Source organism: Pseudodesulfovibrio aespoeensis Aspo-2, assembly GCF_000176915.2.
GTDB lineage: Bacteria > Desulfobacterota > Desulfovibrionia > Desulfovibrionales > Desulfovibrionaceae > Pseudodesulfovibrio > Pseudodesulfovibrio aespoeensis.
Window position 1 is genome coordinate 3,482,766 of sequence record NC_014844.1, and the last position, 57,671, is coordinate 3,540,436.

The following is a 57,671-nucleotide window of genomic DNA, read 5'->3' on the forward strand; positions in this document are numbered from 1 at the left end:
CTCTACTTGGCAATGGACCTAGTTTACGGGGACTTTACACAGGACCACGTGCTTGTAGTCCGAGGGTTCCATGTTGCCCCGGAGCTTGTCTGCCGTCTTGAACAACTCAGCCTCGATGCCCAAGGCCGCCTCGTCGTTCTTTTTGACTGCGTTGGCCCCGTTTTTCTTCGGGGCGGTGCCCTTGGGAGCCTCCTTGGCTTTGGCCTCTTGTTCCCGCCCGGTCATGAACACGGAGCCGCCCCGTCCACGGCCTTTCTGGATGGCCCCTTCCTCCAACAGCGCATCGCGCACAACGTCGTATTCATCCGCCGACCAGTCCAGAGCTTCCCGCAGCGTGATATTCCCGGCCTTGCCGCCGAGGCCGCTCAAGGCCGTCAGAAACTGGTTGCGTTGTTCGTCCTTCGTCACTGTCACTTCCCGTGAAATGGGTTTGGAAACAAAAGCATGGCATCGCCTGCCAACAAACCAGTTAGTAACGCATGGTCGATGCAAAATCTAGAAGAAGAGCAGGCAATGGGAGATTGCCATTACACCTCTACGACACCGCAAGCGGCAAATGGCGGCTCTCCCCCTTACGACATCGTGCCCCAACCCCGGCGCGACGGCGACGACGCCAGCCGCCTGACTCTGGGCATCGGCAAACAGGGCCGGGTCGCCACGCTCGACAACGCGTTGTCACGATGGGCTGATTTCGATCTCGATTTGCCCAAGGCCCGGGAAAGCGCCCAGAGCATGACCGCATTGGTTCGCGAGAACTGGCGGGAGCAGAACGAGCGGGCGGGTGTGCCAGAGGTGAAAAATCGGTTGATTGAGGAAGCGTATCGGGGTGCTGTTTCGGCGGAGAAATAGACCCATCCCTCGTGGTTTGACCAGAATGTTAGCAGCTTTGTGAAACACCCTTTGCCCAACCGCAATAGAGTCTCACGCTGGGGCCTTCCAACAATTCATGAAGGCGCCCAATTTGGGCTTTTTGCCCATACAAACTCAAGAAATTTGAATAGTCATCAAACCAGTCATCATTTTCTGAGAAGGAATGAACAAGCATAATGGCACTCGTCGCATGGAATTGCTCAGCCACGATCAGCGAAGAGGCTGTCCGATGGAAAAGTTGGTATCGAAGGTCTGGAAAAAGCTCACCTTCCAGCTGTAACTTCTTCTGCAAGTAAGCTAAACGCTTCTTCTTACCTTCAGAATCATTGTTTCTCCAATCTCCGAGAGTAGGACCGAATGACTCTGAAGCCTTCCCTTCCACCATAATAACGACAAGCTCTTCATCATTCCCTGCTAGAACGAAAAGATCATTCTGAGAGGGTCTGCTCCCACCAGGCAAAGGAACTTGGTATTCAGGAACTGCGAAAAGAATTTTGAGGCTGTCAAAGGCAGGCTTAGTGTTAAGGAGTGCTTGTACTTCTTCGGGAAAACCTTCAGCAGTTTCCCAGCTATACGCAAGTTCCTTGGCAGAGTACCCCGCCTTCCATTGTTTGATTGGATCGGCAAGGAACCGCCTCCAATCCTCTGGGCCTGTCGTGGGGGTGCATATTCTTTTTGGGGCTGTCCTAGCTAACTAGGATTTTCCCCGCTGATTAATCCACTTTTTCAGTTGCTTGAGTAACATTTTATGGTCACCACAATTGAACCGCCACTCACACTCTTTAAGGAACAGGAAAAAACTGTCCCTGGGGATGCCGTTGAACCGGCGGAGGTGGCGCTTGGCTTGGTTCCAAAAGTTCTCAATCCCATTGATGTGGTTTTGCCTGTCCACGAACCTTTCAGAGTGATTGATCCGCACATGGTGGAAGTCCGAGACATCCAGCGCATCATAGCTTCTGAAAGCGTCAGTGTACACGATACTGTCCGGCAAGATCATGCGCTCCATGATGGGGAGAAGTGTCGTGCTCCGGGCGTTTGGGATCATGACCGTATAAACCCGCCCTCCACGCTTCAACAAGCCGAAAACAGGGACTTTCCCTGCAGCACCTCGACCGCGCTTGCCTTTCCTGACTCCTCCGAAATAGCTCTCATCAACTTCAATCTCACCGTCGAATGGCGATGCCTTTTCCATCTCATCGGCAATGATTTTCCTCAGCCGAGTGAAAAACGTGGCCGCCGTGTTCTTGTTGACGTCCACCAGTTGAGCGGCAGCACGTGCCGTTGTGCCGGCAATGAAGTGCTCAATGAGCCTGGCCCGCTTCTGTGGGCTGAGCCTGCTTTTCCTTTCGTACATGATGCCATCCTAAGCCTAAGCGGAGTGCTTAGCTAGGACAGCCCCGAAAAGAAACACCATCGAGTTGCTCCGGCTTCTTTGAGAAAAAACTCCGCATTACGTCGTCCTTGTTGCCTTTGTTCGTTACACGTCAACGTTGTTTTCCGTTTTTTAGACTCTTCTTGTTGAAAAGGTCTAGGGATTCGTGCAAAAATTTGGCAAGGCTCACCCATCATCGCTCAATGTGTCAATCGCTGAAAAACTTCTGGCAAATACGTCACCAACAACCAAAATCCTCCGTGGCTCGTCCGTGGCTCCATGCGTATCAAACGTGCTTTTCGTGGCGTTGGTGGCGTTTGCAAACGGCTGAAATCACGTAGGTAAGCGGCCTTCCGTGGTTTTCAGTATACCCTCTCACGCCGGCAACAGGGGTTCAAACCCCCTTGGGGACGCCAAGTAAATACAACGGGTTACAGCGAAAGCTGTAACCCGTTTTTCGTTTGCATGCCGATTTACGCTTCGTGAGGCGTGAAAAGTGAAGTGCTTCACCCCGGCCTTTTCGCACAGAATCTTCATGAGGTGCTGCCGCCACTTGTAGGGCGACCAGATATCGCGACAGAACACCAACTTGGGAATCCGCTTCCTGGAGCGTTCCCCAAGCTCACGCCGGAGGCGCTTGGTCAGGTTGTTGGCCTTCCTTTTTGGCTGGTTGGGGGAATGACATGCAGCCACGCGCAACAAGTCCAGCAAGGGGGCGTTGCAGTTCGGTCATTTTCGACTTGCACAACTCAAAAAAACTTACATATAGAATAGTAAAGTGGTATCTCTGTCGACTGAGGAGTTTGAACAACTTTGATGAAAATGACGGTTCTCTCCTGCGCCCGAAAAACACTGACACTGGCTTTGCCGGTGGTGGTTGTCTTTGCGCTGGTGCTTGGGATAACCGGACGCGCTCTTTACGACTATGGAGAGCGGCTTCTGGGGGAACCTCAAGCGAGGCAGATCGAGGTGGAGGCGGCGCTCATGGCCTCCCGCCTGGAAGAGGCCGCCTCGGACATGCGTTTCCTGGCGCACAGCCATGCCATGGCTGCCTGGCTGAACAATCCGACTCCAGCGCAATTGGAATTGCTCGGAAACGACTTTCTTCACATGGTCCGGGACAAGGAGCTGCTGCTTCAGGTCCGGCTTCTCGGGATCAACGGCGATGAGTTGATCCGGGCAGAGGTGGACCCTGCAGAGCGTGCTTTTTTGCGGCCTGTCCAGGGCCTGCAGAACAAGGCCGGACGACCTTACTTTGGTTTGGCTTTGGAGTTGCCCCGTGGCGCGCTCCTTGTGTCCCGGTTCGACCTGAATGTGGAAAACGGTCTCGTTGAGCGACCTTTGCGCCCCACGGTGCGTCTGTCCATGCCTCTTTTTAATGACGAGAGCACCCGTCGTGGTGTGCTGGTATTCAATCTGCGCGGGGCAACCATCCTTGACTGGCTGAATGAATTGCCCAACCAGGAAGGCTGGCAATTCTGGGTGACCAATGGTCAGGGATATTGGCTTAAAGGACCTTCTCCTGATCAGGAATGGGGATTCATGCTGCCCGAAAGAGCCTCGGCAAACATGGGCAACGCCTACCCGGATGCCTGGGAATCTATCGGCGGGAACGAATCGGGACGCATAGCCACCAAGGATGGACTCTTTCTTTTCACCAGCATCGCTCCCTCGCGGGCAATCCTTGCGACGCGTTCTCTGCGCCGGGATTCCGCCGTATTGACTGGTATGGAATCCGGGGACACCCGATGGGTTCTCGTTGCACACCTGCCGCCAGGCGAACTGGCGAGACACTCCGCTTCGCTGGGGAGTCCCCTTTTCGTCTCCTTCGGCATCGGAAGCATCATCATCGTCCTGTTTTCGCTGCTCCTGGTCCGGGTCCATGAGCGCTTGGTAAGCGCCAGAAACCACGAAGAAAGCCAGTCCAGGGAGCTTTTGGAAAGCGTCATGAAAATGGGGGAGTTGGTCAAGGCCAACAGGCGCGTCATCTCCCAGCTTCACGAGGCCAATGCAAAACTCGAAAGTGTGTTGAACGCCGCGACCCAGGTGGCGATCATTGCAACCGATCCCCACGGGACCATAACCATGTTCAACCCCGGGGCGGAGAATCTGCTGGGCTATGCGGCCAAGGATTTGATCGGGCTGCATACGCCAGAGGCCTTTCATCTGCCCGAGGAAGTGAAGGAGCGTGGCCGAGAGTTGACCGAGGCGCTAGGCCGTGGGGTGGCAGGGTTTGAGGTGTTCGTGGAATCAGCCCGGCAGGGCGGGTTTGAAAGCCGTGAGTGGACCTTTGTGCGCAAAGACGGCTCAACGCTCGACATGGAGCTGGCGGTGACCCCGATCCGCAACGGATTGACCACGACCGGGTATCTCGGCATCGCGGTGGATGTGACCCAACGCAACAGGGCGCTGAGGGAACTCGAATACAATCGGGCAAGACTTGACGGCATCGTGAACGCTGCCGTGGACGGCATCTTCACCATGGACATCAGGGGGGTCATCACCACGGTCAACAAGGCCGGGGCCGCGCTTTTCGGCTATGCGCCGGAAGAGCTCGTGGGCAGCAAGGTGAATGTGCTCATGGACGAGCCGCATCGAACGGAACACGACAGATATCTCGAAAAATATCTGGCAACCGGCGAGTCAAGGATCATCAACATGAGCGGGCGCGAGGTTCCGGGCCGCCGCCGCAACAACAGCGTCTTTCCGCTGGAACTCGCTGTCAGCGAGGTGCAGACCGAGTCGCAGCATTTCTTCACCGGCATCATGCGCGACGTCACCGAACGCAAGAAGGCCGAGCAGGCCTTGATACAGGCCAACAAGGCTCTGACGGAGAAGCAGCGCGCACTGGACGAGGACATGGCCGCCGCAGCCCAGATACAACTCAGCCTGCTCCCGCAGAAAGCCCCTACCGCGCGCGGGTTCGCCATGGACTGGCTCTTTCTGCCCAGCGATCATGTGGGCGGGGATGTTTTCAACATCCTGCCCCTGCCCGGCGGGCGGATCGGACTCTATCTCATCGATGTGAGCGGACATGGCCCGGCAGCGGCCATGGTCACGGTTTCCGTTTCCCAGATCATGCAGCCGGGGTCCGAGTTTGTGCAGGACGAACACGGCCCTCTTGAGCCGGACGAGGTCTTGCGCAGGGTGGACCGCGCCATTCCATTGGACCGCTTCGACCACTTCTGCACCATGTTCTACATGATTTTCGACCCTGCGGCGCGCACCATTGTCTCCTCTGGCGCAGGTCATCCTCCGCCAATCCTGGCCCGGCACGGACATCCGGCTGTTCAACTGTCGGCGGGCGGAACGGTTATTGGCCTGGGCGAGCCGGTCCCCTTTGTCTCGCAACGCATCGAGGTCAGAAAGGATGACGTGCTCCTGCTGTATACCGATGGATGCACCGAGCACGCCAACTCCACCGGACAACACTTCGGCGAAACCCGACTGGAAAACGTGCTGATGGCCTCCATCCATCTGGAACCGGACGCCATTCTGGAAGAACTGCGGCGGGAGTTAAACCGTTTCGGCGAAGGAACACATCCTGAAGACGACATCTCCCTGATTTGCATCAAGTTCAACGACGACTGAACAAGGAGAGACGCATGGAAGAACGCATGGTGGGGAAGACGATGATTCTGCGGCCCGTGGAAGAGAGACTGGACGCCGCCAATTCGGGCCTGCTCAAGAGCCGCTTTGTGGACCTTGTCAACGACGGCCACCGCTCCTTTGTCATTGATCTTTCGGCTGTGGATTTCATGGATTCAACGGGCCTGGCCGCACTCATGAGCGGCCTCAAGACACTGGGCGGCGATGGAGAGATCCTTTTGGCGTCCCTTTCCGTCAAGGTGCGCAAACTCTTTGCATTGACCCGGCTCGATCAGGGAGTGTTCCGCATCTTCGCGTCCACGGAAGAAGCGCTGGCCGCTCTCGGTGGAAAAGGGAGCTGACATGCACTCGATTTCTCTCTCTATTCCGAGCCGGGCCGAGGCGGTGCGCTGGGCGTGTCTGGCCATACGCGGTCTTTTGCAGGGGGTGCAGTTGAATGACGATGAAAAGTATCATGTGGAGCTGGCCGTGAGCGAGGCGGCCACCAACTCCATGCGTCACGCCTATGACGGGGATCCGGATCAAGAAATCGGGCTTCAAGTCAGCATTGATCCAGAAAGGTTGATTGTGGAGGTGTCCGACACTGGGCGGTCTCTTGATCCTTGCCTGCTTAAGTGCGCCTGCCTGCCGCCCGAGGCGGGCGTTCGGGAGGACACCGGGGGGCGGGGCCTGTATCTCATCCGCGAGGTCATGGACGATGTCCGGGCCGAGCGTGTCGACGGGCGCAACGTGCTGCGCATGACAAAAAATCACAAGGGGCTGAAATAAGCCCTACAGCGTGCCTATGTAGAGCATGACCATGGTGTTGTAGTTGGAGAAGAGCCTGCCTTCCAAATCCTTTATGGCGCGCAGATACAAAGCGGCAGTATCGTCGCCCAGCGCCGTGCGGAACAGGTCCAGGTACAACTCCGGCTCCATGGCCCGGCGGAGTTCCTCAAGATCAAGGGTTTCGAATCCGGCCTTGGGCCGATCAAGGCATGCCTGCTGGAGCGATTCGAGATAACGCATGTTTTCCCGCACACGCTGGTCGATGTCGCCGAGGACTGTCTCTCGAAAGGCATGGTATTCTTCTGGCGTGTACTCGCCCAGACGCGAGAAGTACGCCGAGAGGTGACGCAGGTAGATGAGGACGCCGCGCTTGAGCAGCACGGAGTCCTTGACCACGCGCAGCAGGATGTTCTCCAGGGTTCTCATCCCGCCAAGGTCAATGGCGATTTCACGACTATCTATTTCAAAGAACACGCCGTATTTGTCCGGCGCACCACGCGTCAGCTGGAGGCCGATTCTCTGCTCTTCGTCATCAGCGTGCCACTGCTCACGGACCACCGAGCCAATGGTCAGGGTGGTTCCGTCCATGGAAAAAGGGACATGCAGGTTGATCTCGTTGTCCATATGCAGCCGCTCGCGGCTGGCCAGCCAACGGGGTATGGAAATGCCCACTCCGCCCTGACTCACATCCATAAGCATATATTGGAATGGCTGAAAATCGTTTGTGCGCTGCCCAATGAAGGGGAGCACCACCGAGGCGATGTCGAGCCGCTTGAACCGCCGGAAATCGGACGGCTGGGTCATGGCCGCTCCTTCCCGACAGGCAGGGCAAGCGCATCAGAGCGGGGTGCAACCATCCCGGCCAGGGGGCGCAACTTGGCCGGAGTGATGCCGCTCTCCAGCCGCCAGTCGTGCTCCTTGTCTGCATTGAACCAGCACAGTCCGGCCAACCCCCAGCGGCGGGACGCATGCACGGCGTCTTTGATCCAGGTGGTCTTGTCGCCGCCCTGGGCAACGCTGGCGGTCTCGAAGACCACCACCGGCTTGTGCGGGGCCAGGGCGCGCAGTTCCTCGTGCAGCGGGGAGAATATCTCGGCAAAGGAGGTGAATCGGCTGTCCCAGCCATGCTCCTGCACGGTAAAGGTCGTGCCCCAGTTGTAACCGTCCATGCCCAGCACGTCCACGGCATCGTCGCCCGGATAGTAGGCGCTGGCTGTGTTCCAGTCCGCGCCGTCGCGCACGGGGTGCGGCAGGGATTCGGCATTGGGACAAAACGCGAAGAGCACGTTGTCCGCCCCATGAAGACGAAATCGGTCGCGTATGTGGCGGAACATGGCGCGGTATCGGCCAGGGCTTTCCGGCCCGTATTCGCTCCTGCCGCCACCCCAGTGGTAGCGGCTCAGGTTCATCTCATGGGCAAAACGCAGGATGATGCGCCCGCCGCTCTTCCGCGCCGACACGGCAAAGGCGTCGATGTAGTCATTCCAATGGCCGTCAAGAATCTCGCTGGCGGCAACAGCGGTTTCCTTTCCGGCTTCAACCGTCATGGGTTCCCAGGTGATGACCGGTACAGCTCCGGCGTCCCGGATCGCCCGGATTCCTTCATCGGGGAACTCAGGCTGTCTGTCGCCGGGCCAATGCACGAAGAAGACGACCAGGGTAATGGGCCAGCCGAGAGTCTTGTACGCATTGTCTATGGCTTCGGGTGAAGGCTCGCCATGCAGAGCCAGGCCAAACCCCGGAGGAGGGGGCGCATCACAGCCTGCGAGCGCGACAAGGGCCGCCAGCAGGGCTGCCACGGTCCGGATGCGGGCTCGGGTATGGAGCCGGAGAATCAGGGTCATGGCTGTTTCTCCTCCGGGTAGTTAAACCAGAAAATCGAGGAGAGGATCAGGAAGTGGTAGAAACACCAGGCGGCATTGGTGAGCAGGGCCAAGGGCGTTTCACCCTCGTACCAGAACCGCAGGCCGCCCCACCATGTGGCGGAGAAGCAGGCCACGGCCAGAACAACCTGTATCCAGAGGGCGTGCAGAGGCAGCGAAACCGCACCAGCCTTGGGCGTGATGCCAAACGTGCCGCGAAAGCCGAGTATGCCAAGCAGGGACGCCTTCATGTACACGGGAAAACACAAAGCCTGAAGCAGGATGCCCTGGGCCAACTCCCTGAACGAGTAGCGTCGCTGGCTCATGGAAAACAGGAACAGCGACAGGGTGAGCAGGATGTAGGGCACGAAGAAAAGAAAGTATATCTCTGGCTTGGCAAAGTAGCTGGGCACACTGAAGAAAAGGAACAACACCGGGCAGAGCATCATGACGAAGAGCACCCAGCCCACGAAATAGTGCGTGCCCGAGAGGAAATACTCCCACCACTTGGCCGCACTCATGCGCCGTGGGTTGCGGAAGAACGCCCCCACGATGGTGCGAAACAACCCCACCGTGCCGAGCGCCCAGCGGAATTGTTGTTTGAAGTATCCGCCCAGGTCCTCAGGCCCCATGCCAAAGGCACAGACCTTGTTGAGATAGGCTGAGGACCATCCCTGCTCGTGGAACTTGAGGGAGGTGGCAAAATCCTCGGTGACGCTGGATTCCTCGAATCCGCCCACGTCCCACAGCGCCTGCCGGTTGAAGATGACGTTGGTGCCGCAGCAGAACATGGCGTCCTGCAGGCTCTTGCCCTCACAGATATACTCATAGAATACGGCTTGCTGGAGTCCGGCGGCGCGGGCCACCCGGTTGAACTCGAAGTTGGTGTAGTATTGCGGGGTCTGGATGAAGGCCAGGGCAGGGTTGTCCTCCATGAAGGCCACCAGCGGTTCCACGAAATCGGGCAGCGGATTCATGTCTGCGTCGAATACGATAATGTACTTCTCATCCTGCGCCGAGGGCTCGTCCTCAAAGCTGGTCAGCGTGAACCCTTCCGGCGGGTCGCCATGCAGGTAGTGAAGGAAATCGTTGATCATTCCGGCCTTGGCTCCGCGCCAGGGGCGGCGGAACAGGTTGACGCCGATGCGCTCGCACAGCGCGTCGACCCGGACGCGATAGTCGGCCAGATCCGGACCGGGTTTGTCGTAGCGGGTGTCGTCCAGGAAATAGATGTGTTTGTTTGGGTAGTTCAGATTGTAGAAACAGGTCAGGGTATCCTCGATCACCGCAAGCGGCTCGTGGTAGGACGCGACGATGATGGCGACCGGCGGATAGCTGCGCAGGGGCGGGACGCGGTCCATTGAGATGCGCCGTCCCTGCTTGGGGCTGTGCAGCACATGGAATATGTTCAGGAAATAGCCGAAGGCGTGGAGCATGGTGAAGGTTTCGGCCATGAGCAGGGCCAGGGCCAGCCCCTTTTCGGTCCAGTGGTAGTCGGCGATGATGAAGAGGGATGTCCGCACCATGAGATACAGGAAGATGCAGATCATGGCCGCCCCCAGCAGCAGGGAGAAGGAGGTGGTGGCCATCACCCCTTTTGGTCTTGCGCCCGGTGCCGCCTTAGAATCCATAGCGAACTCCGGTCCAGAATCCGTTGGCATCCCATTCCGGCGAGCGGTGCATCAGGCCACGCGCCTCGATGCCCCAGTGGTCGGTAATATCCAACACCCACTCCGCTTCCAGCTGGATGGAATTGTTGGCGTCCGAGCCCGTTGCGCCCGTGAGTCTGACATCCACGAAATGTTGCTTCGCCCCGCAGAAAAAATCCTCGGCGAGATCCGCGTACCACTCAAGTGTGGCCGAGCCCGCCAGATACCCCTGCGGCGTCCAGTAGGGGTGGATGATGTCGGTCACCGTCCCGGCAGTGTCGATCTCCTGGCTGCGGAGCCGCGTGTGACGATAGTCTCCGCGCAGGATGACCTTGAACATCCTGGGGTGATCGGTCAGCGCGTATCCCAGTGAGAGATGGGCCGCCTCGCCTGAGTTGTTGTCGCTGTACTCGATGTGTCGGGCGCTGGCCTCCACATCCAATCGTCGTCCGACAGGGACGCGCGCATCGACAAGAAAGTGGTCCGACTGCGTCCCCTTGAGCAGGGCGAAACGGTTCGCCACCTCGTCCACACGCTCATAGCCGAAGCCCAGCCGGGCCGCGTCGTGCAGGTTCAGCTCCAACCGTGTGCGGTATTGATCGGTATCCTTGGGGTCGGCGGTGCCAAAGCGCTTGGCCGTCCATGCCGCCTGACCGCTGAACCATTCGTTGAAAACCCCGGAAAAGCCGAGTGTCCCGCCCAAGGCGTGATACTGCGTGCTTGGGCCTTGCGGCATCTCCTGCCAGCGGTGGGCGGTCGCGTCGACGCGCAATCCGCACTGCACCGGCAGGGAGACCTGCAGGTCGTTGCGCAGCCGGACCATGTTGGCGAGGTTGCCGCGTCCTTTTTCTTCCCAGAGGTTCACCCCGGCCCGGAGCCAGGGAGCGCTGCGCCGCTTGTTTCTTTCAAGTGCCTGCCCGGCCAATGAGTGCTGGGGGTCGATCTCCAGAAGCCGCTCATAGGTGGCGGCCTCTTCTTCGCACAATCCCAGGGCACACTGGGTCTGGGCAAGATCGAACCACGCCTCCTGATTGTCGGGCCGCAGATCGGTCAAAGCGGTCAGATCGTTCATGGCCGGGGCAAACCGCCGGTTGAACGCCGCCATCTTGGCCCGTCGCTCCAGAGCCGTCGCATGCTGGATGCGGTACAGGGGCAGAAGTTCCGCAAACGCCATGGGATGCGTCCGGGCGACCTCGGTTTCGGACAGATCGGCATAGGCCTGGAAAATGGTGCCCCCATGGGCGCTTCGACGCGCAATGGCCGCGGCTCCCGCAAGCTGGGCGTCGCCCCGGTTCGCGTCGAGTTCTTCTTCAAGCCGTTCCGCCAGCAGTTCGTCCACCGGCGGTTCGAGCATGCGGTCAAAAATTTCCGCGGCGTGTTGGCCGCGCTTGTCCCAGAAGGCGGCCCGCGCCATCTCCCGCAGCGGCACAGGGTCGGCGGGGTCGGCGGCGTGCAGGGCCTCGAAAGCAGCAATGGCCTCGTCGTAGCGCTTGGCCCAGGCCAGCACCCTGGCACGGGTGAGCAAAACCTTGGAGCTGTCGGGGAAATCGGTTGCCAACCCGTCGAGCCGGTTAAGGGATTCATCAAAGCGTCGGGCATAGGCCAGATTTTCAGCCAGCGCCATATGCGCGGGGAAAAACTGGGGATCATGCCCGAGCGCGGCTTCAAGACAGGCTATGGCCTCCGCATGGTGTCCATCGCGCGAAAACAGATCGGCCCACAGGGTGAGATCGGCAGCGTCCTTTTCAGTGTGGACCAGTTCACGGCTCAAGGCCGCCGGATCGCAGTCGGGTCGGCACATGACCGCGTAATAATGGGCGGGGGGAAAATCCGGGTCCAGACCATAGGCGCGGTCAAAGACGTCTTTGGCGGCCAGCTCGTCCCCTGCCCGCTCAAGAGCCCTGCCCAGTTCCACCAGCATGGCCGGATCGTCATGGGCCAGCCGTCTCCAAATGGCGACCGCCTCGGCGTATCTTCCAAGCAAGGTCAGAGCCTGGGCGCGCAGTGCTTCCACCCTTGGGTCGCTTCCTGTCTTGGTGAGTGGGGCCAGCACAGCCAGAGCCGCCTCCCCGTTCTTTTCCTGCAACTTGACTCGGGCCAGGGCCAGCCGTGCCTGCGTGTCATCAGGGTTCTCCATCAGCTCAACGCGCAGCACCCCTTCGGCTTCCTCGTATCGCTGTGCGCTGGCCAACGTCTCGGCAAGGGCAAGGGCCACCTGCGGCTCCGGTCCCTGGGTTGCCACATGCTCCCGCCGGATGGCCACGGATTGCTGAAAGGCTCCCCAAAGCGTCATGACCTGCGCCAGCCGCAGCCGCGCCTGCCGCGTATCGTCCGCTTTCACCGCCTGCATGGCGTACTTTCGCGCCGCGCTGGCGTGGCCCAATGCAGCCTCCAGGTCGGCCAGTTCAAAAAGGAGAGTGGCGTTATCCGGGGCCGCAGCCGCCAACTGGTCAAGCACGGCGCGGGCACGTCGGGTGTCCCCCGCCTGGGCCAGGGCGCGCGAATACAGCAGGGCAATCTCCACATCCGCCGGATGCGCGGCGTGCAACTCAGCCAGCAACGGCGCGGCGCGCTCAGCCTGTCCCGACCAGGCCATGGCCTGGGCCAGCCGCAGGCTAAGGTCTGGCCGTTGCGACCCGGCATCGCGTGCGCGCTGGTAGGCTGTCGCAGCCTCGGCCATGCGCCCGGAAGCAAAGAAAGCGTCTCCAAGTCCGCCCGCAACGCGAGGGTCGTTCTGATCCAGGGTGTGGTAGAGTTTTTGCGCCTCGTCCTCGCGGCCCAGGCGCAGAAGCACCTCGGCCAGCTCCAGAGAGAGTTCCCCGTTTGCGGGAGTCATGGCGATGAGGCGGCGGTACTCGGCTTCGGCCTGGGACAGGGTGGACTCCGAGTAGGAATAGAGGCGGGCCAGCAGATGCCGGGCCTGGTGATCGGAGATGGCGTCTTTTGGAGGAACGAGGCTGCCGGCCTGCGCCCTTGACGGCGCAAGACACCAGAGTGAGGCCGCAAGCGTCACCACCAGTGACAGGAGCCGCCAGTCACCAAGCCCTTTGCCCAGGCTAATCCAGCGTGCGTTTAAGCTCTCGGATGGCATCCTCGTTCCGCCCAGCCCAGGACAGCGCCTGGGCATATTTTCGCCTGATCTGCACGTCTTCGGGATGACGTTTCAGCAGTCGTTCATATTGCCCGAAAGAATCGTCCAGCCTGCCGCTCCACGAATAGACCTCGGCCAGCTTCAGCCGGGCGTCGTCATTGTCGGGATTGTCCTTCAAGACGGTCAGGAGTTGCCGGATGGCCATATCGTATTGGCGGAGGCCAATGGCTTGATCGGCAATGAGCATTCTGTCGTCCGAGGTGATGGCCGAATCAGGGAGTGCCGTGAAAAGGCGGATGGCCTCCTCACCCTTCCCGGTCCAGGCCAGAACCCTGGCCAGACCGACACGCGCAACCTCGTTTTCCGGTTGCTGCTCCAACACTTTCCGATACTGGACCTCAGCCTCGCCGAAGCGGCCCGCGCCCGAAAGCAGGTCGCCCAGTTCAAGCCGGGCCTGCCAGTCCGGGACATCCTGGCTTGCCATGGGCCTGTCGGATGTCGGCACGGGAGTATTGACCTGGGCAAAGGTGTTGTCACAAGGGAAAAGCAAGACGAGAACGAGGGCAACGGCAAAAAATCTGATCACTGTTCCTCCCCCAGCAGCCGCCGGTATTCGCTTTCTGCCTCATCCATCCGACCGCTCCAGCTCAGAATGCGGGCCAGGGTCAGGCGGGCCGCCCGATCTTCAGGCCGGGCGCGGACCAGTTCGCGGGCCAGCGGCAGGGCGGTTTCCACCTCTCCGGCCCAGGCCAGGGTTTCAATTCTGCCCAGGGCTGCCTCGGCATTCGTCGGGTCTTCCGCAAGAAGCCTGTCGTATTCGACCAGAGCCTCGCCATAGCGCTCTTGACGGCGAAAAAGGTCGGCCAGATACATCCTCTCGCCCCGACTGCGGCCTTCAGGGTCGGTCCGCAACAGGAGGGCCAGAGCCTCGTCCTCGTACCCGTAGGCATCCATGAGGCCGGCCATTTGCCCGGCCAGCCCGGACCGGGTTGAACGTGTTTCCGAGAGGGTTTGGTCCATCAGGGAGAAAGCCTGTCGGCCCTCTCCGGTTTCCAGCAAGATTTGCGCTGCCCGAAGTACGGCATCGACGCTGCGCGCACCTTCTTTCACGGCCCGAACAATCAGCGCGTCAGACTCGGAAACGCGCCCCTCGCTCGCCAGGGTTTGTGCCCGGTGCAAAAGCACCAGCGGCCGATTGACCAAAGGGTACAAAAAAAACATGCCCGCCGCTGAAAGGACAAGGAGCGCCGCATAAATACTTTTCTGCCTGGTTTGCATATCCATGGCTTGCGTCCGCTCATCCATGTCCGGGTTGTCTGCATGCTCTTTGAGAACGGGTCTGACCACCACTCACCACTCTTCTGGTATACCGTTCATGTATTTATTTCAAGCATGTCCATTCAAAGGCTCAATGCGCCTCACCCTCTTGGCGCTGAGTACGGCTGAGCTGTGATAACAATTTGAAGGCCGAACCAGCCCGACGATGTCGAAGCGCGAATGACAAGTCACAGACCGGGTTGCCGCTTCAACGGGCGCATATGCCAAACTCCCCGTGGTTTGTCCGCGCCCCCATGCGTGTCACAGGCGTTGCCATCGATTATATTCACCTGGAATCACAGAGAGAAGATGTTTCCCGGATTATCCGGTTTCCCCATCTATGCCGGGGACTGATGCCGATCCTGGCCGCCAAATGACGGATGCCGTTCAACTCCCGAGCCTGACCCCGAACGGATCGCGCAGTCGGCACACCCATTTCAGGGGGGAAAACCTGACTGGCTTCGGGGCCACATCTTTCATCGGGTCGTATTTCATGGTATTCGTGGCGCACCTCAACAGGACATGACAATTGAAACTGCATCGCACAGGCACCCCAAGGCGCAACATTCATGTTTTCAATCCGATCCATGCAGATAGCCTTCATCAAGAATAACAGGACATCTTTTATAATGGAGGACGTCAACTTTGATGTCCCTCAGGGACATTTCCTTTCCATTGTCGGACCATCGGGATGCGGAAAGACATCCCTGCTTCGCTGCATGGCCGGATTGGATCAGCCATCCTCTGGTTCCATTCGTTTCAACAACACGCAAATCACCAGCCCGAGCCAGGGAGTGACCATGGTCTTCCAGGACTATGGCAACTCGCTCTTTCCCTGGAAAACCGTGCTGGGCAACGTGCTCTTCGGCATGAACAGGAGCACGGCAACAAAACAGCAAAAAATCGCCACCGCCATGGGCCATCTCGCATCGGTCGGCCTCGCCAGCCACAGCAGGCACCACCCGTGGGAGCTCTCAGGCGGCATGCAGCAGCGACTGGCCATAGCGCGCGCTCTGGCCTCCGGTGCCGAATGTCTGCTCATGGATGAGCCCTTTGCATCCCTCGACGCCCAGACCCGGGCCGACCTGGAAGACCTGCTGCTGCGAATATGGGCAGATGGAGAGCGAACCGTTGTCTTCGTCACCCATGACGTGGATGAGGCCATCTACCTGTCAGACAGCATCCTGGTCCTCGGCGGGAGTCCGACCACGGTCCAACGCACTGTCGAAAACACGCTGGCGCGCCCCAGGCACCAGCTGGAGACACGGGCCAACCCGCTCTTTTCCGATCTTCGCACAACCATTCACGGCCTCCTTGTGAGCGGGACCAGCCAATGCGCATGAGTCTGTCCCCGCGCTGTGGCGGCTATGCCTTTGCAGCCATGCTCATCCTTGTGTGGTGGGCCGGAACAGCATCCAACGTGCTTGCCAGAGGCCAAATCCCATCCCCCGGCGACGTCTTGCTGGCACTGACAGATGACCCACGCCTTTTCATCAACGCGATCTTCAAGACGGTACGCCAGACCATGATCGCCTTTGCCATAGGCGCAGCAGCAGGCCTCACCCTTGGGCTGTGCCACGGCGTCTTTCCCACGCTACGCAACACGACCGGCCCGTGCATCGAAGGGCTCCGCCCACTCCCTTCCATCGCGTTGATCCCCATAGCCATCGTGTTTGTCGGAATGGGCGACTCCCTCAACGTGACCATCGCCGCCTTTGCCTGCGCATGGCCGATATTCATCAACACCCATGACGGCGTAAAGGGAATCAACCCCCTGTTGTTCGATACGGCTTTCACCATCGGCATCACCCGGCGACGCCTTTTCCAGAGCGTGATTCTCCAGGCCGCCCTTCCGATGGCAATGACCGGACTTCGCATCGGGCTCGGCATCGCATTCGCCGTCGAGGTCTCAGTGGAGATGGTCATCCCGAAAACCGGCATCGGCGCGCTTGCCACCACGGCGGCGCTTTCCGGGCACAATGCGCTCCTCTACGCGACGATTGCTGCGGCAGCCATGACTGGCCTGATGCTCAATCAGGCATTCAGATGGACAGAATTCGCACTCCTGCGAAACTATGGCCCCCAGTGGAGCAAACGAACATGAGACGGGCGGACATGAGACGCATCAATTGGCATGGCATCATGTTCTGTGTCGCGATTGCAGCCGCCTGGGAACTGCTGTCCACACTGCAGATCGTGTCGCCCCGCCTGTTTCCCCCCCTGTCTTTGATTCTCTCGCACCTGATCGACCTCACCGTGTCGGGCACGCTCCCACAAGTGCTTGCGCAGACATTGCTCCGCATGCTCGCGGGACTCATCGCGGCATCGGTTGTCATGGTGCCCCTCGGCATCTGGGCCGGACGGTCGCAACGCCTCTGGCTGCTCATCTCGCCCACGGTGGAGAGCCTTCGCTCCCTGCCTCCGGCACTGGTCATCCTGCCTGCCATGCTCCTCCTTGGCATTGGGAATTCCATGAAAATCTTCGCGGTCTTCTTCGCTGCCGCCTTTCCTCTCCTGCTCAACACCATGGACGGCGTCAGAGCGATACCCTTGATGTTCATCGACACTGCCAGGACACTGCGAACCGGCAACCGCACCATGCTTTTCGAGGTCGTCGTTCCGGCAGCAGCTCCCGGCATTTTTTCGGGTTTGAAGAGCGCGGTTCCCATCGCCTTCATCGTCGCCATCCTTGCGGAGATGATCGGCGGAACAGACGGCATCGGCCATTTCCTCATGAAAAGTCAGCGCTCATTCGATATCCCCCAGATGTACGCGGCGACCTTTGCCACGGCAGTGGGAGGGGGCGTGCTCGCCGTAATCCTGAATTGCGTTGAATCAGCCTGCCTTGTCTGGTACTCAGGCTGGAAACGATTCTCTGGCAGAGACTGCCCTCCGTTTCCGGCGACCAACCACAGAAATACGACAAAAGATCGGAGCTGAAATGTTCACACGCTTGCTGACCGCGCTCTTCATGGTGATCATGATGATCGCCCTGACCATCCCGGCCAATGCGGAAACCATCCGCGTGGGCTTCATCCCGGTCGGGGACTGCCTCCAACTCTATGTTGCCGAGGAAATGGGCTATTTTGCAGAGGAGGGCATCACTGTCGAGAAGACTCCGCTCAAGGGAGGCTCGCTCATTGCCATGGCCGTGGAGGCCGGTGAACTCGACGCAGGCTGGTCCAATACGGTGTCCCTGGTCATGGCCGAAGACCGGGAGTTCGACTTCGCCATACTGGCACCCGGTGCCTTTGAAACGGAAAGCCATCGCGAACACAGCCTGCTGGTCGCAAAAGGCTCGACCATCACACGCTTTACCGACCTGAAGGGCAAGACCGTCGCCATCAACGCTCTCGGCAACATCAACGAGATCGCCATTACAGCCCTGGCAGAAGAAAACGGCATGGACAGCTCGACCATCAAACTTGTCGAGGTTCCCTTCCCTCAGATGCTCGGGGCGCTTGAAAGCGGTGCTGTTGACGCAGTACTCACCCTTGAACCATTCGTCACACTTGGCAAATCCAGCGGCGCGCGCATTCTGGAACCAGCTGCGCTCAAATCATACGGCGACCGGTTCCTCATCGCAGCATGGTTCGCCAAGCGGACATGGATGCAAGAGCATCCCGTGATCGCCGAAGGATTCAGGCGCGCGGTGCTCAAAGCCTCGGAGTTCATCGAGACAAACCCGGCCAAGGCGAGAGAGATGCTCACGCGACACACAAAACTGAGCCTTGAGCTGGCACAGTCGATCACACTCCCCTATTTCGCCCAATCCATCGAAGACAGCGACATCCAGCGCATCATCGACCTGACCGCCAAGTTCTCCTTCATCAAAAAGCCCTTTTCCGCCAAGCGGCTTCTTGAAACGAGCACGCAATAGGGCGCCATGACGAACAACGCCGCCGCGAGAATGCTCGGGCACACCAGTGACCGGTTTCCAGAAAAAACAGCACTTGTTTTCCGCGACAGGGTGACACCATATGCCGACCTCAACCGGAATGCCCGTGCCTTTGCAACCCTGCTGCAGGCGCGAGGCATCAAGCCGTCGGACAGGGTCGCACTCCTCCTGCCCGACAGCCCTGCTTTCGTCACGGCATTCTTCGGCGCGTTGCTGCTGGGAGCGGTCCCGGTCCCCATCGGCATGGCTCTCCGGGACGAGGACAAAACATTCATTCTGAACGATTCCGGTGCAAAGCTCCTGGTCACGGACGATGCCACTGCACGGACTCGCGACACAGATGAAATCCAGTGCGACCTGGACATCTCCCTTGATCACGCCCTGTCTGAGCCCTCGCACACTCCCTATGAACCAAGCCCTGATGACCTTGCCTGCCTGCTCTACACTTCGGGCTCCACGGGCCGTCCCAAAGGAGTGCCGCATAGCCACGCCGACCTATTGGTCCCAGCCGCGACGCTGGGGCCTGCGGTCTTCGGCGATGTCTCGAGCGACATCCTGCTGAGCGCGAGCAAACTCTCTTTCTCCTACGGCCTCATGGCCCAGCTCTGCCTGGGGTTGGCGGGCGGCGCAACCATCATCCTGCACCCGGAGCCACCTGATGCGGCGCTGCTGCCGCAGCTCATCCTGAGACGCAGGCCAACCGTTTTTTTCGCAGTGCCCGCAGTGTACGACATGCTCCTGCGCACACTGGACACACACACCGACCTTTCTTTCATGCGCATCTGCATTTCCTCCGGCGAGGCTCTGCCGCCCCCGCTGCATGAAGCCTGGGCGCAAAGAACCGGCCTTGCCATCACCGAGCTCCTCGGCTCCACAGAGACCCTGACCTCGTTCATGGCAACGCAACCTGGACGAGACACCCCCGGCACCCTTGGCCGTCCGGTAGAGGGCTTTGCGATCAGGACAGTGGACACTGCCGGCAACAAGACTGGCGACGAGACTGGCAAAGGAACACACGGCGCACTGCAAGTGCGAGGTCCGGGGATAGCCCGGGCATACTGGAACCGGCCCGAACAAAGCACAGCAACCATGCTCGCCGACGGCTGGCTTGAAACGGGCGACCTTTGCATCAGAAAGAACGGAGAGCTTGTCCTTGTCGGGCGAACAGACGATCTCTTTCGCTCAGGCGGGCAATGGGTGGCGCCTCTGCAAGTGGAAGAGTGCCTTATGCGGCACCCCGCAATACAGGCGTGCGCCGTGGCCCCGTGCCACGTCAGGGGTATGGCCTATCCGTGCGCATTTGTGGTACTGTCCGGCAGTCAACAGCCTCCGTCGTCCGGCGAGTTGATCCGATTCGCGAAGAAGCGGCTGCCTCGACACATGTGCCCGGTGCAGATCGTGTTCACGAACGCCCTGCCGAGGACGGCGACAGGCAAGATTCAACGGCACAAGCTGAAAGTATAGCGATACAGAATAACCAAACCGAGGAGTTGTGAAATGAGTATCACCCGCGCACAGTTGCTGCAGATGTTTTTGGACTCTGGAATCGAAAAATCCGTTGTGGACGGCCTCAAGCCCGGCACCCCCCTGACCAAACAGGGTCTCGATTCGGTGGACTACCCGGCAATCCTGCTGACCATCAAGGAGAAGCTGAACATCGAGATCGGCGACAAGGATGCATGCGAACTCAAAACCCTCGAAGATTTCGAGAACTGCATCAACAAGAGATAGGGGAACAGGGGCCGGGAAACCGGCCCTTGTTTATTTCAGACTTTCCCTGTCCGCCCTGATGCAGGCCACCAGCGCCTTTGCCTGCTCGGTCAGGATGCGGGGCACGGTGAAATCAGGCTCCCCCGCGACTTTCTGCATCAGCAGAACATCCCGATCCGCCCAGAGCGGCAGGAGCCCGCCAAGGCAGTACCCCCGCTCCCTCGCCTCCTCGACGGCCCAAGGAAGACCGGGGTGCCACAGCGGGAGCTGCAACTGGTACGCATGACAACCAGGGTGGGCTGTTTCCAACCCCTGCAAGACCTTTGGAAAATCCGCCCCGACTTCTGTCACCATCACTTTTGCCAGTGAGGCAGCGCCCATTGACTGCGTCTCCCACACGGTCTCGCCCCTCTGCCCTGTTCCGGCCCGAAAGCTCCGCTCAAGCCCCCTCTCCGCGTAGATATCCCTCAGGAACGAGGCATAGGCGTGCGGGAGGTAGACATCATGCGGACTGTCCCTGAGCACCCGAAATTCGTCGAGAAGGGAAATCCTGGCCCCGTCACCATCCGGACGTGGCGGCATGCTCTCGATCTCAAAGGCGAACGGCTGAAATCCATACGTGCGATTGATCTTCTGCGTCGTCAGGTGGTCAGTGACGCTTTGCCCGAAGACGGCGTTCAGTTGCAATTCGTCCTCGGCCATCTTCTGCGTCAGGTCAATGAGACGAAAAATCAAGGTCCCCAGACGGTATTCCGGCAGGATCATCAGGGCGCCGGATTCAAGGATGCCCTTGCCGGGCGCGACCCGGAACAGAGCCGAGAGTCCGACCACGTCACCGGCTTGGGTCCGGGCGACAATCTGATGCAGATCCGGCCCCAGGTTGGCCTCCTGAATACGTGCAGGATCATAAACATACTCTATGGGGAAAGCGTCTCCGTAGACAGCATGATACAGACGTGCGACACCCTCGGCGTCCTCGGGCTTGAACCGATCCACCACCACATCCTGCCTTGGGGCAATCGCTTTCGGATGCGCCTCAAACCATGCAAGACATTCTTTTCGTGTTCTATGGTGTGATGTCATTATAAGTTCTTAGATGTTAGGATTTCAGGTGTGTCTCGTCAAGCGGCGTAATTCCGCCGCCGCTCCCGGCATTGCACCGGGTGAGTACGCCCCTTTCCCCGTGGCTGTCTGTGGATCCATGCGTGTCAAACGTGCCTTTCGTGGCATTGGTGTTGTTTGCAACCGACTGAAATCACACAGGCAACAGGGGTTCAAACCCCCTTAGGGAAGCCGAGTAAATACTCCTGGTTACGCTGAATGCCGTACCCCGGCTTTTGTTGCATGACACTCTTTTGTGATTTCAATCTTCCGGGTCAAGTTCCGCCTCCTCCGGCTGGGCGGTCTCCCAGGAAAGGGCCAGGATGGACCAACCGGCCTTGGGGGTGAAGTCCGCGTCCGGGGTGAGGACGTGGATACCGTCTGCGTCGTCGATGGCGAAAAGGGGCAGGCGGCGCATGCTCTGGTCGTCCAGGTAGTCCTTGAAGGAGAATTCCTCGGTCAGGGAGGTCCGCCTGATGTCCGCCCCCTCGCGCAGCCGCCGCTCCAGATCACGGTGGGTGATCTCGTTGTCGAAGAGCACCCGGCCCCCGTACCGGAAGGCCGTCTTGGCCGCGTCCCGGCCCTCCTGCCTGGGCCGAACGCGGATGCTGAAGATGCGCCTGGGTTCGAGCGCCTGCCGGTAGTATTGGGTGGCCAGGGCGTTCAGTTCGATGTTTGCCGAGAGGGCCAGCAGATGGCCGATGCCCACCAGATTCAGATGCCGCTCCGCGTGCTCTGAAACCGGGTTGCCCCAGTAGGCGGGCAGCCCCTTGAGCTTGGCGTCCCGGATCAGCGACCAGTTCTGGTCCGCGAGCAGCACCTTGCAGCCGTTCTCCATCAGCGCCTCTCCGATGGCCTGGGCCACCGTGTTGGCCCCGACCAGGAGGAAGCCCCTGGGCTCGGGCTCGGCCACATCGAGCTTTTTGGCGATGAACCGGGCCGTGGTGCTCTGGAGCAGGACGGTCCCGATGATGACCGTGAATGTCAGCGGCACCAGATGGTGCGCGTCCGCATGGCCGAGAGCCTCCAGCTTGATGGCGAAGATGGCCGTGATGGCCGCGGCCACGATGCCGCGCGGCGCGATCCAGCAGAGCAGGTGCCGTTCGGGCATGCTCAGCCTGGACCCCAGGGCGCACGCCTGCACGCTCAAGGGCCGGGCCAGGAACTGGATGGCCGCGAACACGCCCAGAGCGGGCCAGCCCAGCGCCACGAAGCCCGCCAGATCCATGCGCGCGGCCAGGACGATGAAGAGCACGGAGATGAGCAGCAGGCTCAGGCTCTCCTTGAAGTGCAGGATGTCGTCCAGGTCCACGCCCTTCATGTTCGTCAGCCACAGCCCCATGACCGTGACCGAGAGCAGCCCGGATTCACTCTCCATCAGGTTGGACAGGGCAAAAATGCCGCAGACCATGGCCAGGGCGATGACGCTTTGCAGGTACTGCGGAACCCAGTATTTCCTGAGCAGCAGGCCGAGCAGATGTCCCGCCCCGATGCCAAAGACCACGCCGATGAGCAGTATCCGGCCAAAGGCCAGCCCCCCGGCGGCCATGCCGCCCTGCACGCCCCCGGCCACGATGAACTGGAATACCAGCACCGCCAGGATGGCGCCGATGGGGTCGATGAGGATGCTCTCCCATTGCAGCACCTGGGCAATGCTTTCCCTGGGCCGGACCGCGCGCAGCATGGGCATGATCACGGTCGGCCCGGTGACCACCATGATGGCCCCGAACAACCAGGCGATCTCCCAGGAGAAATCGAGCAGCAGGCGGACAGCCACGGCCACGATGACCCAGGTGATCAGCACGCCCAGGGTGATCATGTTGCGGATCATCCGCTCCAGGCCGGGGATGTCGCGCAGCTTGAGGGTCAGGCTGCCCTCGAACAGGATGACCGCAACGGACAGGGAGACAAAGGGGAAGAGCAGGCTGCCCATCAGCCGGTCGGGATTCACCCAGCCCAGGACCGGGCCGGCCAGGATGCCGCAGGCGAGCAGGAAAATGATGGCGGGCAGCTTCAGCCGCCAGGCCAGCCACTGGCAAAGTATCCCGGCAACCAGGATCAACGCTATGGAGACACTCGCCAGCTCAGGCATCGCCGCCACATCCTCTGAAAAACAGTGCCAACCAGGGCCGCCGTCGAAACCCCTCTAGTCCTCAAGCACACGCGCGCCGCTGGTGAAGGAGACCCCCAGGCCCGACTCGGTGCTGATCATCACGGCCTCCACCAGCGGGGCGTTGACCGGCTTGGCCGCCTCCCATCTGACGAGGAAGTTGGCGCCCGACCCGCCCTTGCTGTCGCGCTGGTGGACCATGAATTCCAGGGTCATGAGCGGCGCCAGGATCTGCGGCTTGGACAGTTCATGCCGGATCAGGCTGCCCTCGGTGTCGTAGTAGTCCACCGCTGTCAGGGTCAGGGGCAGCTTGGGATCGATGTTGCGCACGCTCAAGGTCACGGTCAGGTCCAGGGAGCGGTTTTTGGGGCCGTGGTAGATGTGCGAGTAGCAGGGGACATACAGGGTCTGACCCAGGGAACGCTGGGCCAGGGCTGTTGCCGGAAGCAGAAGCAGGCACAGGGACACCAGAAGGGGCAGGACTCTGACCATCGCCGTTCTCCGTGACGTGTTGCGAGGCCGCATGGCCGGGCTGGCCGGGCGGCGCTCAGGTTGTCTTGGGCTGCGGGGGAATGGTCGCACCGCACTTGTCGCAGCGCACCGGCTCCCCCTGCCTGTCGCCAGAAACCACCTGCCGATGCTTGCAGACCGGGCAGACCCGCGCCTGCGCCCGGACCCGCTGAAAGATGCTGAGCAGGGCAAATGGGTTCATCGTTCTCCGTCCTTCTCCCTGGTGGGAGGGGCAAAAGGTCCAGCCATGCGGGTCACACCTCCGGCTGGCACACGGCCTGAAGCCGCGGCATGTTCTCAGGCTTGCCCAGGGCGATGAGCAGGTCGCCCGCCCTGATGACCGTGTTGGGGCCGGGGTTGAAGACCATCTGCCCATCAGGGGTCTTGATGCAGACGATGATCACCTCGAAATTGGCCCGGATGCCTGAATCCTTGACCAGCTTGTCCACCAGCCCGGACTCGGAGCTGACCAGCAGCTCTTCCATCTGCAGGTCGATGTCGCCCCGCCCGGCCAGATCGAGCAGGTTGGTCACTGTGGGCCGCAGCACGCTCTGGGCCATGCGCAACCCGCCGATGTTGTAGGGCATGACCACCCGGTCGGCCCCGGCCCGCTTGAGGCGCGGGATGTGCGACTCGGTGTCGGTGCGGGCCACGATAGTCAATTGGGGATTGAGCTGGCGCGCCGTGAGGGTGACAAAGACGTTGGCCGCGTCCTGGCTCAGGGCCGTGATCAGGCAGCGCGCGTGTTCCAGCCCGGCCGAGAGCAGCACCTCGTCCAGGGTCGCGTCGCCGCTGATGAACAGTATACCCTTGCTCTCCAGGATCATGAGCGCTTCCGGGTCCTTTTCGATGACCACCATGGGATGGCCTTCCTTCTCGATCTCCTCGACGACCACGCTGCCGATGCGGCCATAGCCGCAAATGATGAAGTGGCCGCGCAACCCCTTGATGAGCTTGTTCACTCTGCGTTTCCCCCAGATGTGTTGCAGGCGACCCTCGATGATCACCTGGGACATGGTGCCCATGAGATAGGCAAAGCTGCCCACCCCGCCGAGAATGATGCCCGCCGTCATCAGCCTGCCCGCGTCCGAGAGCGGCTGGACCTCCATGTAGCCAACAGTGGAAAGGGTGATGACCACCATGTAGAAGCTGTCGATGAAACTCCAGCCCTCAAGGGTCATGTATCCGGTGATCCCAGCCGTGATCACGCAGGCGAAGATGGTCGATCCCACACCAAGGGACCAGGAAACGGCATACTTGGTGCGCAGGCGCAGACGCAGCGCCTTGAGCTTCTTGAGAAGCCTCATGTTCTCCCTCCCTCGCAGCAACGATAGTGTCGGCGAGATTACGGCGCAACAAGGCAAAAAGCCACCGCTTTCTTGATGCCTCTGCCATGTCTGCCCCGTGACCGCGCTGTCCGGCCCCGGCTCAGAGCCTCTTGCGCTCAAAAAGGCGGAAGAGCAGCAGGCAGCCCAGGACCAGGAGAGCGATGACCAGCCAGTGGTTGATGCCCAGCAGGCCGGGCAGGGTCTGCTTGCCGAAATCGCCCCAGGTGAGCACGCTCGCCTCCATGGCCGGATAGGCCTCGGCGTAGAGCGCGGCCCCGAGCCAGCCGCCCAGGATGCCCCACAGCCCGTCAAAACGCCCCTCGCCCAACGCGCCCCAGGATGTGCCGGGGCAGTAGCCGAGCATGGCCCAGCCGATGCCGAACAGCAGGCCGCCAATGACCTGCGCCCCGAGCTGGGTCCCCTTGACCGAGAGGGTGGCCAGCCCCAGGTCGGCCAGCAGATGCACGCCCACGCTGGCCACCAGGATGGCCGAGAGCATGAACTTGAGGATGGTCATGTCCTTGAGGCGCAACGCGCCAAGCTGCCTGTCGTAGCGCAGCACCCTGGCCCGCTGCATCAGCCAGCCGAAGAGCACGCCGGTGAAAAGCCCGTACATGAGCATCATGACTGCCTCCCCGGATAGAGAATGCGGGCCATGACCAGCCCGCCCGCAAAAAAGCAGACCATGGCCACCAGGCTGCTGACCGAAAGCTGGGCCACGCCCGACAGGCCGTGGCCGCTGGGGCAGCCGCCCGCCATGCGCGCCCCGAACAAGGCCACGGCCCCGCCGCCAAAGGCCATCAGGAACCGCTTGCCCCGGCCCGGTCCGAACCGGTCGCGCCAGGTGTCCGGCAGGTCGGTCCAGCGAAAGGAATCCGTGGCATTGGCGGCAAAGAACGAGCCGAAGAAGATGCCCAGCACGAACATCCACTGCCAGTCAATGCCCGGCTCCTTGGCCAGGTATTTCATGAAATACCCGGTGTTCTCGACGTGCTGCGGAGCCACGATCTGCTCCACCAGCCCAGCCGAGCGCACAAACGAGGTGGACGCCCCAAAATACTTTCCGGCCACGAGCACCGAGAGCGTCAGCACCAGCCCGGCCAGCGCCCCGGCCAGGTAGGGGTTCATGCCCCTGTCCAATTGTCGCATGGCTTTCCTCCTGTTTTGCCATTGGCATAGCACACCCGCGGCAACAGCGAAAGGGCGGGCGCAAATGAGGCAGCGCGTTGACACATTGGTCCCTTTGCCGCACAATGGCGCATCATCTGAACACTCGCGAGGAACCCGTCACCCATGCAGGATATCGGCCGCCGCTCCCGCCGCTTCGACGCCCTGGACAAGGCGCGCGGCACGGAAAAATTCGCTTCGGACATCTACCCGCCGGACATGCTCTGGGCGGGCGCCCTGCGCGCGGGCGTGCCCCACGGCATCCTCCGCCGCATAGACACTGCCAAGGCCGAGGCCATGGACGGCGTGGTCGCGGTGCTGACCCGCAAGGATGTGCCCGGCACCAACCGCCAGGGGTTCGTCCACTGGGACATGCCCGTGCTCTGCGGCACCAGGGTGCGCCACGCGGGCGACGCCGTGGCCCTGGTCCTGGCTGTGTCGCGCCGTATCCTGGCCGAAGCGCTCAAGGCCATCACGGTGGAGATCGACCCGCTCCCGGTGGTGGACACCCTGGACGCGGCCCTGGCCGGGGACGCGCCCAACCTCCACGGCCTGGACACCGGCAACGTGCTCGAGGCCGCCACCATCGCCAAGGGCGACGCGACCACCGGGCTGGCCGAGTGCGACGTGGTGGTGGAGGAGACTTTTTTCACCCCGGCTCAGGAGCACGCCTTCATTGAGACCGAAAACGGCGTGGCCCGCATGGACCCCGACGGCACCCTGCACCTGACCGTGTCCACCCAGGCCCCGTTCCGCGACCGGTTCGAGATCGCGCGCGCCCTAGGGCTTGATCCCTCGCGCATCCACGTCACCGGCCCGTATCTGGGCGGCGGCTTCGGCGGCAAGGACGGGGCCACGGTGCAGTGTTTGCTGGCCCTGGCGGCCCTGCACGCCAAGGGCCGCCCGGTCAAGATGTGGTGGAGCCGCGAGGAGAGCCTGCTGGCCGGATACAAACGCCACGCCGCGCGCATGCGCTTCACTGCCGGGGCCAAGCGGGACGGCTCCCTGCACGCGGTGCGCTGCGAGCTGGACTACGACACCGGGGCCTACGCCCACCTGGGCGTGGAGATCATGGCCTTGGGCATGGAGCATGCGGGCGGGCCGTACCGGCTGCCCCATCTCGAAGCCAAAGGCCGCTGCGTCTATACCAACAATCCCGTGGCCGGGGCCTTTCGGGGCTTTGGCGTGGCCCAGGTCAGCTTTGCCTTTGAGGGCATGATGGACCGGCTGGCGAGCGCCCTGGACATGGACCCGCTGGATTTCCGCCTCAGGAACGCCATCACACGGGGCGAGCGCAACTGCGCGGGCGTGACCATGACCACCTCCACCGGCATGGAGGAATGTCTGCTGCGCCTGCGCGACCATCCGCACTGGAAGACCCGAGACGCATGGCGGGCCGACGCGCCCCCCTTCACCCGCCGGGCCGTGGGCGTGGCCGCGGTCTTCAACGGCATGGGCTATGGCCGGGGGCTGGCCGACTACGCCGTGGCCAAGGTGCGCCTGACCGGGTCGGGCCGCATCCGCGTCTACAACGGGGTCAGCGACATGGGCCAGGGCAACGCATCCACCTTTGTCCAGGTGGCGGGCGAGATCCTCTGCCAGCCCGAATCAGTGATGGAGCTGGTTCAGCCGGACACGGACCGCACCCACCCGTCGGGCTCGTCGGCGGCGGGCCGGACCACATACACTTACGGCAAGGCTCTGATCAAGGCGTGCGAAGCCCTGCGCGACAAGCTGTTCAACCGGGCAGCGCTCATGCTCTTCGTGGACGACGGCTGCGGGTTCGCCATGATCCCCGGCGGAGTGCGCCACCTGCCCACGGCCCGCGACGTCCCCCTGGCCGCCCTGGCCGCCATGATGCACCCGGACGACCGCATCAGCATGTCCGAATATCTCATGCCGGTCACGCCCGAGACAGTGCGCGGCGGCGAGGTGTTCAGGCTCGGCTTCCCGCACCTTCTCTTTCCCTATGCGGCCCATCTGGCCAGGGTCGAGGTGGACGAGCTGACCGGCAGGGTGGCGGTGCGCGACTACGTGGCCTTCACCGACGGAGGCCGGGTGCTCAACCCGCAGAATTTCGAGCAGCAGGTGCAGGGAGCCGTGGCCCAGGGGCTGGGCTACGCCCTGACCGAGGATGTCCTGACCGACAAGGCCGCGCTGCTTGCCAAGGATCTGTGCACCTACGTCATCCCCACGTCCCTGGACCTGCCGGACATCGAGTCCCACGCCGTGGAAACCATCGAGCACACCGGCCCGTTCGGCATGAAGGGCATCGGCGAGGTGGGCATCAACGGTCCGCTCCCGGCCGTGGCCTCGGCCCTGTTCCAGGCCGGGCTGCCCATGACCCGCGCCCCGCTCACCGCCGAGCGCGTGCTGGCCGCCCTTGGATCGGCAGACCAACCCCGAATCGCAGACGAGGCCACTCCATGCCCATAGTCTTCACCCTCAACGGCGTTGAGCAGCGGCTCGACGCGGACGACACCCTGCGCGCTTTGGACTTGCTGCGCGAGCATTGCGGCGTGACCGGCCCCAAGGAGGGGTGCGGCACCGGCGAATGCGGGGCCTGCGCCATATGGATCGACGGCGTGACCCGGCTCTCCTGCCTGACCCTGGCGGGCCAGCTCCACGGCCGCGAGGTGACGACCGCCGAAGGGTTGGGGAACGGATTGGGCGAAGGGTTGGGCGGGGCCGAGGGGTTGAAGAAAAACCATGCGGACCAAAGCAGCCTTCACCCGGTGCAGACCGCCCTGGCCGAGCGCGGCGGGGTGCAGTGCGGCTACTGCACGCCCGGCATGGCCATGACCGCCGCCGAGCTGCTGCGCAACGACCCCAACCCGGACCGGTCCGCCATCCGCGAGGCCATCTCCGGCAACCTCTGCCGCTGCACCGGGTACCACAAGATCGTGGACTCCATCGAGGCTGCGGCGGAAACCATGCGGAAGAAACGCTGATGCCAATGCACCTGCCCACACACATGGCCGAAGTCCTGGATATGCTGGCCGCCCGGCCTGATGCCCGGATCATGGCCGGAGGCACGGACCTGCTCGTGCGCCTGCGCGCCAGCGGTCAGATGCCCGAGACCCTCGTTTGCCTGGAACGGGTGGCGGAACTGCGACGCATCGAGGCGCTGGAGACCGTGTCAGGCCCGGCGGTGCGCATAGGCGCGGCCACCACCATCACCGACCTGCTGCGCAGCGACACGGTGCGCGCGCGGCTCCCCCTGCTCCACCGCGCGACCACGCTCTTTGCCTCGCCGCTGGTGCGCAACTCGGCCACCCTGGGCGGCAACCTCTGCACTGCCTCGCCGGCGGCAGACACCCTGCCCGCCCTCTACGTCCTCAACGCCTCAGTGGAACTGCGCTCGCCGCGCGGAACGCGCATCCTGCCCATCCCCCACTTCATCGCCGGACCGGGCCGCACGGCCCTGGAGCCGGGCGAACTGCTGACCGGGGTGATCGTGCCCATCTCCCGGAGTTTCAACGTCCAGCATTTCGAGAAGGTGGGACAGCGGCAAGCCCTGGCCATTGCCGTGGTCAGTCTGGCCGCGCTGGTGGCCCTGGAGAACGGGATCGTCAAGGAAGCCCGCTTTGCCTGGGGCAGCGTGGGACCGACCATCGTCAGAAGCCCGGAGGCGGAGGCCGTCCTCAGGGGCAAGCGACTGACTCTGACAGGGCTGCGCGCCGCGGCCCAGGCCGCCCGACAGGCCGTTTCCCCCATCAGCGATCTGCGCGCCTCAGCCGACTACCGGCGCGAGGTGGCTGGCAACCTGCTCCTGCGGCTGGCCACTCTGTCCGGCTGACCCCGGCTCACTCAATCACCCGATCCGCCCTGGCGGCGATCTGCCCGTCCACGTAGGCGAGCAGACGGCGCAGCAGATACAGGCTGAGCAGTCCCGAGGCGATCAGGGACGCCGGGTGGCTCAGGTACACCCCCGTGCCGCCCAGGAAGTGGCCGAACACAAATGCCAGGGGAATCCGAAGGGCCAGCAGCCGGATGAAGCCCAGAAAGAGCGAGTAGGCGGGCCGCTTGGCCCCCTGGGCCACCCCGAGAACCACGAAATCAATGGGCGCGAGCACGAACCCGACCAGGGCGGCCCGAAAGGCATAGGTGGCCAGCGCGGCCACCTCCGGCCCCGGATCAAAGAGGCTGAACACGGAGTTGCTGAACAGCGCCATGAGCGCCGAGGCCGGGATCAGGACCAGATAGCAGGCGCGGATGCACAGCCGGGTGGCCTCGCGGATGCGCTGGCCGTTGCCCAGCCCCATGTTGTATCCCACAAAAGGGATCAGGGCGCAGGTCAGCCCGTAGATGGGCAGGATCAGCATCTGCTCCATGCGCGACGACAGAGTCCACGCGCCCACATAGGCGGGCCCGAAGGAAGCCAGCACATAGTTGAGCCCGGCTGCGGAAACCGGGATGATCAGCAGGGACAGGGCCACCGGAAAGCCCAGCTTGAGCATTTCGCCCCACGCCCCGACGCTTTCGCGCTCCAGGGCCAGGGTCGGGCTGTCCAGCCCACGCCGCCTCAATGCCGTGAACATGATGACCCCGGCCACGCCCCAGCCGATGAGCGTGGCCAGCGAAGCGCCGGAAATGCCCATCCCGAAGGTGAAGATGAAGAGGGGGTCGAGCACGATGTTGAGGACATTGCCCACGATCATGGCCTTCATGGGCGTCTTGGAGTCGCCGTGGCTGAGAAAGACGGACTCGCAGAGCATGGTGAAACCCATGACCGGAAAGGTCCACGCCAGCCAGAAGACATAGGCGTCCACCTGGGCCAGCACATCGCTGCCCACTCCGAACAGGTCAAAGACCGGCTGGTTGACCGCTGAAAACGCAAACAGGCAGAAAGGCAGCAGGACCGCCATGGCCAGCGGTAGCGCACCCCTGGCCACGGTGCGGGCCCCGCCCTGATCGCCCGCGCCGCGCGCATGGCTCATGAGCGCGGTGGCCCCCACGGCCAGCCCCTTGCACAGGGAGAGGGCCACATAGAACAAGGGCACGGACAGAGACAGGGCCGCCAGCTCCACCGTGCCCAGCCGGGACACGAAGACCGCGTCCGCCAGGGCGTAGAGATTCTGGAAAAACATGGAGACCATGGCCGGGCCGCCAAGCCTGAGCAGGACCGAGAGAACCCGGCCCTCGCCCATGTTCACGGGCTGGGCGGTCACAGGGCGACCTGCTGCACGGGCGCGATGCCGTGCGGACTGCGGTCACTTGATTGAACTGATGCGTGCATGTGTTGCCCCAGAGGTATGACTCTGGCTACACCATGCCGGACCGACCCACAAGAGCCTACGATGAATCCCTTGCACCGCCATCGGCAGATCGATAGACGCCGTCTATGCAAAGCATGCAAACCCCTGAGGGAAATCAATTTGTTATTCAGTCGTCGCTCCCCTATAGAATCAGAAGAATTTTCCCGTGCGTCGGGAGCCGCCCGGCGCGAACCGTCCAACACGAGCGAGGGGGACCATGAAGACATTCTTTTCCTCACGAGCGGGCATCATCGCCGTTGGCCTAGCCATCGGCATCCTCGCCCCGCTGCTGCAATACTGGGGCAATCCGGGTAACATGGGCATCTGCGTGGCCTGCTTCGAGCGCGACATTACCGGCGCGCTCGGCATGCACCGGGCCGAGGTGGTCCAGTATCTGCGCCCGGAGATCATCGGCTTTGTCCTCGGCTCCCTGCTGGCGGCCCTGGTCTATCGCGACTTTCGGCCCAGGACCGGGTCCGCGCCCGTGGCCCGTTTCGTGCTCGGCGCCTTTGCCATGATCGGCGCGCTGGTCTTCCTGGGCTGCCCGTGGCGGGCCATCCTGCGGCTGGCCGGCGGCGACCTGAGCGCGATCTTCGGCATCCTCGGACTCATCGCCGGCATCTTCATCGGCACCCTCTTCTTCCGCCAGGGCTATACCCTGGGCCGCGCCCAGAAGACGCACTTCTCGGTGGGGCTGCTGCTCCCCCTGTGCATGGCCGGGCTGCTGGCCCTCATGCTCGCCTCGCCCCAGGTGCAGGGCGAGCTGAAGAGCGGCGTGCTTTTCTACAGCATCAAAGGCCCCGGCGCCATGCACGCGCCCCTGTTCATCTCCCTGCTGGTGGGCCTGTTCGTGGGCTTCATCGCCCAGCGCAGCCGGTTCTGCACCATGGGCGCGTTCCGCGACGTGATCCTGTTCAAACAGACGCACCTGCTCCTGGGCGTCATCGCCCTCCTGGTGGCCGCCGCGGTGGTCAACGCGCTGCTCGGCCAGGTCAAGATCGGCTTTGAGGGCCAGCCCGTGGCCCACACCCAGCAGGTCTGGAACTTCGCGGGCATGCTCCTGGCCGGGTGGTGCTTTGCCCTGGCGGGCGGCTGTCCTGGTCGTCAGCTCTTCCTGGCGGGCGAGGGCGATGGCGACGCTGCGGTCTTCGTGTTCGGCATGATCGTGGGCGCAGCCTTTGCCCACAACTTCGGTCTGGCCAGCTCGCCCGCCGGAGTTGGTCCCCACGGCATCGCCGCCGTGTTCATCGGACTGGCCGTATGCCTCTACTTCGGCCTGACCATGCGCGCCAAAGCCTAAGGAGATAGGATCATGAGCAACACCATTGACGCACGCGGGCTGTCATGCCCCCAGCCGGTTCTGGACACCCTCAACAAGATCGCGGCCATGGGCCGAGGCAACCTCGAAATCCTGGTGGACACCGAAGCCTCCAAGGAGAACGTCTGCCGGGCCGTCCAGGCCAAGGCATGGACTCTTGACTCCGTGACCGAAGCCGGGGGAGAGTACACGATACGCATCAGCAAGGACTAGCCTTGGGACTTCTCGCCTTTCTCCGCCAAAAGACCTCCGGCCCGACCACCCTACGGGCGGACCGGGGGCTTTTGCTGTTCGAGAACACCAGTGAGGTCATCCGGGCCGAGAAGACCCTGCGGGAAGCCGGGTTCGAGGTGGCGGTCAAGGGGCCGCCGCCAGAGGTGCGCACCGGCTGCGATCTGGCCGTGGAATACCCGCTCATGGAGGGGCTGAACATCCTGCGTCACCTTGAGAAGGCCGGGGTCGCGCCCCTGGACGCCATCCCGGTGACCGGGCCGCTGCTGACTCCGGTGGACCTCTTCCAGGTCAAGGATTTCGGCGACCACCTCATGGTCCGGGCCGCCAACATGAAGCTGACCGTGGACAAGCGCACCGGGATCATCGTCAATGTCTCGGGCGGCGGCTGCCCGGACGTGCCCTATCTGGCCGCGCGGCTCATCGGGCTGCGGCTCGACCAGGCCCCGTCCCCGCGCGAAATGGGCCATACCCTGTGTGGCTACGCGCTGGGGCTGGCCTTTGAGGAGATGCAGCGGCTATGCTCGCCGTCGTAGGCACCATCCCGGACCCGGCCCTGCCGGTGATCCAGGGCGAGGCGATCCTTGAGAACAACGCGCTGACCGTGTCCGGCCAGCGCATCGCCACGGACCGGGGCACCCCGGCCCTGCTGGCCTCGGCCTGCGCGGCCTGCGCCACGCTGGGCCTGCCCGCGCCCCACGCCTTTCTGGTGGGCGACGAGGGGCTGGGCCACGGCAGCCGCGCCCTGTACGCCCATCTGGCAGACACCCTGCCCGGCCTGACCATCGCCACCCTGGTCTTCCACTACCTGATGCCCGACGTGATGTGGCACGACAAGGTCCTCTTTGCCGTGGAGGCCATGGCGGTCCGGCCACGGCTCATCGCAGACGCGGGCTTCATGTACGCGGCCAAGATGAGCGGACAGGCCCCGGCCTATGACCTGTTCACCCCGGACGCCGGGGAGCTGGCCTTCCTGGCCGACGAGGCCGCACCGCACCCTTTTTATACGCGGGGCTTCATTCTGCACGAGGACAACAACGTGCCTGACCTCATCCGCCGGGCCTACGAGGCGGGCAACGCGGCCCGCTGCCTGCTGGTCAAGGGGAGCGTGGACCACGTGGCCGACGCAGACGGCGTGCTGCAAACCGTGGACAGCCCGTGCGAGGAAACCCTGGAGGCCATGGGCGGCACGGGCGACACGGTGGCGGGCATTGCCGCCGCCCTGGTCCAGGCCGGGCATCCCGTGGCCAGGGCCGCGCTCCTGGCGGCCAGGACCAACAGGCTGGCCGGGCAATTGGCCCGTCCCAACCCCGGCTCGCGCATCGCCGAGATCATCGTTCACATCCCCCGCGCCCTGACCCAGACCCTGGCCATGGACCAATGAGAGGAACGGCCATGAACGCGTCCGGCATCACCGGAGCCATGACCCTGCTGGACGTGGTCCACGCCCACCCGGCCACCGAGCCGGTCTTCCGCTCCCGCGACGGGCAGGCCGGGGTCTGCCTGCTCTGCGCGGCCCTGTTCGAGACCCTCGAAAGCGTGGCCGCCACCTACGGCCTGGACCTCGACGCCCTGCTGGCAGACCTGAACCGGGCCGCTGCCCTGCCCGCTGCCGACCATTGATCCCGCCGCGCCACCGCGCCTGACAAAAGAAGATCGGGACACCGGCATCATGCCGGAATCCCGATCTTTTCAATAAACGATCAGTTATCGTCAGCCAGGGAACATCAGCTCCCGGCGGCAGGCGGGACGAGCCGCGTGTTGGAATCCCAGATCATCTCTTTTTCCGGCAGCAGCGGGATATACTTGAACCACGTGTGGCTGGCCATGTGCTCCGGGCTCTGTTGCAGCTTGCGGCTGTGCTCCAGGATCGGGGGCACCAGCTCCTTGATGTCGCCGGACAGGGCCTCGGCAGTGGTGAAGGCAGCGGCCTGGATGGCGATATCCACCGCCTTCTGGCTGTACTGCTGCGACTTGGCCAGGGTGTCGAGCGCCTTGGTCGGGTTGTGGAAGCCCACGCTGTTCTCGGCAGAGATCAGATCCCAGAAGAACTGGCCCTTGCGGCACATCTCGCGGGCGGCGATCATCAGCTGGTCGTAATCGGCGGGCTTGTCGCCCTCGAACTCGGCGGCCATGCGGATGGCCTCGTGCGCCTTGACCGAGATTTCCTGGGCCGTGAGCAGCTGCTCCCAGACCTTGTGCTGGGTGTAGAGCACGCGCTCGCGCAGGTATTCCGGCGACTTGTCCGTGTGGCACTGGCGGCACGCCTTCATGTCCTGGTCCTTGAGGGGCGAGGTCCAGTGGTGGTTGGATATCTTCTTCTTGCCGTCCAGACGGGCATAGCTCATGTGGCAGTCGGCGCAACTCACGCCAGCCGCGCCGTGCACGCCGTTGAACCAGGTCTCGTACTCGGGATGCTGCGCCTTGAGCATGGGCGTCTTGGACACGGGATGGACCCAGTCCACGAAATTGCCCTCAAAGCCGGGAATCTCGCCGTTGCCGTGGGACTTGTAGTAGGTGTACATCTCTTCCGGGTCCTTGCCCTCGGCCCACGGGAACACGGGCTTCTTGGCCGGACCCATGCCCACGTCGGTGAAGTAGTACTCCACGTGGCACTGACCGCAGACCAGGGCGCGCTTGTCGTTGCGCGGCAGATCCTTGAACTCCTTGCCCTCAGCCTTGAGCTGGTCCTGGAGGGGTTCGGAATAGAGGCGCAGCTCCATGTTGGTCGGGTCATGGCAGTTGGCGCAGCCGATGGTGTCCTCGTCCAGGTCGAACTTCTCGCGGAACTCGTTGAAATCCTTGGCCCAGAAGTCGTCGCCGTACTCCTTGACCATGTCCATCATCCTGGGGGTCTTGCAGTTCCAGCAGGTGGCTGGCAGCCCGGCCTTCTCGTTGTAGCGGTCGAGCCGGTCGATGTGCAGGATGTCCTTCATGGCATAGGTGTGGCCGCGCGCGGCGCGGTACTCGTAGCTGAAGGGATAGCCGAGCCAGAGGTTCTTCAGGTACGGCTGGGCGTGCTTGTACCCTTCGGGCAGCGGGTTGACGTTGTCGTTCTTGCTGTAGGCCACGGACCCGCCGTACTCGGTCATGATCTCGGACTCGTTGTTCCGAAGATACGTCTCGTAGTGCAGCGGGAATTCCGGCTTGAACTTGGAGTTCGACCGCTCGTCCACCGAGAGTTTGGTCTTGAACACCGGAGTCTCGGGTTCGGACACCTCGGAACAGGCAGCCAGAGCCAGCGCGCACAGGGCGGCCAGCAGGGCGAAAAGGGGTATGACTCTACGCATCGGCGGCGCTCCTTTCGGCTACGGGGATTTTCGGCATGTGGGGCACATGGCGGTGGCAGTCGGTGCAATACTGTTTGCTCTGCATGACCACCGTGGAGGTAGTTTCGGCATGACAACGCAGACAGTTGGCCTGGGTCACCTCTTTGGTCTCGCCGCCTGGATGGATGAGATCGGGAATGGTGCTGGTGGCGGTCACGTAGATGTCCCGCATGCCCTCCTTGGACTTGAACGGAATCTTGACCACGAGGTTGTACGGGGCGTGGCACTCGTTGCAGGCCAGTTTGGCGTGGACCGATTTCTTGTGCGTCAGCGCGGCCTCGGCCATGGAGTGGCAGCTGCCGCAGAACACGGCCTGATCCGTGGTATGCATGGCCAGGGCCACGCCCACGGTGAGCACGATGCCGCCGATGGCTGGCAGCAGGACGTAGAGCCACCTTCGACCGCCAGGGTCGTCTTTCTTGAAAATCATCCTCCCTCCCCTCCTTTTCGAACATGGAACAATGCTGTACCTTGAGACCTCGGAATCAAACCTCATTCTGGTGACCCCAGGAGCAGCGGGCTGCGCCCGGCGTTGCAGATAATTTTGTAGACCATTACCATCAAATCGGTGTCTTGGGAAATTTGTTCGAAAAAAATAACACCCTTGCGACAGCGCATTGCGAACTCCAGACCGCCGAAGGTGCCGCCGGGCTCCCGAATCCTTTCCAATCCTGTATGACAAAAACAAAGTGAGCAGGCAATCACTTTTTTTGGGGAAACACGCATGAAGACCATGCCCCGATACCTGCCCGCGGATGACCGGCGGGCCATGACCGTCCGGACCGTGCTGGAGCTGGCCGCCACCACCAATCCGGCGGACATTACCACTGCGGCCATTGCCGCGCGCATGGGGCTGGCCCAGAGCGCGCTGTTCCGCCATTTTGCGTCCAAGGACGCCATCTGGCAGGCGACCATGGACTGGGTGACCGGGCAGATCCTGGAACGGGTGCGACGCGCCGCCGACCAGGCGGCCACGCCCCTGGCCGCGCTGGAGGCAGCATTCACGGCCCATTTGGAATTCGCCATGGAATACCCCGGCGTGCCGCGTCTGGTCTTCAGCGAGTTGCAGCGCACCGGGCGCACCCAGGCCATGGAGACGGTCCAGGCCATGCTGGCCGACTACCGGAAGATGCTTGAAAAGGTGATTGAACAGGGCAAGGCCCAGGGGGAAGTGGCGTCCGAGGTGGCCGCGCCCTCGGCAGCGGCCATGTTCATCGGCACCATCCAGGGGCTGATCATGCAGGCCATGCTCACAAATGACATGCCCCGCCTGGGCCAGGCCGCGCCCGCAGCCTTTGCCCTCTTCCGCCGCGCCCTTGAGGCCGGAAATTCTTCGGGGTCGAGCCCGCTTCCCGCCGACTAGTCCGCCTCATCTCCGGCAGCCACCGGCCTTTGGCCGGAAGACCCTGATCCGCCCAGGCGCAGGAGCATGGCGTCCAGGGCCCTGAGGTAGCCGGGGTAGCGCATGAGGTAGAAGGACAGGGCGCGCGAGAAATTCTTGCCCACCATGCCATCCACGAAGAGCTGCGACACGTCGCGCTCGCGCATGAGCACGTGCTGGGACACGAAGAAGATGCGCCGCTCCTCGGGCTTCATCTCGCGCAGGAGAGCCTTGAGCGCCGTGGCCGCGCGCGGCTGGTACATCCAGAAGGTCAGCAGGTCCAGGGCGTTGAGCATGACCGCCTTGTCCAGCTCCTCCTTGATGCCGCGCCGCGCCTCCAGCTCGCGCACCTCGCGCACAAAGGTTCCGGGATCGGCCATCATGCGCTGCATGTCGCGCTCCGGGAAGAGTCCCTCCAGCCGGGCATACACGGACAGCACCTGGGCGATCTTGCCCCGGTAGTCCCAGACGCGCATGTGGACATTGGCCCCCCGGTCGACCAGCCCCTCTATGGCGCCGCCCACGCAGTCGGAGGCCAGCTTGGAGATGACTGCGGCCCACTGTTGCAGCACCGGATCGACCGCTGCCACGCCAAACGAGGCCAGCAGCCCGCCCGCGGCCCAGTTGAAGCCCACGGCCAGGGGGATGGACAGGGCGCTGCGGAAAAGGTTCCAGAAGGCCGCCTTGCCGGGCAGCCCCCGGAAGACGTTGTGGCTGAAGATATAGAGGCCGTTGGTCACCCCCATGACTGCGTAGAGCAGGACCGGATTGGTGGCCGTGGTGATCCCGAATCCCGCGTCGAGCAGCACGGACTTGCACAGCCAGTCCAGCAGCGGCACGGAAAATCCCGTGAACATGAGCGAGTCCGCGATGCGGCTCCAGTTGACATACTGGTGCCAGCGCAGCAGCGACAGGCTGCCGAAACCGCCCCCGCCCATGACCGACTGGATGACGTTGCGCCCGGCAGTGATGCCCAGCCAGATGAAAGCCCCGAAGTAGGCCAGCAGCCACCAGTCCTGGGATAAGGAAAAGGTCAGGAAGGCGGGGATGAACCCCACCAGCACCTTGAGCCAGTTGCGCAGCGTGGTGTTGAGGTAGAAGGGCGTGAGACGTTCGGCCCGCTCCCGGACCGCCTCGCCGGACAGGGTCAGGTCGTTGGACGGGTCCACCTGTCCGCCGAGCATGACCAGGTTGCCGCACCGGCCCGGCGTGACACGGGTGTGCTCCGAGAGGTAGTCCACCTCGCGGCTGCGCACCAGCCGCCGCAGCAGGGGCACGCGGCCCAGCACCGTGATCGCGGCCCGGCCCAGGGGCGTGACCGCGCTCCTGGGGGTGTAGGTGTGCCGCTCGCGCACGGTGGTGGCCACGGGCAGGCACAGGGACCGGAAACCGCGCGCGCGATGCAGCAAGGCCCTGACAGCCCGGACTGGCAGGGTTTCTAGAATGGCGAACCCCATGCCGAAGTTGCGCGAGGAGTGCCCGGTGGACCCGCTGCCGATGCAGGTGTGCAGGTGGTTGTGGGCATACAGCCCGGCCAGGGTGTTGATGTCCGAGAGGATCTCCCGGAGCTTGACCGCCTCGTCGCTCTCGGCCTTGCAGTCCATCTCGCCCAGGCAGAGCTGGTCGATGTTGTCGAGGATGATGCGCTTGAGGGCCACCACATCGCCGGAGTTGAGAGCCTCGCGCAGCTCGCCCAGGGCCTTGCCGTCGCGGAACCGGTTGTCCACCAGATCGCGCAGGCTGAACAACTCCAGATGGTTGATGAGCCCCCGGCAGTCGTAAAGCAGCTCGATCACGTCGGCCTGGGTCAGGTCCACGGTGTTGAGCACGAACCGGTTGACCGAATGCAGCCCGCGCAGCCGGGTCATCAGTTCCAGAGGCGACAGGGTCAGGAGTTCGGGATCGTCCGTTGCGGGCAGCAGCGGGTTGGGCAGGCCGGGGTTGTCGCCGGGCAGCAGATAGCGCTGCACAAAGGTGTCGGCGTCCAGGGCGTCCAGGGCGTCCACCTGCATCTCGATGTCACGCCGGGTTTCGGGATCGGCGGTCTGGGCGAATTCCTGGCGCAGGACAGCCACGCGCTCGCGCATCAGCGGCAGGGCGGTCTTGTGGATGAATCCGCCAAGGTGAACCAACGAGGGCTGTCCAGAGCCAACGTACCCATCGAAATCGGCCCGTTCCAGCCGGGGCAGGTCCAGGCCGAACTCGCGCATGATGGACGAACGGTGGTTGCGGTTGAAGGACTCCAGGACCGCATAGACGTACCGGCGGCGGCACAGGGAGACCTCGCGGCCCTGGTCCATGAACGCGCGCACCGGCTCGGACTCCAGGAACCGGAGGTAGTCGCCGTCTTCGGTAAACCCCTTGGGCTCCCAGATGATGTTCACGAACCGGTCGCGGTGCCGGGCGGCCAGCTCCACCCCCACATGGACCTCGACTCCCATGATCCGGGCCGATTCCAGCAACTCGCGGGCCACATCCGGCCTGACGAAGTTGTAGTGGACCACGGTCAGCCGCCGGATGCCCTTGATCCAGGCGTCCATGATCAGGTGCGTGGGCGATTTGCGCCCCTTGGTGTTGGCGTCGTGCACCCGGTCGTCAAAGGCGACCTGGTTCCACTCCTCAGGCATCTCCATGAGGTGGTATTTCCTGAGCTGGGCCAGGATGATGCGCGGCTTTCCCGTGGCGGCCACCCGAAACTCGTGGGCCAGCTTGAGCTGCTCCAGGCTGCCGCTTTTGGCGCGCACCAGCTCCTTCATGATCTGGATGAGCACCCGGGCCGTGTTGCGGCGCATGGGGCCGGTGGGCGAGGTCAGCACCTCGTCGCGCAGGGCGCGCAGGGATTGCAGCCGCTCCCCGGCCCGGCCCGTCTCCAGCGAGCCAATGAGGCTGACCACGGCATAGGCGATGCGCAGATTGCCCGTGGAGGCCAGGGTCTTGATGCCGTGCGGATGCAGATACGGCTCAAGCAGCGTCTTGACGTCCCGTCCGGGGCGCTTCTCAGGGTCGAGCACGTCATTGACGATGCCGAGCAGCCGGTGGTCCGACGGATCGAAGAAGATGCGGGGAATGCGCGGGATCATGAATATCCTTTTCTCCCGGCGCGAGGCAAAGCGACCGGGCAGGCGTAACCTGATTGTCTAAATCTCGTTCTTCTTTTCACAATTCCAGTGATCCTGTTGCAATGTCAAGGAAAGGCTGCCGGAAACACAACGCCGCCACCCCGAGCCGCAAGACAGGGAAAGGGCCGGAACGAGTCGTTCCGGCCCCTTTCCATTGCCATGGGACAGCGGCCCGGAGCTACTCGATGCCGCGCCTGAAGAACCGGCGCAGCCGCTGCTGGGCCGAGTCGAGGTACATGTAATAGACCGGGGTGAAGTAGAGGGTCAGGAGCTGCGAGACCACGAGCCCGCCGACCACGGCCAGGCCCAGCGGCCTGCGGGCCTCAGCGCCCGCGCCCATGCCCAGGGCAATGGGCAGGGTGCCCATGAGCGCGGCCATGGTGGTCATCATGATCGGCCTGAAGCGGATGAGCGCGCCCTCGCGGATGGCAGTGCGGGCGTCGGTGCCCGCCTTGCGCTGGGCCTCTACCGCGAAGTCGATCATCATGATGGCGTTCTTCTTGACGATGCCGATGAGCATGATGATGCCCACGAACCCGTAGATGTTGAGATCCACCCCGAAGACCATCAGGGTGGCCAGCGCGCCCACGCCCGCCGAGGGCAGGCCCGAGAGGATGGTCAGCGGGTGCAGGAAGCTCTCGTAAAGCACGCCCAGCACCAGATAGATGACCAGCACGGCCAGGGCCATGAGCGCCCACAGTCCGGTCATGGAGCTCTGGAAGGCCTGGGCCTCGCCCTGGAAGCTGGTGCTGACGGATGCGGGCACCAGCTCGCGCCCCAATGCCTCGACCTTGTCCACCGCCGTGCCCAGCGACACGCCGGGCCGCAGATTGAAGGAGACGGTGGCCGAGGGCAGCTGGCCGGAGTGGTTGATGGAGAGCGGTCCCACGCCCATCTTCCAGGTGGCCAGGGTTTCAAGGCGCACCAGCCTGCCGGACTGGGAGCGCACCGAAAGCATGGCCAGGGCCGCGGGGTTGGCCTGATACTCCGGGGCCAGCTCCATGAGCACGTCATAGGTGTCGGTGGCCGCGTAGATGCTCGACACCTTGCGGTTGCCGAACGAGGTGGCCAGGGCATCCTCCACCTGATAGGCAGTGATGCCCAGGGCCGACGCCTTGTCGCGGTCGATGGTGATGTGCAGCTCCGGGTTGCTGAACTCCATGTCCGAGGTCACGTCCTGAAGCTCCGGGATGGCGCGCATGCGTTCTTCCACCTGGGCGGCCACACTGAACAGTTCCCCGGTGTTGGGGCTTTGCAGGGTGTACTGGTACTGCCCCTTGGAAGCGCGCCCGCCGATGCGAATGGGCGGCGGATTGCTGAGAAACACGCGGATGCCCGGCACCTGGGAGAGCTCGCGGCGCAACCGCTGGAGCACGGTGTCCGCGTCATCTGTCCGCTCGTCGCGCGGCTTGAGGCTGAGCATCAGCCGGCCCGAGTTGTTGCCCCGGTTCGGCCCGCCGCCGCCCACCACGGACATGTATCCGTCCACGGCCTCGTCCTTGCTCACGATCTCCATGAGCTGCTTCTGGCGCGCCACCATGGTCTCAAAGGGCACGCCCTGCTCGGACTCGGTGGTGACCTGGAGCTGGCCGATATCCTCACTGGGCAAAAAGCCCTTGGGAATGACCTGGAACAGGTAGACCGTGGCCGCCAGCACAACAAACGAGAAGAGCATGGTCAGCCGGTGGTGGCGGATGGTCCAGTCCAGGGTGACGCGGTAGGTGTCGCGCATGGCGTCGAACCCGCGCTCAAAGGCGTTGTAGAGCCTGCCGTGGCGCTCGACCCGGTTGGGCCGCAGGATGAGGTTGCAGAGCATGGGCGTCAGCGTCAGCGAGACAAACCCGGAAATGAGGATGGCCGCGCAGATGGTCACCGCGAACTCGTGGAAGAGCCGCCCCACGATGCCGCCCATGAAGAGCACGGGCAGGAAGACCGCGGCCAGGGAGATGGTCATGGAGACGATGGTGAAGGTGATCTCGCGCGAGCCGTCGAGCACGGCCTCCATCGGCGTCTTGCCCATCTCGGTGTGGCGGACGATGTTTTCGAGCATGACGATGGCGTCGTCCACCACAAAGCCCACGGACAGGGTCAGGGCCATGAGCGAGATGTTGTTGAGGCTGAACCCGGCCAGATACATGACCGCAAAGGTGCCGATGATCGACATGGGCAGGGCCAGACTCGGAATGACCGTGGCCGAAACGCGGCGCAGGAAGAGAAAGATGACCAGGATGACCAGAATGACCGTGAGGGCCAGGGTGAACTTGACCTCGTGGACCGACTCCCTGATGGACTGGGAGCGGTCGTAGAGCACGTCGAGCGTGATGGCTGCGGGCAACTGGGCCTGGAACGCGGGCAGGAGCGCGCGCACGGCCTCGACCACCTCCACGGTGTTGGTGCCGGGCTGGCGCTGGACAGCCAGGACCATGCCCGGCGTGCCGTTGTACCAGTTGAGCCGCCGGGTCTCCTCCACGCTGTCGAGCACCTGGGCCACCTCGCCCAGGCGAACCGGGGAGCCGTTGCGCCAGGCAACCACCAGGGGCCGGTAGTCGTCCGCGCTCATGAGCTTGCCGCTGGAGCGGACCACGTATTCGCGCGCCGGTCCGGCCACAGTGCCCACCGGCAGGTTGACGTTGCCCTGGCGCACGGCCTCGGCCACCTCGTCCACGCCCAGCTCCTTGGAGGCCAGGGTTTCGGGGTCGAGCTGGATGCGGACCGCGAACTTCTTGGAACCGTAGACCATGACCTGGGCCACGCCGCTGACCATGGAGATGCGCTGGGCCATGACGTTCTCGGCGTACTCGTTGACATCCGAGAGGCGCATGGTGGGCGAGGACAGGGCCAGGTAGAGAATGGGCGAGTCCGCCGGGTTGACCTTGCGGAAGCTGGGGGACTGGGTCATGTCGTTGGGCAGCTTGCGCAGGGCCGTGGTGATGGCCGACTGCACGTCCAGGGCCGCGTCGTCGATGTTGCGTTCCAGGTCGAACTGCAAGGTGATGTTGGTGGACCCGAGGTTGCTGACCGAGGTCATGGAGTCGAGCCCGGCAATGGTGGAGAACTGCTTTTCCAGCGGGGTGGCCACGGACGAGGCCATGGTCTCCGGGTTGGCCCCGGCCAACTGGGCCTGCACCTGGATGGTGGGAAAGTCCACGCTGGGCAGGTCGCTGACCGGCAGGCGGAAATAGGCCATGACGCCGAAGATGAGAATCGAGGCCATGACCAGGGTGGTCATGACCGGGCGACGCACAAACAGGGCGGACAGGCTCATTGGGCAGTCCCCTGGGCCTTTGCGGCGGGGGGCGCTGTGCCGGAAACCACTGCCGCGCCCATCGCATCGGGGCTGGCCTTCCTGATGGAGACCTTTGCTCCCGGAGCCAGGGAGACCTGACCGTCAAGGACCACCAGCTCCCCTTCCGCCACGCCCGCGCTGACCACGGTACGCTCGCCCAGGATGTGCGCGGAGACCACGTCGCGCGCCTCGGCCACGCCTGCCGCCGGGTCTGAGGCATCTGGCCTGATCACATAGACATAGGACCCGCCAAGCCCCTGCATCACGGCCCTGGTGGGCAGCAGCAGGGCATCGTCGATGGTGCGCAGGGTCAGGTCCACCCGGGCGAACTGGCCGGGCCACAGCCGGTTGTCGTCGTTGTGGTAGGCGGCCAGCAGGCGGATGGTGCCGGTGGCCGTGTCCACCGCGTTGTCCACAGCGGCCAGCCGGGCGGTCACCGGACCGGTCTGGGACCCGGAGGGGGTCACCTCCACGGACATCTCGCCCTGGGCCAGCCTGTCCATGACCTCGCCCAGAAACCGCTCTGGCAGGGCAAAGGAAATATTGATGGGCCGGATCTGGTTGATGACGCACAGGGTGCGGTCGTCGTTGGCCTTGATGACGTTGCCCTCGTTGACCTGGATGATGCCCACCCGGCCCGAGATGGGAGCAGTGATGGCCGCGTACTCGCGGTCCAGCCGGGACTGGGCCAGAGTGGCCTCGTTCAGGCGGATGGTATTCTCAAGGGCCGTGGCCTCGGCATAGGTGTCGTCGTACTGCTGCTGGGCGACCACGTTCATGTCGCGCAGGGTCGAGTAGCGGCGCAGGTTCTCGCGCGCCTTGACCAGATGGGCGCGGTCCCTGGCCAGCCGGGCCTCGGCCTCGAGCACGGCCAGATCGAACGAGCGCGGATCAATGCGAAAGAGCAAATCGCCCTTGCGCACGTCCTGTCCGTTGACCACCAGCTGCTCCTCAATGATGCCGCCCACCCGCGACTTGATCTCCACCGAGGCCAGCGGGACCACGTTGCCCACCGCGCCCAGGGTGTAGTCCACATCCTCGCGGACCACGGCCACCACGGTCACGGGCACGGATTTGTCGGCCTGGGGCGCCTTCTTGTCCGGGCCGCAGCCCGGCAGCACCGGCAGCAGGCACAGAAAACACAGCACAACGAGACGCGAACGCACGCAAAGAATGTTTGTCATGCCAGTGGGTTCCAGGAACCGGCACCCAGGGCAGCCGGGTGACGGAGGACGCGCGGACAGGGGCCGCTGAACGAACAGGCGCGGGGACACAAATGCCCCAGACGCGAATCGGGACAGGACATGGGCTCGTCGCGCATGCGGCTCCTCATCTCTTGTGGCGGGGATATGCCGACCCCGACGGGATCGACGCCTTGTTTTCACGGGGTGCTTTCACGGACAGTGGCGAAAGAGACACCCCGTGTCAAGACAGGCATTGCGCGGGTTTTGCCGACTCTGCGACCGCATCGTCCGAAACCCGACACGCTATCAAACAACCGCAAGGACGACCCGGCAACTCGCGACCCTGGCACAGCCGACCCGGCTGTGATACGCCGTATTCAGGAACCAAAGAGGGGCAGAACACACACCCCGTCACATCGAGAAACACGGAGAAGCGCCATGAACGCCGCCAAGCTGAAGACCCTGGTCATCGCCGCCCTTGCCGTCATCGTCACTGTCCAGGCGGTCTGGATCGCCCGATCCCCATCCCTGCCCGGCGACGGGCAACTGGCGGTCAGCGAGCTGCGGGTCGGACCGGGCCGCTCCGGCATCGAGGTGGAGCTGAACGGCCCGGCAGACACCCAGGCCGTGCCCGCCGGGGAGGCGGCCACCCTCACCCCCCAGGCGGACGGCGAGTGGACCTGGAGCAACCCCTACCTGCTCCGGTTCACGGCCCGCCAGATGCTGGCCGAGGACGCCGAATACACGGTGGAGCTGGCCCCGGCCCTGAAGCTGGCAGGAGAGCGCACCTTCACGGTCCGGACGGCCTCGTTTGCCGTGTCGTCCGTGGACCTGGCCGAGCGGGTGGGCGACGCGCCGGGCAGCGCGGTGATGGTGGCGGCCCTCAGCTTCACCGGGGCCGTGTCGCCGGAGGACGCCCTGGCCCATGTCCGGCTCGCGGACCAGAGTGACGGCAGCGAGGTGCCGCTTTCGGCCATGACCTCGTGGAGTTCGAGCTACCTGGAGCTGCGCTCCGACCCGGTAGCCAAGACCGTGGAAGGGCGCACCTATGTCCTGACCGTTTCGCGCGACCTGAAGATGGCCGGGTCCGCCCTGGCCCTGGGCCGCGACACCACGGCCTCCATCCCGGTGCGGCTCGACCCGGTCCTGGCCTATCGCGGGGCCGATGCCTGGTCGTCGCCAACCGGCTCCGGCATCCGCCTGACCTTTTCCACGCCCATGGACGCCCGCCGGGCCGCGCCCTTTGTCACGGTCAAACCCGAAACCAGCCATTCCCTGTCCGCCGACGGCCCGATCCTGATCCTGTCCGGCGGGTTCGCGCCCGGCACCCGCTACACGGTCACCATCCGCCAGGGACTGACCGCGCCCGACGGCGCCCTGCTCGACAAGACCGAGTCCGCCGCCCTGACCGTGCCCGACGTGACGCCAAGCGCGGACTTCGTGGGCACGGGGCTGTTCCTGCCGCGCTCGGCCAGGGCCGGGCTGGTCCTGGAGGCGGTCAACACGGACCGCGTGGAACTGCGCGTGGACCGGGTCTACCCCAACAACCTCTTTGCCATGCTCAGCGAGTACGGCAGCCGCCTGTTCGAGGACCAGTGGGACTACTCCGGCGTGCCCTATACCTTGGGCGGGACCATCTTCGAGGCCACCCTGCGCACCGACGGCGAGCGCAACAAGCCCGTGCGCGTGCCGGTGCGGCTCGACTCCATCCGGGCAGGCGAGCGCGGCCTGTTCAAGGTCAGCGCGACCATTCCGGGCCAGTCGGGCGTCAAGCGGTGGCTCGCCCTGACCGACATCGGCCTGACAGCCAAGCAGGGCGCGGACGGCTTCCTGATCTGGACCGTGTCCAACACCTCCCTGGCCCCCCTGCCCGGCACCCGGCTGACCCTGATCAGCGACAAGAACCAGCGGCTGGGCACTGCCGTGGCCGACGAGCGCGGCGCAGCCAAAATCCCGCCAACCCCGGACCGGGGCGCGGGCGCGCCCTTCATGATCCTGGCCGAGCGCGACGACGATTTCGCCTTTCTCCTGCTCTCGCGCTCGGCAGTGGACACCACCGGGCTCGATGTCACGGGCGTGACCGCGCCCCAGTCAGGCCTGCGCGCCTATCTCTACGGCGAGCGCGACCTCTACCGGCCCGGCGAGACCGCACAGGGAGTGGCCGTCATCCGCAAGGACGACCTGACCGCGCCCGCGCCCATGCCCCTGGTCCTGGTCCAACGCGATCCGCGTGGCCGCGAGGTGCGCAGGCTGCGGCTGGACAGCGGCGACACGGGGTTGGCTCCCTTTGCCCTGGACGTGGCCGATTACGCCCTGACTGGCGACCACACCCTGGAGCTGCTGGCGGGCGACACGGTCATCGGCTCGTCCCGGTTCAAGGTCGAGGAATTCATCCCGGACCGGATCGCGGCGGAGGTGACCACGGACACCACGGTATACGCGCCCGGCCAGGAGGTGCGGGCCGGGGTCACGGCCAGCTATCTTTTCGGCCCGCCAGCGGCCAACCTGCCGGTCACGGCCCGCGTCCTGCTCCGCGCGGCCCCGTTCACGGCCAAGGGATTTGAGGAGTACGTCTTCGGCGACCCGGACGCGGACTTTGCCCAGCAGGAGATATTCGAGCAGGAGGCAACCCTGGACGACGCGGGCAAGGCGTCCTTTGTCATCCCCATGCCCGACGGCCTGGCCCCCCCGGCGGCCCTGGAGGCGATCATCCTGGGCCGGGTCAGCGAGACCGGCGGACGCGGGGTCACGGCCCGCAAGCGGGTGGTGGTCCACCCCCATCCCTATTACCTCGGCGTGCGCGCCCTGGACAAAAAAGGGTTTGCCCCGGCCAAGCCCGTGACCTTTGATTTCGTGGCCCTGACCCCGGACGGCGCACCTGCGGCCCACGGGCCGCTCTCGGCCCGGCTCTACCGCGACCGCTGGCGCACCGCTGTCCGGCTGACCCCGTCCGGCGGCTACCGCTACGAATCGGTCAACGACCCGGAACTCATCTCCGAGCAAGTCGTGCCTGCTGGCACCGGCCCTGGCTCGGTCAGCTTCACCCCGCCTGACTACGGTAGTTACCGGATGCTTATCGACACTGTTGAGTCCCCGTCATCCGGGGCTTCCGGCGCATCGGGCGTGGCCACGTTCTTCTGCGGCGGCTGGGGCTACTCGCCCTGGGCCCTGGAGAACCCGGCCCGCATCGAGCTGGTCCTGGACAAGGACCACTACCAGCCCGGCGACAACGCGGTGGTCCAGATCCGGGCCCCCTTCCCCGGACGGCTGCTCATGGCCGTGGAGGGCGACACGGTCAGCGACACCCGGATCATCGACCTGACCGGCAATACCGGCGAGGCCGTGTTTCCGGTCAAACTGGCCTACGGCCCCAACGTCCACGTCACCGCCCTGCTGGTGCGCAAGGCGTCGGACGTGGCCGAAGGGTCGGTGGGCCGCGCCTTTGGGGCCGCGCCCCTGGCCGTGGACACCCTGGCCAACAAGCTCGACCCGAAGGTGAGCGCGCCCGCCGAAGTCCGGCCCGAGACCGCGCTTGACATCGAGGTCAGCCTGGACAAGCACGTCAGGCCCAACGCCGTGATCACCATCGCTGCGGTGGACGAGGGCATCATGCAGCTCTCTGGCGCGGACGACCCGGACCCGTTCGGCTTTTTCTACGCCCGCCGCGCCCTGGGCGTGACCAGTTACGACACCTTTGCCATGCTCTATCCCGATCTGGCCCGAATCATGGGCGCGGCCACGCCGGGTGGCGGCATGGAAATGCTGGCCGAGAGCCAGTTCATGCGTACCGAGGGCATCCGCCGGGTCACGCCCGTGGCCTTCTGGTCCGGCCCGCTGACCGTGGGCGACGACAACACCGTGCGCTGGAGCGTGACCCTGCCCGACTTCCAGGGCGCGCTGCGCGTGGTGGCCGTGGGCCTTGACGGCAAACGGCTGGGCACGGGCCGGGCCATGGTCCGGGTGCGCTCGCCCCTGGCTGTCAGCCCCACCCTGCCGCGCTTTCTGGCCGCTGGCGACGAAATCGAGATGCCCGTGACCGTGCGCAACGATCTCGGCATCGGCTCCGGCAATACCGACTCAAACGCCACCTCGACATCCGGCATTGACGCCATCACCCTGGAGGTAACGGCCACGGGCGCGCTGACCAGCACGGCAACGCCGGTCACCCTCCAGATCGCCAGGGGCACGGAGCAGACCGTGTACCTGCCGGTCTCGGCCCTGCCGGGCGCGGGCGGCGACGGTACGGTCACGGTCACGGCCTCGGCTCCTATTGCGGCCACTGGCACGGGGAAACGCGAAACGCGCCGCGTGGTCACCCACCTGCCCGTGCGCCCGGTCTCGCCCTTTCGCCGCGAGCTGGCCTTCGGCGCACTCACGGGCCAGTCCGACGAGCTGGTCCCGGCAGCGTCCGGGTTCGTGCCCGGCACCGTGACCCGCGAGGCGGTCCTGGGCGGGCTGCCCCTGGCCCGGTTCGCAGGCAAGCTCGAAAACCTCCTGGCCTATCCCTACGGCTGCGCCGAGCAGACCGCGTCCCAGGCCTTCCCCCTGATCCGGTTCGGCGAGCTGGCCCGCCAGTATGCGCCCTCCCTCTCCGGCGACACAAGCCCAGCCTTCATGGTCCAGTCCGCCATCATGCGGCTGTTGTCCATGCAGGCGGACAACGGTGGCTTTGCCCTGTGGCCCGGCGGCGAGAGCTCGCCCTGGGTCAGCGCCTACGTCACCCACTTCCTGCTTGAGGCGTCCCGCGCGGGCTACACCTCGCCCGGCATGCTGGAGCGCGCCCTGGACCACATGGCCGATCTGGCCACCGCGCGCGGCTCAGACCTCGACCCCACGGCCTACGCCCTCTTTGATCTCGCCCTGGCCGGTCAGGCCGACCGGGGGTCCATGGACGAACTGCGCGACCGGCGCGCAACCGCCCTCTCGCCCCTGGCCCGCACCTTGATCGCGGCCAGCTACGCCCTGGCGGGCGACATGGATTCGTGCAACACCCTGCTCGCCACCCGGCCTGTTCCGGCCGATGGCCGCCAGCCGGGCGGGCGCATGGGCTCCGGCCTGCGCGACGCGGCCCTGATGCTCCTGGCCCTGGCCGAGGCCGCGCCCAGCGATCCGCTGCTGCCCCAGCTGGCAGCGGACGTGTCCCGACGCATGGAGACGCCCGACTGGGGCACTACCCAGGAGAACGGCCTTGCCTTCGCGGCCCTGGGCAAGACCCTGGCCGCGGCCAGCCCCGCGCCCCTGACAGGCCGAATCATGGCCGGGGAGTGGGCGGCCCCCTTTGCCGACGCATCAAGCGTGACCGCCACAACAGACACCAGCGACGCGCCCCTGCGGGTGGAACTGGCGGAACCTGCGGAGGGTGGACAGGCCGAGGGCAACGCCACGGTCTACTGGTCGGTGACCACTCGCGGCGTACCCGTGCCGGAGAGCCTTGTCCCGGCCAGCCACGGGCTTGAAGTCCGGCGCACCTTCCTTGACCGAAGCGGCGCACCGGCAGACCTCTCCAGCCTGCCCCAGGGCGCGCTGGTGATCATGAAGACCGAGCTGCGCAGCACGGGCCAGGGCGTGGAGAACGTGGTTCTCCAGTGCCTGCTGCCCGCCGGGCTGGAGGTGGAGAACCCGCGCCTGGACACCACCGAGACCGCGCCCCTGGCCGCTGACAACGAACTGCCCCTGACCGGGCATCAGGACCTGCGCGACGACCGGGTGCTCTTCTTCACCGATCTGCCCCGGACCGGCTGGTATGCGGGCTACACCCAGCTGCGGGCCGTGACGCCGGGCCGCTACGGGCTGCCCCCGGTCCAGGCCGAGGCCATGTACAACCCGGCCATCATGGCCGCAGACGCGCCGGGCAGCGTGACCGTGACCAGGGAGCCGTAGCCCGGCATGCATTGGTTGATGCACCGGCTTCGGGCGATGGCCCGGAAAGTGCCGGGCCGCATGAGGTGGCCCACACGGTGGTGGGCGCGTCTGGCCTGCGCCCTGGCCCCCCTTGCCCTGGCCGGACCGCTGGCGTTCCTGTTCCTGAATGCGCTCTTTCCGCTCCCGCCAGGGTGGCTCGACGCGCCCTCTGGCACCCGGATACTGGACCGCACCGGGATCGAGCTGCGCCGCTTCCCGGCCCCGGACACCCGCTGGCGGTTCCCGGTGACCCTGGACCAGGTCTCGCCCCAACTGGTCACAGCCCTGGTCGAGGCCGAGGACCGCTGGCTTTTCGTCCATCCGGGGGTCAACCCCCTGGCCGTGCTCCGGGCAGCCTGGACCAACGCGGTCTCGGGCCGGGTGGTCTCGGGCGCTTCCACCATCCCCATGCAGCTGGCGCGCATGGCCGCGCCCGGCCCGCGCACCCTGGGGGCCAAACTGGCCGAATCCTTTCGCGCTCTGCAACTGACCCTGGCCCACTCCAAAACCGAACTGCTCGAAGCCTACCTCAACACCGCGCCCTTTGGCGGCAACATCGTGGGTGTGGGCGCGGCCTCGCGCATCTATTTCGGCAAGCCGCCGGACCGGCTCTCGCTGGGCGAATGCGCCCTGCTGGCCGTGCTGCCGCGCGCCCCCAACCGCTACGATCCCTCGCGCCACCCCCAGGCAGCCATGGCCGTGCGCGACCGGGTTCTGACCCTGCTGGCCGAGCGCGGGGCCGTGCCCGAAGCCGAGGCGCGCCGGGCCATGCGCCAGCCCATGGTGGCCCAGCGCAGACCCTCGCCCATGCTCGCCCCGCATTTCTGCCTGCTGGCCCGGAGCCGGTTGGGGGCCGAGACCAGTCTGACCACCTCCCTTGATCTCGCCCGGCAGGGGAACGTGGAGCGGCTCCTGGCCCGCCACGTGGAGCGGCTGCGCGGGCTTGGCATCAGCAACGGCGCGGTGGCGGTCCTTGACCGGCGCACCCGCGAGGTTCTGGCCCTGGCCGGGTCCGCAAATTTCCACGACGACAGCCACCAGGGGCAGGTCAACAACGCCCTGTCGCCCCGCTCGCCCGGCTCCACCCTCAAGCCCTTTCTCTACGCCCTGGCCTTTGACAAGGGGGTGGCCCTGCCCCAGTCGCGCCTGCTGGACGTGCCCGTGGACTATGCCGGGTACGCGCCGGAGAACTATGCCGGAACCTTTTCGGGCCGGGTCACCGTGACCGACGCCCTGACCCGCTCCCTCAATGTGCCGGCGGTGCGGCTGCTGGCCCGGACCGGGCTGCATGACTTCCACACCCTGCTGGTGCGCGCCGGGCTGGAGACCATCGACCGCCCGGCGGCCAGCTACGGGCTGCCCCTGGCTCTGGGCGCGTGCGAGGTGCGGCTGATCGACCTGACCAATGTCTACGCCACGCTGGGCCAGGGCGGGGAACACCGGCCCTGGCGGATTACCCCGGACACGGGAGAAGGGCCGGGCACGCCCCTGTTCACGCCCGAGGCCGCCCTGGTGGTGGCCGGGATGCTGACCGGAGTGACCCGCCCCGACATGCCCGACTCCTGGCGGCTGACCCGCGACCGCCCGGCAGCGGCCTGGAAGACCGGGACCTCCTTTGGCCACCGCGACGCCTGGGCCGTGGGTTTCGGCCCGACCCTGGCCGTGGGCGTCTGGGTGGGCAACCCGAGCGGCGCGCCGGTCAAGGGCATCTCCGGCGCAACCCACGCCGGGCCGCTCTTCTTCGACGTGCTGCGCGCCCTGGAGGAGCCGGGCCGTGATCTGCATCTGGCCGAAGCCCCGGCCCTGCGCACCGTGACCCTGTGCGCCACCAGCGGCCTGCCTGCCGGACCAGACTGCCCGCACACCGTGGAGAGTCTGGCCGGGCCGACCCTGGCCCTGCCCCGTTGCGCCGAGCACCGGCGCATCCTGGTGGACAAAGCCACCGGGCTGCGCCTTGAGGGGAGCTGCCTGACCACCGACGCCAGCCGCCGGGCCGTGCCGCTGGTGGTCGAGTCGCTCCCGCCGGAACTGGCCGCATGGCTCGCCTCGCAAGGCAAGCCCGCGCCCGGCCCGCCCGGCCTCTCGCCCCTGTGCCGCGACGTGCCGGGCGGCAGGGGTCCGGTCATCCTCTCGCCCTCGTCCGACACCCCCTATGTGCTGCGCCACGACGCGCCCGCCAGCCATCAGCAGGTGGCGCTCAGAGCCGCGTCCGGCGAGCCGGACCAGCCCCTGTGGTGGTATGTGGACGGCCATTTCGCCGGAACAGCGGCAGGCGCGGCCACCCTCTTCTGGCCCATGACCGAGGGCCGACACACCGTCTCGGTCACGGACAGCCAGGGGCGGACCGGGTCCGCCGCCTTCCGCGTTCTTGACTGACAGGGTGATTGGCAGGGCCGCTGACCGGGACACGGCAAAACGCGCCCAACAGGACGCAGACCAAAAGGCGCATCTGCACGCCCCGGTCTGGCCGGGTCATGCAGATGCGCCTGAAAATCGATATGAATGGCCCCGCGCGGGGCGAATCCCGTCCCCGGCTAGTTGGTCACGGCCTGGGCAGCGCCTTCGGGCCGGGAGATGACCACCATGTTGCGGCCATTGTTCTTGGCCTTGTACAGGGCCTTGTCCGCCTTGATCAGCAGGTCGTCGTCGCGGGTCAGGGCACCAGCCTCGACCGAGGCCACGCCGATGGAGGCAGTGACCGAAAACTCGTGGCCGTCGAAGCGGAACACGCACCCCTGGATGGACTCGCGGATGCGCTCGGCCAGTTTCCAGGCAGCCTCCTCGCTGGTGTGCGGCAGCAGGACCACGAACTCCTCGCCGCCATAGCGGGCCGCGAGGTCGGTGGTGCGGAATGTCTCGGTCAGGATCTCGCCCACCTTGCGCAGGACCATGTCGCCCGCCTTGTGGCCGTAGGTGTCGTTGACCTGTTTGAAGTGATCGAGATCGACCATGAGCAGCGAAAGGTCGTGATTGTACCGACGACGACGCTTGATCTCGTAGATCAACCGCTCGTCAAAGGAGTGGCGGTTGTAGATGCGGGTCAGGCCGTCGCGGTCTGCACGCAGCTTGACCTCCTTGAAGATGAGCGCGTTGCGCAGGGCCAGCCCCAGGTGGTTGACCGCCGAGCGGAAGGTCTCCACCTGATCCCGGCCCAGCCGGTAGTCCGGCTCGCACAGGAGGACCAGACACCCAAAGGTTTCGTGGGCCGCGGTCAGGGGCATGGTCACCAGCTTGCCGTCCTTGGGGGTCAGCGAAAATTCGGGGCGCCGCGCCGGGTCGGTGTGCAGGATGTTGAAGCCGTTGACCGGGCCGGAGCCCATCTCCGCGGCAGAAGCCATCAGGTGCTCGACCCACAGGCTCTCGGTGTCCGGGATCATCTTGCCGTTGAGGAACAGCTCCACATCGGCCACGCCGGAGTCCTGCTGCCGGGTCCAGAAGGCGGCGTGCACCATCTTGACCGGCAGGACCAGGCTCAGGGTGTCCTTGGCGTTGAGCAGGATGGTGGCCGGGTCCAGGCTCTCGGTGGCCGAGGCCAGGATCTTGTTGAGAAACATGAGCTGATCGGTCTTGCGCGCCAAGAGTTCGCGCTCAAGCAGGATCTCCTCGGTCATGCGGTAGATGTCCGAGTACATGCTCGTCACCTCCCTGGCCCGGAACACTGCGTCCTGCACCTTGGGGCGCGTCAGGGGCGTGCGGACCACGGTCAGGAACCCTTCGGCCAGGACCGTGTCCATCTCCAGAGGCTCGTCGCCCGTGTCCTGGATGAGGATGCGCTGGGTGTTCTCCTGCGCCCGGTACTCCTGGCGGCGCTGCTCGGACAGGGCCGACCACACGGACCACGGCACCCAGGCCGCGCAGGGCTTCTCCTCCTGGCTCAGTTCGCGGGCGCGGGGCAGGGAATCCGCCGGAAAATTGCGAATGTGAAATCCAGGGCCGACCCCCTGCGCGATCTGGCCAGCGAGCGAATCGTCCAGGCCCAGCCCCCACATGAGTTCGGGCCGCTTGCCCCGCTTTATCGTCTGCTTCAACATGTGTCCGCCTCTCCTTAAGAGTCAAAATATCGACGCATGACACGTCCGCACCAGGACATGAGCAAGAACGGGGCCAACCCGTGCCACAGGCGGAGACACCGCGCCAAACCGGTATCATCCTGCTCTTTTCAAAGGAGGTTTTCGAGCGATGAGGACAAACCCCCTGAGGCTTGTCCGGGGAAGAAAATGCCGCGCGGCCAGCGACAGAGTCCACGGATTTCGTCAAACCCATTGACAAACCGGGACAATACGGTTTTGACCTACATATGTCCGAATCCAAGCGCATCTGGGCCACCCTGGACCCATTTTTCGAGCCCGGCCCGGTGCTGGGGCGCAAGGTGGCCAACACCAAGTTCCTGCGCGCGCTCCTGGCCGTGGACCCCTGCGACGAGTACCGCTTCTTCCTGGGCGACGCCGGGCAGGCCGACGGATTGCGCGCCCATGTGCGCAAGATCGCGCCGGACATGCTCGACGCGGGCCGGGTGCGCGTCCTGGACCGCCGCGAGCTGCCGCGCCTGCTCGCCACCGAGCCGGTCCACTGCATGCACCTGTCGGACTGCATCACCAGCCAGCCCCACGCCGCTGCCCTGCGCAACCGCTACAGCCGCGACATCTTTCCAATCACCGGCACCATCCACTCCCTGAGTTACTCCACCTTTGGCACGCAGTTCCTGCGCCACCTGTGGGCCGGGACCACCCGGCGTGACGCCATTGTCTGCACCTCGGAGCCGGGCCGGGAGGCGGTGCAACGCTTCTTCGACTGGCTGCGCCAGGGCTACGGGCTGGACCCGGAGCACTTCCCCGCGCCCCAGCTGGCGCGCATCCCCCTGGCTGTGGACGCCGATGAGCTCTGTCCGACCAGGTGCGAGGCCAGGAGCGAGGCCGGGAGCCAAGGCGGCCCGGTGCGCCTGCTCGTGTTCGGCAGGATATCCCACCACTCCAAGATGGACCTGCTGCCCCTGCTGCGCGCCCTGCACCGGCTGGTCCTGGCGGGCATGGACCCGGCCACGGTGGAGCTGGTCCTGGCCGGATGGGTGGACGACGGCGACGATTTCCTGCCCACCCTCAGGGATCTCGCGGCCAACGTGGGCATCCCCCTGACCATTGCGGCCAGGCCGAGCGAGGCGGAAAAGGTCGCCCTGTTCCGCAGCGCCGACATCTTCATCTCCATTGCCGACAACCCCCAGGAGACCTTCGGCATCACCCTGCTCGAAGCCGGGGCCTTTGGCCTGCCCGTGGTGGCCTCGGACTACGACGGCTACCGCGACATCGTGGTCCAGGACGAGACCGGGCTGCTCGTGCCCACCATCGGCCCGGACAGCACGCCGGACGCGGACCTGCTCGCCCCGCTCACCTACGACAACCAGTACCACCTGCTGCTGGCCCAGCGCACAGTGGTGGAGATCCCCCCCCTGGCCGCAGCCCTGAAGACGCTCATCGAATCCCCGGACACGCGCCGGGCCATGGGCGCGGCAGCCCGGCAGCGCGTGCTCGACCACTACACCTGGGCCGGGGTGATCAAACAGTACGCCGCCCTCTGGGACGGCCTGTGGCGCGAACCGGCAGACCCGGCTCCCCTGCGCACGATGCATCACCCCCTGGCCATGCCCTACGGCACCCTCTTCGGCCACTACCCCACCCGCACCCTTGACCCGGCGACCCTGGTCCGGGCCGGGGCCACGGGCGAGGCCTTCTACCGAGGCCGCGATTTTCCCATGCTCTATTCCGGGCTGGCCGGGACCATCGACCCGGACGCGGCCCGAAAACTCGTGTTCCTGGCCCGCAAATCCGTTGACACCAGCACCCTGATACGCAAACTTGTCGAAGCGGTGCCGGGCATGGACCAGGACTCGGCCACGGTCCACATACTCTGGTCGCTCAAACACGATATTCTTGAACGGATCTGAAGCGCCCCCGCAAGGCAAGCGCGCTCGACCCGGACATCACGGTTCCCAACCAGTTGGAGGCATGAACAATGAAAGCATTGAGGGCTGCGCGGATGGAGCGATGCATCGGCTGCCATTCGTGTGCGCTGGCCTGCGCGAGACAGGTCCATTCGGTCCTGTCGTGGAACAAGTCGGGCATCCGCATCGCCTCGGCGGGCGGACTGTCCACCGGATTCGAGGCCAAGCTGTGCCTGGCCTGCAATCCCGCGCCCTGCGCCGGGGCGTGCCCCACCGGCTCCCTGACCCAGCGGCGCGACGGCGGCGTCATCCAGAAGAAGAACCTCTGCATCCGCTGCGGCCAATGCGCCAAGGCCTGCCCGGTGGA

At 64.4% G+C, this 57,671-nt stretch carries 47 protein-coding genes (1 of these 47 only partly in view); 23 read left to right on the forward strand and 24 right to left on the reverse strand.

The annotated features are described in order from the left end of the window. Positions 1-18 precede the first annotated feature (18 nt). Complete coding sequence (locus tag DAES_RS16140) at positions 19-408, reverse strand: type I restriction-modification system subunit M N-terminal domain-containing protein (protein WP_013516110.1); 390 nt, start codon at positions 406-408, stop codon at positions 19-21. Between the two features lie 36 nt (positions 409-444). Here DAES_RS16140 and DAES_RS16145 point away from each other — a divergent pair, with 36 nt between their 5' ends. After that, positions 445-849 carry a hypothetical protein gene (locus DAES_RS16145; protein ID WP_157864885.1) on the forward strand — a complete coding sequence of 135 codons (405 nt, stop codon included), beginning with the start codon at positions 445-447 and terminating at the stop codon, positions 847-849. A 28-nt stretch (positions 850-877) separates the two neighbouring features. Here DAES_RS16145 and DAES_RS18120 read toward each other — a convergent pair whose 3' ends face one another. Both DAES_RS18120 and DAES_RS16150 read right to left on the reverse strand, forming a co-directional pair. Continuing rightward, a complete protein-coding gene (locus tag DAES_RS18120) occupies positions 878-1,540 on the reverse strand; it encodes a DUF6946 family protein (protein ID WP_083808681.1) in 663 nt (220 codons plus the stop codon). 24 nt (positions 1,541-1,564) lie between these two features. Then, positions 1,565-2,224 (reverse strand): IS1595-like element ISDae1 family transposase, encoded by a 660-nt coding sequence (locus DAES_RS16150; RefSeq protein WP_013515367.1) that lies wholly within the window; start codon positions 2,222-2,224, stop codon positions 1,565-1,567. An 834-nt stretch (positions 2,225-3,058) separates the two neighbouring features. On the opposite strand from DAES_RS16150, the gene DAES_RS16160 reads away from it, so the two are divergent. The 3 genes from DAES_RS16160 to DAES_RS16170 are packed head-to-tail and all read left to right on the forward strand — an operon-like array spanning position 3,059 to position 6,619. Continuing rightward, positions 3,059-5,833, forward strand: a complete 2,775-nt coding sequence (locus tag DAES_RS16160; protein WP_013516111.1) for a PAS domain S-box protein — start codon at positions 3,059-3,061, stop codon at positions 5,831-5,833. Positions 5,834-5,847: 14 nt separating this feature from the next. After that, positions 5,848-6,192, forward strand: coding sequence for an STAS domain-containing protein (locus tag DAES_RS16165; protein WP_013516112.1), 345 nt, complete (start codon positions 5,848-5,850; stop codon positions 6,190-6,192). A 1-nt stretch (position 6,193) separates the two neighbouring features. Then, entirely contained in the window at positions 6,194-6,619 is a 426-nt protein-coding gene (locus DAES_RS16170) for an ATP-binding protein (RefSeq protein WP_013516113.1), read from the forward strand. Positions 6,620-6,622: 3 nt separating this feature from the next. On the opposite strand, the gene DAES_RS16175 is transcribed toward DAES_RS16170, so the two are convergent. Genes DAES_RS16175 through DAES_RS16200 form a run of 6 tightly spaced genes read right to left on the reverse strand, consistent with a single transcriptional unit; the run spans position 6,623 to position 14,571 of the window. Further along, positions 6,623-7,423, reverse strand: a complete 801-nt coding sequence (locus DAES_RS16175) for a PilZ domain-containing protein (RefSeq protein ID WP_013516114.1) — start codon at positions 7,421-7,423, stop codon at positions 6,623-6,625. After that, positions 7,420-8,463 carry a glycoside hydrolase family 26 protein gene (locus tag DAES_RS16180; RefSeq protein WP_013516115.1) on the reverse strand — a complete coding sequence of 348 codons (1,044 nt, stop codon included), beginning with the start codon at positions 8,461-8,463 and terminating at the stop codon, positions 7,420-7,422. Before DAES_RS16180 ends, DAES_RS16175 begins: the two co-directional genes overlap by 4 nt. Further along, positions 8,460-10,112: a glycosyltransferase family 2 protein gene (locus tag DAES_RS16185; RefSeq protein WP_013516116.1), complete on the reverse strand. Its 1,653-nt coding sequence runs from the start codon at positions 10,110-10,112 to the stop codon at positions 8,460-8,462. Before DAES_RS16185 ends, DAES_RS16180 begins: the two co-directional genes overlap by 4 nt. After that, positions 10,102-13,221: a tetratricopeptide repeat protein gene (locus tag DAES_RS16190; RefSeq protein ID WP_013516117.1), complete on the reverse strand. Its 3,120-nt coding sequence runs from the start codon at positions 13,219-13,221 to the stop codon at positions 10,102-10,104. Before DAES_RS16190 ends, DAES_RS16185 begins: the two co-directional genes overlap by 11 nt. Further along, positions 13,187-13,807 (reverse strand): tetratricopeptide repeat protein, encoded by a 621-nt coding sequence (locus DAES_RS16195; RefSeq protein ID WP_013516118.1) that lies wholly within the window; start codon positions 13,805-13,807, stop codon positions 13,187-13,189. The genes DAES_RS16190 and DAES_RS16195 overlap by 35 nt, the downstream gene beginning before the upstream one ends. Next, entirely contained in the window at positions 13,804-14,571 is a 768-nt protein-coding gene (locus tag DAES_RS16200) for a tetratricopeptide repeat protein (protein ID WP_041271482.1), read from the reverse strand. Before DAES_RS16200 ends, DAES_RS16195 begins: the two co-directional genes overlap by 4 nt. 596 nt (positions 14,572-15,167) lie before the next feature. On the opposite strand from DAES_RS16200, the gene DAES_RS16205 reads away from it, so the two are divergent. Genes DAES_RS16205 through DAES_RS16230 form a run of 6 tightly spaced genes read left to right on the forward strand, consistent with a single transcriptional unit; the run spans position 15,168 to position 20,167 of the window. Continuing rightward, positions 15,168-15,881: an ABC transporter ATP-binding protein gene (locus DAES_RS16205; RefSeq protein WP_236608428.1), complete on the forward strand. Its 714-nt coding sequence runs from the start codon at positions 15,168-15,170 to the stop codon at positions 15,879-15,881. Next, positions 15,872-16,642: an ABC transporter permease gene (locus DAES_RS16210; protein WP_013516121.1), complete on the forward strand. Its 771-nt coding sequence runs from the start codon at positions 15,872-15,874 to the stop codon at positions 16,640-16,642. The genes DAES_RS16205 and DAES_RS16210 overlap by 10 nt, the downstream gene beginning before the upstream one ends. An 11-nt stretch (positions 16,643-16,653) precedes the next feature. Next, a complete protein-coding gene (locus DAES_RS16215; protein ID WP_157864886.1) occupies positions 16,654-17,478 on the forward strand; it encodes an ABC transporter permease in 825 nt (274 codons plus the stop codon). A gap of 1 nt (position 17,479) precedes the next feature. Further along, on the forward strand, positions 17,480-18,418 hold the full coding sequence (locus DAES_RS16220) for an ABC transporter substrate-binding protein (protein WP_013516123.1): 939 nt from the start codon (positions 17,480-17,482) through the stop codon (positions 18,416-18,418). 6 nt (positions 18,419-18,424) lie between these two features. Next, positions 18,425-19,900 carry a class I adenylate-forming enzyme family protein gene (locus tag DAES_RS16225; protein ID WP_013516124.1) on the forward strand — a complete coding sequence of 492 codons (1,476 nt, stop codon included), beginning with the start codon at positions 18,425-18,427 and terminating at the stop codon, positions 19,898-19,900. A gap of 33 nt (positions 19,901-19,933) precedes the next feature. Then, positions 19,934-20,167 (forward strand): phosphopantetheine-binding protein, encoded by a 234-nt coding sequence (locus tag DAES_RS16230; RefSeq protein WP_013516125.1) that lies wholly within the window; start codon positions 19,934-19,936, stop codon positions 20,165-20,167. A 30-nt stretch (positions 20,168-20,197) separates the two neighbouring features. Here DAES_RS16230 and DAES_RS16235 read toward each other — a convergent pair whose 3' ends face one another. The 7 genes from DAES_RS16235 to DAES_RS16260 form a co-directional block, all read right to left on the reverse strand. Continuing rightward, positions 20,198-21,142 (reverse strand): GNAT family N-acetyltransferase, encoded by a 945-nt coding sequence (locus tag DAES_RS16235; RefSeq protein ID WP_236608429.1) that lies wholly within the window; start codon positions 21,140-21,142, stop codon positions 20,198-20,200. Positions 21,143-21,509: 367 nt separating this feature from the next. Further along, complete coding sequence (locus DAES_RS16240) at positions 21,510-23,339, reverse strand: cation:proton antiporter (protein WP_013516127.1); 1,830 nt, start codon at positions 23,337-23,339, stop codon at positions 21,510-21,512. A 54-nt stretch (positions 23,340-23,393) separates the two neighbouring features. Next, positions 23,394-23,849 carry a DUF3124 domain-containing protein gene (locus DAES_RS16245; protein WP_013516128.1) on the reverse strand — a complete coding sequence of 152 codons (456 nt, stop codon included), beginning with the start codon at positions 23,847-23,849 and terminating at the stop codon, positions 23,394-23,396. Positions 23,850-23,904: 55 nt separating this feature from the next. Beyond that, the gene (locus DAES_RS17730; protein ID WP_013516129.1) at positions 23,905-24,069 is read right to left on the reverse strand and encodes a hypothetical protein; all 165 of its coding nucleotides are present in this window, start codon (positions 24,067-24,069) and stop codon (positions 23,905-23,907) included. Between the two features lie 52 nt (positions 24,070-24,121). Further along, the gene (locus tag DAES_RS16250; protein ID WP_013516130.1) at positions 24,122-25,174 is read right to left on the reverse strand and encodes a potassium channel family protein; all 1,053 of its coding nucleotides are present in this window, start codon (positions 25,172-25,174) and stop codon (positions 24,122-24,124) included. Between the two features lie 121 nt (positions 25,175-25,295). Further along, entirely contained in the window at positions 25,296-25,820 is a 525-nt protein-coding gene (locus DAES_RS16255; protein WP_013516131.1) for a YeeE/YedE thiosulfate transporter family protein, read from the reverse strand. Further along, positions 25,817-26,344, reverse strand: coding sequence for a YeeE/YedE thiosulfate transporter family protein (locus DAES_RS16260; RefSeq protein ID WP_013516132.1), 528 nt, complete (start codon positions 26,342-26,344; stop codon positions 25,817-25,819). Before DAES_RS16260 ends, DAES_RS16255 begins: the two co-directional genes overlap by 4 nt. 144 nt (positions 26,345-26,488) lie before the next feature. Between DAES_RS16260 and DAES_RS16265 the strand changes: the two genes are divergently transcribed. Genes DAES_RS16265 through DAES_RS16275 form a run of 3 tightly spaced genes read left to right on the forward strand, consistent with a single transcriptional unit; the run spans position 26,489 to position 30,161 of the window. Then, the gene (locus DAES_RS16265; protein WP_013516133.1) at positions 26,489-28,798 is read left to right on the forward strand and encodes a xanthine dehydrogenase family protein molybdopterin-binding subunit; all 2,310 of its coding nucleotides are present in this window, start codon (positions 26,489-26,491) and stop codon (positions 28,796-28,798) included. Continuing rightward, entirely contained in the window at positions 28,789-29,313 is a 525-nt protein-coding gene (locus tag DAES_RS16270) for a (2Fe-2S)-binding protein (protein WP_013516134.1), read from the forward strand. The genes DAES_RS16265 and DAES_RS16270 overlap by 10 nt, the downstream gene beginning before the upstream one ends. Then, complete coding sequence (locus DAES_RS16275; RefSeq protein ID WP_013516135.1) at positions 29,313-30,161, forward strand: FAD binding domain-containing protein; 849 nt, start codon at positions 29,313-29,315, stop codon at positions 30,159-30,161. The genes DAES_RS16270 and DAES_RS16275 overlap by 1 nt, the downstream gene beginning before the upstream one ends. A gap of 7 nt (positions 30,162-30,168) precedes the next feature. On the opposite strand, the gene DAES_RS16280 is transcribed toward DAES_RS16275, so the two are convergent. After that, positions 30,169-31,533 (reverse strand): MATE family efflux transporter, encoded by a 1,365-nt coding sequence (locus tag DAES_RS16280; protein ID WP_013516136.1) that lies wholly within the window; start codon positions 31,531-31,533, stop codon positions 30,169-30,171. A gap of 253 nt (positions 31,534-31,786) precedes the next feature. Between DAES_RS16280 and yedE the strand changes: the two genes are divergently transcribed. From yedE to DAES_RS16305, 5 genes are read left to right on the forward strand one after another with little or no spacing between them, the layout of a single operon-like run. After that, positions 31,787-32,920 (forward strand): YedE family putative selenium transporter, encoded by a 1,134-nt coding sequence (gene yedE / locus DAES_RS16285; protein WP_269077518.1) that lies wholly within the window; start codon positions 31,787-31,789, stop codon positions 32,918-32,920. A 12-nt stretch (positions 32,921-32,932) separates the two neighbouring features. Next, entirely contained in the window at positions 32,933-33,151 is a 219-nt protein-coding gene (locus tag DAES_RS16290) for a sulfurtransferase TusA family protein (protein ID WP_013516138.1), read from the forward strand. A 2-nt stretch (positions 33,152-33,153) separates the two neighbouring features. Next, entirely contained in the window at positions 33,154-33,705 is a 552-nt protein-coding gene (locus DAES_RS16295; protein WP_013516139.1) for a DUF3343 domain-containing protein, read from the forward strand. After that, complete coding sequence (locus DAES_RS16300) at positions 33,690-34,553, forward strand: NAD(P)H-hydrate dehydratase (RefSeq protein ID WP_013516140.1); 864 nt, start codon at positions 33,690-33,692, stop codon at positions 34,551-34,553. The genes DAES_RS16295 and DAES_RS16300 overlap by 16 nt, the downstream gene beginning before the upstream one ends. Before the next feature lie 11 nt (positions 34,554-34,564). Then, a complete protein-coding gene (locus DAES_RS16305) occupies positions 34,565-34,792 on the forward strand; it encodes a DUF1858 domain-containing protein (protein ID WP_013516141.1) in 228 nt (75 codons plus the stop codon). Positions 34,793-34,896: 104 nt separating this feature from the next. On the opposite strand, the gene DAES_RS16310 is transcribed toward DAES_RS16305, so the two are convergent. The 3 genes from DAES_RS16310 to DAES_RS17735 all read right to left on the reverse strand — a co-directional run bounded on the left by DAES_RS16310 (position 34,897) and on the right by DAES_RS17735 (position 37,233). After that, positions 34,897-36,459: an ammonia-forming cytochrome c nitrite reductase subunit c552 gene (locus DAES_RS16310; RefSeq protein ID WP_013516142.1), complete on the reverse strand. Its 1,563-nt coding sequence runs from the start codon at positions 36,457-36,459 to the stop codon at positions 34,897-34,899. Further along, the gene (locus tag DAES_RS16315) at positions 36,452-36,928 is read right to left on the reverse strand and encodes a cytochrome c3 family protein (RefSeq protein ID WP_013516143.1); all 477 of its coding nucleotides are present in this window, start codon (positions 36,926-36,928) and stop codon (positions 36,452-36,454) included. Before DAES_RS16315 ends, DAES_RS16310 begins: the two co-directional genes overlap by 8 nt. 62 nt (positions 36,929-36,990) lie before the next feature. After that, positions 36,991-37,233 carry a hypothetical protein gene (locus tag DAES_RS17735; RefSeq protein ID WP_157864887.1) on the reverse strand — a complete coding sequence of 81 codons (243 nt, stop codon included), beginning with the start codon at positions 37,231-37,233 and terminating at the stop codon, positions 36,991-36,993. Here DAES_RS17735 and DAES_RS16320 point away from each other — a divergent pair. Beyond that, a complete protein-coding gene (locus DAES_RS16320) occupies positions 37,223-37,861 on the forward strand; it encodes a TetR/AcrR family transcriptional regulator (RefSeq protein WP_013516144.1) in 639 nt (212 codons plus the stop codon). The two genes, DAES_RS17735 and DAES_RS16320, sit on opposite strands and share 11 nt — an antisense overlap. Here the strand turns inward: DAES_RS16320 and DAES_RS16325 are convergent. The 3 genes from DAES_RS16325 to DAES_RS16335 all read right to left on the reverse strand — a co-directional run bounded on the left by DAES_RS16325 (position 37,858) and on the right by DAES_RS16335 (position 45,468). After that, positions 37,858-40,959 carry a hypothetical protein gene (locus tag DAES_RS16325; RefSeq protein ID WP_013516145.1) on the reverse strand — a complete coding sequence of 1,034 codons (3,102 nt, stop codon included), beginning with the start codon at positions 40,957-40,959 and terminating at the stop codon, positions 37,858-37,860. The genes DAES_RS16320 and DAES_RS16325 overlap by 4 nt on opposite strands. Before the next feature lie 217 nt (positions 40,960-41,176). After that, complete coding sequence (locus DAES_RS16330) at positions 41,177-44,263, reverse strand: efflux RND transporter permease subunit (protein WP_013516146.1); 3,087 nt, start codon at positions 44,261-44,263, stop codon at positions 41,177-41,179. Then, positions 44,260-45,468: an efflux RND transporter periplasmic adaptor subunit gene (locus tag DAES_RS16335; RefSeq protein ID WP_013516147.1), complete on the reverse strand. Its 1,209-nt coding sequence runs from the start codon at positions 45,466-45,468 to the stop codon at positions 44,260-44,262. The genes DAES_RS16330 and DAES_RS16335 overlap by 4 nt, the downstream gene beginning before the upstream one ends. A gap of 438 nt (positions 45,469-45,906) precedes the next feature. On the opposite strand from DAES_RS16335, the gene DAES_RS16340 reads away from it, so the two are divergent. Beyond that, the gene (locus DAES_RS16340; protein WP_013516148.1) at positions 45,907-51,348 is read left to right on the forward strand and encodes an alpha-2-macroglobulin family protein; all 5,442 of its coding nucleotides are present in this window, start codon (positions 45,907-45,909) and stop codon (positions 51,346-51,348) included. A 60-nt stretch (positions 51,349-51,408) separates the two neighbouring features. After that, positions 51,409-53,745 (forward strand): penicillin-binding protein 1C, encoded by a 2,337-nt coding sequence (gene pbpC / locus DAES_RS16345; protein ID WP_041271484.1) that lies wholly within the window; start codon positions 51,409-51,411, stop codon positions 53,743-53,745. A gap of 158 nt (positions 53,746-53,903) precedes the next feature. Here pbpC and DAES_RS16350 read toward each other — a convergent pair whose 3' ends face one another. Next, positions 53,904-55,400, reverse strand: a complete 1,497-nt coding sequence (locus DAES_RS16350) for a GGDEF domain-containing protein (RefSeq protein WP_013516150.1) — start codon at positions 55,398-55,400, stop codon at positions 53,904-53,906. Between the two features lie 266 nt (positions 55,401-55,666). Here DAES_RS16350 and DAES_RS16355 point away from each other — a divergent pair, with 266 nt between their 5' ends. Both DAES_RS16355 and DAES_RS16360 read left to right on the forward strand, forming a co-directional pair. Continuing rightward, complete coding sequence (locus DAES_RS16355) at positions 55,667-57,307, forward strand: glycosyltransferase family 4 protein (RefSeq protein ID WP_013516151.1); 1,641 nt, start codon at positions 55,667-55,669, stop codon at positions 57,305-57,307. A 68-nt stretch (positions 57,308-57,375) separates the two neighbouring features. Continuing rightward, a protein-coding gene (locus DAES_RS16360) for a 4Fe-4S binding protein (protein WP_013516152.1) crosses the window boundary here: on the forward strand, positions 57,376-57,671 show its 5' portion. It continues 139 nt past the right edge of the window; only the first 296 of its 435 coding nucleotides appear in the window; its start codon is at positions 57,376-57,378; its stop codon lies beyond the right edge, outside the window.

Coding starts and splice junctions, on each gene's coding strand:
- DAES_RS16145 (WP_157864885.1), top strand. CDS start 445: ATGGCATCGCCTGCCAACAAACCAGTTAGTAACGCATGGTCGATGCAA.
- DAES_RS16150 (WP_013515367.1), bottom strand. CDS start 2,224: ATGTACGAAAGGAAAAGCAGGCTCAGCCCACAGAAGCGGGCCAGGCTC.
- DAES_RS16160 (WP_013516111.1), top strand. CDS start 3,059: ATGAAAATGACGGTTCTCTCCTGCGCCCGAAAAACACTGACACTGGCT.
- DAES_RS16165 (WP_013516112.1), top strand. CDS start 5,848: ATGGAAGAACGCATGGTGGGGAAGACGATGATTCTGCGGCCCGTGGAA.
- DAES_RS16170 (WP_013516113.1), top strand. CDS start 6,194: ATGCACTCGATTTCTCTCTCTATTCCGAGCCGGGCCGAGGCGGTGCGC.
- DAES_RS16175 (WP_013516114.1), bottom strand. CDS start 7,423: ATGACCCAGCCGTCCGATTTCCGGCGGTTCAAGCGGCTCGACATCGCC.
- DAES_RS16180 (WP_013516115.1), bottom strand. CDS start 8,463: ATGACCCTGATTCTCCGGCTCCATACCCGAGCCCGCATCCGGACCGTG.
- DAES_RS16185 (WP_013516116.1), bottom strand. CDS start 10,112: ATGGATTCTAAGGCGGCACCGGGCGCAAGACCAAAAGGGGTGATGGCC.
- DAES_RS16190 (WP_013516117.1), bottom strand. CDS start 13,221: ATGCCATCCGAGAGCTTAAACGCACGCTGGATTAGCCTGGGCAAAGGG.
- DAES_RS16205 (WP_236608428.1), top strand. CDS start 15,168: ATGGAGGACGTCAACTTTGATGTCCCTCAGGGACATTTCCTTTCCATT.
- DAES_RS16210 (WP_013516121.1), top strand. CDS start 15,872: ATGCGCATGAGTCTGTCCCCGCGCTGTGGCGGCTATGCCTTTGCAGCC.
- DAES_RS16215 (WP_157864886.1), top strand. CDS start 16,654: ATGAGACGCATCAATTGGCATGGCATCATGTTCTGTGTCGCGATTGCA.
- DAES_RS16220 (WP_013516123.1), top strand. CDS start 17,480: ATGTTCACACGCTTGCTGACCGCGCTCTTCATGGTGATCATGATGATC.
- DAES_RS16225 (WP_013516124.1), top strand. CDS start 18,425: ATGACGAACAACGCCGCCGCGAGAATGCTCGGGCACACCAGTGACCGG.
- DAES_RS16230 (WP_013516125.1), top strand. CDS start 19,934: ATGAGTATCACCCGCGCACAGTTGCTGCAGATGTTTTTGGACTCTGGA.
- DAES_RS16240 (WP_013516127.1), bottom strand. CDS start 23,339: ATGCCTGAGCTGGCGAGTGTCTCCATAGCGTTGATCCTGGTTGCCGGG.
- DAES_RS16245 (WP_013516128.1), bottom strand. CDS start 23,849: ATGGTCAGAGTCCTGCCCCTTCTGGTGTCCCTGTGCCTGCTTCTGCTT.
- DAES_RS17730 (WP_013516129.1), bottom strand. CDS start 24,069: ATGAACCCATTTGCCCTGCTCAGCATCTTTCAGCGGGTCCGGGCGCAG.
- DAES_RS16250 (WP_013516130.1), bottom strand. CDS start 25,174: ATGAGGCTTCTCAAGAAGCTCAAGGCGCTGCGTCTGCGCCTGCGCACC.
- DAES_RS16255 (WP_013516131.1), bottom strand. CDS start 25,820: ATGATGCTCATGTACGGGCTTTTCACCGGCGTGCTCTTCGGCTGGCTG.
- DAES_RS16260 (WP_013516132.1), bottom strand. CDS start 26,344: ATGCGACAATTGGACAGGGGCATGAACCCCTACCTGGCCGGGGCGCTG.
- DAES_RS16265 (WP_013516133.1), top strand. CDS start 26,489: ATGCAGGATATCGGCCGCCGCTCCCGCCGCTTCGACGCCCTGGACAAG.
- DAES_RS16270 (WP_013516134.1), top strand. CDS start 28,789: ATGCCCATAGTCTTCACCCTCAACGGCGTTGAGCAGCGGCTCGACGCG.
- DAES_RS16275 (WP_013516135.1), top strand. CDS start 29,313: ATGCCAATGCACCTGCCCACACACATGGCCGAAGTCCTGGATATGCTG.
- DAES_RS16290 (WP_013516138.1), top strand. CDS start 32,933: ATGAGCAACACCATTGACGCACGCGGGCTGTCATGCCCCCAGCCGGTT.
- DAES_RS16300 (WP_013516140.1), top strand. CDS start 33,690: ATGCTCGCCGTCGTAGGCACCATCCCGGACCCGGCCCTGCCGGTGATC.
- DAES_RS16305 (WP_013516141.1), top strand. CDS start 34,565: ATGAACGCGTCCGGCATCACCGGAGCCATGACCCTGCTGGACGTGGTC.
- DAES_RS16310 (WP_013516142.1), bottom strand. CDS start 36,459: ATGCGTAGAGTCATACCCCTTTTCGCCCTGCTGGCCGCCCTGTGCGCG.
- DAES_RS16315 (WP_013516143.1), bottom strand. CDS start 36,928: ATGATTTTCAAGAAAGACGACCCTGGCGGTCGAAGGTGGCTCTACGTC.
- DAES_RS16320 (WP_013516144.1), top strand. CDS start 37,223: ATGAAGACCATGCCCCGATACCTGCCCGCGGATGACCGGCGGGCCATG.
- DAES_RS17735 (WP_157864887.1), bottom strand. CDS start 37,233: ATGGTCTTCATGCGTGTTTCCCCAAAAAAAGTGATTGCCTGCTCACTT.
- DAES_RS16325 (WP_013516145.1), bottom strand. CDS start 40,959: ATGATCCCGCGCATTCCCCGCATCTTCTTCGATCCGTCGGACCACCGG.
- DAES_RS16330 (WP_013516146.1), bottom strand. CDS start 44,263: ATGAGCCTGTCCGCCCTGTTTGTGCGTCGCCCGGTCATGACCACCCTG.
- DAES_RS16335 (WP_013516147.1), bottom strand. CDS start 45,468: ATGACAAACATTCTTTGCGTGCGTTCGCGTCTCGTTGTGCTGTGTTTT.
- DAES_RS16340 (WP_013516148.1), top strand. CDS start 45,907: ATGAACGCCGCCAAGCTGAAGACCCTGGTCATCGCCGCCCTTGCCGTC.
- pbpC (WP_041271484.1), top strand. CDS start 51,409: ATGAGGTGGCCCACACGGTGGTGGGCGCGTCTGGCCTGCGCCCTGGCC.
- DAES_RS16350 (WP_013516150.1), bottom strand. CDS start 55,400: ATGTTGAAGCAGACGATAAAGCGGGGCAAGCGGCCCGAACTCATGTGG.
- DAES_RS16355 (WP_013516151.1), top strand. CDS start 55,667: ATGTCCGAATCCAAGCGCATCTGGGCCACCCTGGACCCATTTTTCGAG.